Origin of the sequence: Pedobacter sp. AK013 (genome assembly GCF_014205835.1) — a bacterium.
Lineage (GTDB): Bacteria > Bacteroidota > Bacteroidia > Sphingobacteriales > Sphingobacteriaceae > Pedobacter.
Window position 1 is genome coordinate 1 of record NZ_JACHCQ010000033.1, and the last position, 57671, is coordinate 57671.

A 57671-nucleotide genomic window follows, 5' to 3' on the forward strand; every position below is an offset into this window, starting at 1 on the left:
CAACCTCAAGAGGTGTAAGGGATATTAAATTCTTCTTATTCAGATTGTCGAAAATATATGCTTAAAACATCCCCCCAACTTTTCCGCTTGATCCAATGTTTACAGCGATTGCTTAAATCTTAATTTTTCTTAACTTCTTAATGGTCAGAATATGAAAGTTGCTTAATTATTTAAAGCAGTTAATTGATTCTAACGCCAAACTATTACCAGCCCTTCGACTACGTTACCATTGACAGACTCCAAATAGAATGGTCGTCATCTCGACTGTAGCGCAGCGAAATGGAGAGATCTATCTAGGCAGATTTCTCGACTACGTTGCACTCCGCTCGAAATGACGATAGCTTGAGGGAACTATATACTTAATTTTTTTATATTATAAATTACCCCTAAGGGTGACATATCATGGGAAAATCGATTAATAGACTGCCGACTCTGGACTAATGTGTTAAAGCCTGTTAAATAACAAAATTTAACAATTCATTGCAATACATTCGTAAATCATTATTTAATTATTTACGATGAATTTTAAAATACTTAGATTATCTGTTTTTTCTGTTATGTTTGGCAGCTTTTCGGTAAAAGCGCAGGATGTAGAAGAAAATATCCGCATGGTAAAGCCATTTAAGGCTGATGGTATATCGAACGAATGGAATGAGCCGCTTAACCAATATAACGATGCCACCAAGTTGGCTTTTGCACTGGCCAACGACGATAAAAACCTGTACATCATTATCGAATCATTAGATCCTCAAACTACATTTAGTGTATTAAGAGGTGGCATTACCTTAAATATCAATACGGAAGGGAAGAAGAAAGATGGTATGAAACTAACTTTTCCTTTGATGGATAGGCCGCCAATGCCGAAAGAAGGAGAAGAACAGCCTTTATCGCCAGACGGAGCAACACATGATCCTGTGGTAATGAATAAAAGTATCCGTGTTTCTGGTTTTAAAAATATAGCTGATGGTGAACTGCCAGCAATAAACCAGGACGGCATTGAAACCGGAATGAGTATTCACCCCAACAGAGACCTTATTTACGAATTAAGCATTCCGTTAGTGCAATTACAGGTAGGTTTAGATCTTAAAAAACCATTGGTTTACAATATCAAAATTAATGAGCCGAATAAATCTGGCTTTAAAAGAGAAGGTAGACCCGAAGGCGCAAGCAGCGGCAGAGGAAGGTCAGGCGGTAGCCGTGGAATGGGCGGTGGCGGCCGTGGCGGTATGGGTGGTGGAGGAAGAATGGGGGGAGGCGGTCAACGGCCATCAGAAAGTGGTGAATCAGCTTCTAAAAGCTCCAATTTTTGGATTAAATATAAACTGGTGAAAGCCTAATCAGAATAATGAAAAATGTTGTTCTAAGCTAACAGAACAACATTTTTTATTTACTAACTTTAATGTGAGAAGCAACATAGATTAAGGCCTCATGGTTTAACTTCATTTGTGGTAATGTACTGCTTTCAAATTCAATAAACATTTTATAGTTGTTTTGGTCATAAACATATGCAATACCATTAAACTTTATACCTTCTTTTGCAATGTTATAAGTTACCAGCTTAGTTGTTGGGCTTAACTTTATAAATTCTTTGAAATTTTTAATTCCGCTCCCTGCCTTTAACTTTTTAAAAGATTTGTCGACAGCTGTACTGCTTTCAAAATCATGCACGAATACATTTAAATTTTTTTTGGTTTTAAATGCGAATTTTAAGGAATCATCGTGTGTGTTCTGAAAAAAACATCCTTTTTCTATTTTAAGCTGGCTTTTTATATCCAGGGCAACAAGTGAGTCTTTTGCCACTTTAACAATATAAAAATCCCTTAAACGAGTTTGGTCCAGTGAGTCGAGATATTTGTATCTTTTATAAAGCAAACTGTTCCAGGCTTTAGGTGCGTGAGCAGGAGGCAATGGCCGCTGATCCGAAAACTGCTGCTCCGGCATCTTAAACTCAATAGGTTCTTTAGCCTTAGATTGTCGCGAATCCATTTTGTTGCAAGTGGCAACAAGACGCACTACTGCAAAAATAGCTATAACTATACTAAGCACCGTTCTCCAAACAGGTCTTTCTTTGTATTCATCTTCCATATTGATTATCTAAAATCGGCAGTTGTTAAACGGAGTTCGTTCAGCTGGTTTCCTTTTTGATCGTAATAGATATATTTGACCGCAGTAATGTTAAAGCGAACAAAAGAGTTTAGCATTTTTGATAATTTGCCACTTCTTAATATTTCACTTTTTACTAATGATATACCTGCTTCGGTTTTTAGCGGATTAACTAAGTCTTTTGGAGCCCTAACATGATAAACGAGGTCGCCAATTCTATTTTGATCGACCCTGAAAATGGTCATTCCAGATGATGGATCAGTATATGGCAAACTTTTATTCAGCGCGGCCAGCATTGCTCCAAGTTCGCTGGTGGGAGCGTGGGGCTTCGGATTAATGATACTGGGTTGGTTGTTGAGCACATCCGCTGTAGCACTGTTTAATTCATCCATCTTCTTTTTATCCACTATGATAGAAGAGATTTCGGATAAATTATCGGTGTAATAGATGATTTCGAATTTAACACCTTTATCAAGCATCTGCCGTGATAAGGGTTGATTTTTTAAAGTTTCCATCATCATATTCGGCATAATCTGCTTAATGAAATTATTTTCCGGATCGCTGATCGAAAATGTAGTTACTGTCTTTATTTTGATGATTTTGTTTTTGTAATCTGCTTCTGCAGAAGTACGGCTTACAGATTGAATATTGCGATAAGTGGCTCCATCGTTATAGTCTTTTACAAATTTAGCCATCTGATCTCTCGAATCTTTACAGCCAGTAATAGCTAATAAAATGGTCAAAAAGACCGAAAGAAAAGTTGATCTTAAAGCTATTCGGTAGGATAATGATCGTGTTTTTATGGATAAGGTGTGCATGAGAGGTTAATTATGTTTGTGATTTAATTATTTCGTTTCAATAGCTGTTCTGCGAGTTGATGAAGATCTTCTTTATTTGATGCTGTGGCTTCGATATCTTTTAGATTTTGGAAAGCCAGCGCTGCATATTTCATCATCTCTTTTTCGGCTTCTTCTCGGATCTGAAGTTCGTTATATATCGCTGTAACTGCTTTAACTTTTTCCTTAATATTTGGGATTTTATTATCAATCCAACTCTGAAGTGCTGATGAATTGGTTTTCGATAGTGCTTTCAATAGCAGGAAAGTCTTTTTATTGGCAATAATATCGCCGCCAACCTGTTTTCCGAATTTTTCAGGATCGGCATAGACGTCTAAAATATCATCCTGCAGTTGAAAGGCAATGCCTATATTTTCGCCAAACTGATAGATTAAGTCGGCATCTTTTTCTGAGGCACCAGCAATAATGGCTCCGAGCTTTAATGCGCCACCCAAAAGCACGGCAGTTTTTAATCTGATCATGTTGATGTATTCTTCAATACTCACATCATCACGGCCTTCAAATTCCATATCTAACTGCTGACCTTCACAAACACCCTGCGCTGTTGCGTTAAAGGTATTTAATACAGGGCCTAGAAAAGCTGGGTTTACTTTGGCGAGGTTTTTATTTGCTTCCACCATCATTACGTCGCCACTTAAAATGGCAATATTGGTACTCCATTTTTCGTGTACAGTGGCTTTCCCTCTGCGGATTGGTGCATTGTCCATAATATCATCATGAACGAGCGTGAAATTATGAAAAATTTCAATGGCCATAGCGGCATGGATAGATTCATTGGCATCTTCACCAAATAATTCGGTAGCCATTAAAACCAATAGGGGTCTTACCCGTTTTCCACCCAGATTAATGATATAAGTAATCGGATCGTAAAGCTGTTTAGGGTGATCCGGAAACTTTAAATTTTGTATTGCAGTATCTAAAATTTGTTGTAATTCTTCTGTAGTATGCATTCTAATTATTGCGTAAAACACTGTGTTTAAGGCACAATTTTAAATTTTTAATCTGGAATTAAGGTGAAATCGATCTGACGTTTAGAAAGATCTACTTTTTTCACCCTGATCATTACTTCATCACCAAGCTGATATTTTTTCTTTTTGCGTTGGCCTACAATGCAGTAGTTTTTCTCATCAAGTACATAAAAATCGTCAGATATATCTCTTAAACGAATCATGCCCTCACATTTGTTCTCTTCAATCTCTACATACATGCCCCATTCTGTAACACCAGAAATAATGCCTTTGTATGTGGTACCGATATTATTTTCTAAATATTCGGCCTGTTTGTATTTAATCGAAGCTCTTTCTGCATCAGCAGCCCTTTTTTCCATCGCCGAAGAATGAACTGAAGCAACTTCGTAAAACTCCATATCAGCCGATTTGCCATCATCTAAATAGATTTGCAGTAAACGGTGTGCCATTACATCGGGGTAACGACGGATGGGTGAGGTAAAATGGGTATAATACTCGAAGGCCAGCCCGTAGTGACTGGTTTTTTTAGTGGTATAAATGGCTTTGGCCATAGAACGGATGGCCAGCGAGGTTAAAATGTTCTGCTCTTTTTTGCCTTCTACATCGGCCATTAAATGGTTTAGCGATTTGGCAATTTCTTTATCCGATTTGGTATTGATTTTATAACCAAAACGGGAAGCAAAGTTGGCAAAAGTGTTCAGGGTTTCCATGTTTGGCGAATCGTGCACGCGGTAAACAAAAGTCAGTTTTTGTTTGCCCTTGCTTTTTTTTGCAATAAACTCAGCTACTTTACGGTTGGCCAAAAGCATGTAATCTTCAATGAGTTTATGGGCATCTTTACGTTCTTTTACATAAACGCCTATGGGTTTGCCAGCTTCATCGAGTTTAAATTTAACTTCGGTACTTTCAAAGCTGATGGCCCCGTTTTTAAACTTACGTTCGCGTAAAATGTAGGCCAGTTCATTCAGTTTTTGTATTTCGCTTGCATAATCGCCGGTTTTACTTTCAATCACTTCCTGTGCTTCTTCGTAGGTGAATCTTCGGTCGGAATGGATTACTGTACGGCCATACCACTCATTTTGGATATTTGCCTGCTCATCGAGTTCAAAAACTGCAGCAAAACACAATTTATCTTCATGCGGGCGGAGCGAGCATACCCCGTTACTTAAACGTTCGGGCAGCATCGGGATTACGCGATCAACGAGGTAAACCGAGGTAGCGCGGCTATACGCTTCTTTATCGAGTTCGCTTCCCTGAATTACATAGTGTGAAACATCAGCAATGTGAACCCCGATTTCGTGGTTGCCGTTAGGAAGTTTTTGATAAGAAATGGCATCATCGAAATCTTTCGCATCTGCCGGATCAATAGTAAAGGTTAATACGTTTCTAAAATCCTTTCTTTTGGCAATTTCAGCTGTAGAAATATCTTCGGGGATAACATTGGCTTCTCGCTCTACCTGTGGCGGAAACTCCAGAGGAAAACCATACTGTGCTAAAATTGCATTCATTTCGGTGTTGTTTTCACCTTGATTGCCGAGCACATGTTTAACAATACCGATCGGATTTTTGGCACTTTCCGGCCAGTCTGATAAGGTTACTAATACACGTTGTCCGTTTTTGGCCCCGTGGGTATCGGCCAGCGGTACAAAAATATCGTGCATCATTTTTTTATCGTCGGCAATTACAAATGCAAAACGATCTGATATTTTGATTACACCGGTGAAATCTGATTTTGCCCTTTTAATGATTTCGACAACTTCGCCGTCATTTTTACGACCGCTTTTTTTTGCAAAAACATAAGCCTTTACAGTGTCGCCATGTAGTGCATTTTTGAGTTTTCGCGGTGCTACAAAAATGTCCTTCTCAAACTCATCTTCGGGAATAATATACGCTGAACCATCGGCGGTCATATCAACCGTACCGATAATGAAATTCTGTAGCTCTTTAAGCTTAAATTTACCCTTTTCTGGTTCTAAGAAAATCCCTGCACTTTTCCCTTCTTTTAAGATTTCGAGAATGGTTTCTCTAGACTCTTGATCGTTCAAATTTAATTTGGCCGAAACCTGCTTGTAATTAAGCAGCTGATTATTGTTTTTTTCAAAAATATCACTAACCAACTGATTCAGAACCAATTTTATATTTGCCGATTTTTTCTTTGCCATACACTAAACTGAATTTACCGAAGATACAGAAAAGATGGCTACAATAGGTAAAAATAAGGGGTGAAAAGATAAAACTGCCCGAACAAGATACTTTGCCTAAACACAAAGAGCAGGCAACTTAGCGGTTATTTGCTTACCATCTGCAAACGTCTTGCCCCAATCGCAAAGCAACTTTAATATCGGAATTAATTCTAAACCTTTATTGGTAAGGGTATATTCAATACCCTGAGGAATTGATCCGGGAATCTCTTTCTTAATGATGATGGCATGAGTTTCCAGTTCTTTTAATTGCCTCCCCAGTACTTGCTCCGAAATATTGGTCAGTTCTTTTTTTAGGAGATGGAACCTATTATTCCCTTCGTAAATAGAATATACAATCTGGGATTTCCAACGGCCTCCAATCATGGCAATGGCCGAGTTGAGTTCGCATACCTGAAACAGGAACTGCTGATTTAATACATTGGTTGAATTTTCCTTACGCATAACCTAATTTGTAGAAACTAACAATTTTGTTCGTTATTGTAAATCTAAAAATGCATGATGATTTTTGAATCAAATTTACAACTATGAAAAATTTGATTATCACAGCAATTTCAATTTTTATGTTTTTTAACGCATTTGGCCATGAGGTATGGATTTTAAATTCAAAATATCTTAAATCTCCAGGTAAAGTAATGGTATTTAAACCTCAAAATTACCAGAAATCTAAACATTATCCGCTTGTTTATCTATTACACGGTTACAGTGAAAATTATACCCAGTGGTCAAAAACAACAGATTTGCAAAGATTGGCCAATCAATATCAATTTATTATTGTAACGCCTGAAGGTTTTACTTCTTATTATATGAATAGCCACCAGCCTGATGGAGACCAATATGAGGATTTTTTCTTCAAAGATTTGTTGCCGAGGGTGCGTCAATCATTAAGCATAGCTACTCAAAATATTTTTATAGGTGGTTTAAGCATGGGCGGTTATGGTGCACTTCGCTATTTTATCCTTAATCAGGACTACTTCAACACTGCTGCATCTACCAGCGGTGCACTGGAAATCGATTTTAATGATCTGGAAAAAGCGAGCAAACAGTTTTGGCAATCGAGCAGAATGACAAATGATTTAATAAAAGTTTTTGGACGTCCTGAACAAAACGATTGGCATCAGTATAGCATTTCAAATTTATTAACTGGAAATCAAAACTTTAACAAGCCTTTCTTGATGGATTGTGGAACATCGGATATACTATATCCTGCAACTCTTTCTGTCAAAGTATCAGCAGAAAAATTAGGTATTCCCATCAGCTTTATAAGCCAGCCCGGCGATCATAATACCGAATACTGGAAAAAAGCTATTGAGTATCATTTCATTTACTTTAAACAGCATTTAAGATAACGTGCAATAATCGTATCTTATTTAAGTTTAATGCAAAAGTATTTGATTTTTTTCCTTAGAGAGGTATAGGATAAATGGATCAAACCATCATCACTTTGGATTATAGCCGGATAACTGTATTCGCCCTGATTGTGATCTTCTAAAGTATAAATGTCTTTCCAGTTTTTGCCATCGGTTGATATAGCGAGTTTCAATACTGAACGGCCTTCCCACCAATTTTTGCCTGCTGTTAGTGGATTGTAAATAAGCAACTGCCGGCCATCTTTTAAGGTTACGGCATCACTACCCGAATTCGGATTGGGCAATTGAGTAGCCTTAAGTTTTAACCAGGTTTTGCCATTATCTTCAGACCAGCTTTCTACAATTACATTTTGCCTGCTTCTGCATAATACCTGTAATTTCCCATTTGGGTAACTCAGAATAGAAGGTTGGATTACGCCAAAAGTATCGCAATTAATATTAATCTTTTCCCAGTTTTTACCATCAGCATCTGATTTTTCAATATGGATGGCCCATGTTTTTTCATCCAAACTTTCTGTACTGGAGGGATAAAGAATTGTTCCACTTGGTAATTGAATCGGTTTGTTTTTAATAGGCCCTAAGAAATCTTTAGGCAGTTTGCGTGCTTCCGACCATGTTTTGCCGTTGTTAACAGATGTTTTATACTCAGCCCACCAGGTACGGGGATTTAGCCCAACTTTGTAATGTAAAAATAAGATCCCGTTTTTTGTTTTAAAAAGAACAGGATTCCAACAAGCAAACCTGCTGGTATCATTTATTATCCCATTGGCGATTTCGATCGGTTGACTCCATTGCGTTCCGGTTTTTATTGACGACCAGATTACTACATCTTTACTGCCTTCGTGTTTACCGCCAAACCAGGCGGCCATTATTTTTCCTTTGCCTAAATCAACCAAAGTTGAAGCGTGGCAGGCCTCAAATGGAGCCTTTTCGAAAATATTAGTCGACTGAATGATTTCTACTTTTTGTGCACAAACATTTAAAGAAAGAAAAATCAGTGTAAAAGCAATTGAAAGATATTTAAGCATTTTCTATTATTGGTGTCCTGGTATAGCCTCTATCAGTTTTTGGGTATAAGCTGCTTTTGGTGCATAAAATATTTGCTCCGGAAAACCTTCTTCTTCGATTTTTCCTTTATTCATCACTAAAATACGGTCTGAAATATGTTTTACAACGGCCAGGTCATGCGAAATGAAGATATAAGTGAGTCCGAATTCGCGTTGGAGATCCTTGATTAAGTTTAAAACCTGCGCCTGCACGGAAACATCTAAAGCAGATACAGATTCGTCGCAGATGATAAATTTAGGTTGCAAAGCCAAAGCCCTGGCAATTACTACACGTTGCCTTTGCCCGCCGCTAAACTCATGCGGGTACCGGTTAAAATGTTCTTCTTTTAAACCAACTTTATCAAGCAATTCTAATACCTTCTTTTTGCGTTCGGCATCGTTGTGGTGTAGCTTATGCACCTGTAAAGGTTCTAAAATAGATTGTCCGATGCTTAACCGTGGATTTAACGAAGCGTAAGGGTCTTGAAAAATAATCTGGATATCTTTCCTTAATTTACGTAGATCGGTTTTGCTAATGTGTGTAATGTTTTCACCATTAAAAATAATCTCTCCAGAAGTGGGTTGGATCAATCTTAAAATAGTCCGTCCTAAAGTGGTTTTGCCACAGCCCGATTCGCCAACCAGACCTAAAGTTTCCCCTGGATAAACCTCAAAATTCAATTGGTCAACAGCTTTAACATAATCGGTTGTTTTGCCGAAAAGGCCATTATGAATAGGATACCAGGTACATAGGTTTTTGATCTGAAGTAAAGGTTGCTTGGCATAAAGTTTCGCCCTCCGATCGACTATTTCTGCTGTTGTTAGCTGATTTGAAGCTTGTAAATGTGCTGAAGCATCATCAATTTTTCCAGATAGGAAATCGGCCACCACAGGTAATTTTTTTAATTGTAGGCCAGGTGAAGGTCTACAGGCAAGTAAGCCTTTAGTATAGGGGTGTTGAGGGTTTTCGAAAATAGATTTTGCCAGACCCTGCTCTACAATTTCGCCTTTGTACATTACAGCCAGATCATCGGCAATTTCATTTACCACACCTAAATCGTGCGAAATAAAGATCATGGCCATGTTGCGTTCTGTTTTCAGTTTTAAAAGCAATTGTAAAATTGTTTTTTGAACAGTTACATCCAGCGCCGTGGTAGGTTCATCGGCTATTAATAATTTCGGATCGCAGCTTAAAGCCATAGCAATCATTACCCTTTGCTTTTGTCCACCTGATATTTGATGTGGGTAACTATCAAATATTTTTTCCGGTCGGGGTAATTGTACTTCGTTAAATAGAGCAATAGTATGTTTTTTAGCTTCCGCTTTATCTACCTTTCGATGCAACATAATGGCTTCGGCCACTTGGTAGCCACAGGTAAAAACGGGGTTGAGGGAAGTCATGGGCTCCTGAAAAATCATCGAGATCTGGTTTCCCCTGATCTGGCGGATTTCGTTCGAGCTGAGGTTGAGCAGACTAATATCTTCAAAATCTATTTTTCCGGTAATTTTTGCCCCACGTTCATCATGCAAGCGCATAATGGAGAAGGATGTAACCGATTTTCCAGAACCGGATTCACCAACAATACCTAAAACAGTTCCCTTTTTTACATTAAAACTGATCTGTTTTACCGCTTTAAACCAGGTTTTTTCTTCCTGGTTATAAAAATCAATATTTAGGTTTTCAACGTTTAGCATTACGTTACAATGGTAATGTTTTCTGCCGAAATTATATCCATTCCTTTAAATTTTAATAATACCTGTGCGGTAGTAATTACATCTTTCTGGCAATAGGTTACAATTCTATTGAGATTTTTTTCTTCGTAATAAACTTGTCTCACCTGCGCGCCATTAATGTCATCTTTAGGAGTAGGGATATCTAAAATAGCAGCTAGCAGGTTTAAGGAAGTGAAATGTTTGTAATCGCCGAATTTCCAGAGTTCCATTGTATCAATATGGTTTACTTCCCAGGGCTTTTTGCCCGAAAGCTGCAATTGAACCGGAATTTCTATGCCATTAATCAACAACCTTCGGCATAAATAGGGGAAATCGAATTCTTTTCCATTGTGCGCACAAAACATTAAGGCGGGGGCTTGTTTGCTCAACAAAGCAGAAAATTGTAGTAGCATTTCTTTTTCATCGTCGCCAAAAATAGATTTGATGCGCAGCGCGGATGATTTGCCCTGGACACTAAAAATCCCCATGCTAATGCATATAATCTTACCAAATTCGGCCATAATGCCTGCCTTTTCATAAAATTCTCCAGCAGTTTGGTCTGAATTTCTCTGATAATGTGTTTTTTGTTCCCAAAGTTCCTGGAAATGGGGAGGCACATCCTGAAATGATGGATATTGAGGTACAGTTTCGATATCGATAACCATTACCTGATTGAGATCTAGCGTTTTTAACATACATAGATAGTTTTCAATTAACAATTTACAATTTTCAATCCAAAATCTTCTATACAAACTATTAAACATTACAACTATATTTTATAAGTTTGATTTATGGCAAAAAGTAAATTCGAGCAATCTTTAACAGATGGTGCTCATCACCTGCTTCAAAGTTTAAATGGTAACTGGAAAGGTATAACCAAAACCTGGTTCGAAAAAGATATCCTTGCAGATGAATCACCTGCAGAGGCTCAGATTATTTCTATTTTAGGTAGCCGTTTTATTTCTATCGATTACCAGGGAAGTTTGGAAGGAAAAGCTTTTGAAGGTAAAATGATTGTCGGTTTCGATATTCCTTACCAAAGATTTACGACAAGTTGGGTCGATAGTTTCCATATGGGCACACAGATTATGCTTTCGAGCGGTGAAGCTACGCACAGTGGTTTTTCTGTTTTTGGAGAATATGGGAGTCCTGAATATGGCGAGCAGCTTTGGGGCTGGAGAACATCACTTGAGATTATTGGTGAAAATGAAATTATATTAACTGCTTACAATGTCTCGCCAGAAGGGGAAGAAGCAAAAGCTACGGAAACGGTTTATAAGAGAAATTAAATATGTTAGTCGGGATTTGTAATCCCGACTTGCGAATTCTTGAAGTGGATTATAAATCCACAACTCATTCAGACGAGATTGCAAATCTCGACCAGCAGTAGGTTGGGAATCTTAATCCTTCATTTCAAATGCATTAAGATTCCCGCATACCCGAGAATGACGTACCAAAAAAACTAAAATAAGCTTGGCGAAGCCTGATTGGCCATTACCGGGATTTTTAAATCAGTTCCTGTAGCTTTATTCAGTTTCGCTGTAAAATAAGCTGAAAATAACGGAGAAGATAGTTCAACATTCTGGTGTACAAAGAAATATAAGTTTTGCAAGCCCTGTTCTTTCCAGCTTACAATTCTTTCAATCCAGTCGTCTAAGCGTTTTTTATCTATGTCATCATCGTTTGCACCTACAAAACGCACAAAAGCTGTGGGCGAAGTTAAACGCATGTGCAGCATATCTCTTCTGCCTGCTGTATCAACAATGATATTGGCCACGCCATTTTCCTGAAACAATTGAGCAAATTCATTGGCAATAGTTGAATTTGAAAACCATTCGCCATTTCTCACTTCAACGGCTAAAGGAATCACTTTTGGAAACTCGCTGATCACGATTTTTAATCTTTCAAAATCTTTAGGTTTAAAATTATCGTGCAATTGAAGAAAAGCCATTCCTAATTTATCTTCAAAATTACTGATGGCATCGCAATACTGTTCTACAGGTTCTTTAACGTTGATTAACCTTTTAAAGTGACTGATGGTATTGGTCAGTTTAGGGAAGAATTTAAAATCTGCAGGTGTTTTTTGCGTCCACGTAATTACCTGCTCGCGGGTAGGCATGCCGTAAAAAGTTGCATTCAATTCGATCGAATTAAACTGGGTAGCATAATAGGTTAATTCGTCTTTTGTACCTTTAGGGTAAAAACCTTTTAAATCGGTTTTATTCCATTTAGCGCAACCCACATAAGCCCGAAAGGATTGTTTAGGTTTATTTGCTGCTAAAACTGCTGCTGTTTCAGGAGCGTCAGCAGGAAGGGTATAATCTATAATCGAAGGGTCGTCTACTTTACCGAATTGCATTTTTAAAATATGTTATGTGATACTAATTACATTAACTTCCTCTTTTTTATTTAAAAGAACTTCTAATGCTGAGTTAATCTTTGGTTCTAACTTTTGCCAAAATAGTTTATTTGAACAATTCCCGAATTTAATAAGAATAAGTTTTGGAGGAGTACCAAACCAATCGATTAATTCTTTGAAATCGGAATCCTTAGAAACAATTATGACATTCTTTTTAATTTGAGCCATTCTAAAAATGGTCAAGTCATCTACTGAATGTAAATTTAGGCTGAAAGAAGATCTTGTTTTAAAATTTGTGTATTCTGAAAGCCATTTGGCAATTATAGGGGATATATTGGTGTCGGTCCAAATTTCCCAATTATTCATACATTAAGTCCTCATTTATTTTTTGCGCACTATATAAGAGAACAGCCCTAATATCTTCCTTTTCTAGGATAGGATGTTCCTCTAGAATTTGTTCCTCACTCATGCCGCTTGCTAATAATTCAAGTACATCAGAAACTGGAAATCTCAACCCACGTATCGTAGGTCTTCCTCCCATCAAACCATCTGTAGCAATGATCCGATCGAATAACTTAATTTGTTCATGTGCCATACTCAAATATAAAAAAAATACCTCAGTAAAAAAACTGAGGTATATGTTTATTTTAATGAAATTTTGTTTTTGCACTCACCAAATTCCCAACGGTAAACTGAATTAGTAACCCAGAATCTTCAATACCTGCTTACTGTTTTGTTCTTCTCCAAAAACCTCAAAGTTGAAACTTTCATCGCGGTTTCTGCGGATCAGCACATGCTTCGGACTAGGCAACAAACAATGGTGAATACCACCATAACCGCTCAATACCTCCTGGTATGCCCCGGTATGGAAGAAACCTAAATACTGTACTTTACGTGTTTTAGGCATAAATACACTGTTCATGTGTGCTTCCTGATTGTAATAGTCCTGTCCATCGCAGGTAATACCACCCAAGTTAACGCGTTCGTACTCCGCATCCCAGTTGTTAATTGGCAGTAAGATATATTTTTGATTTAATGCCCAAACATCTGGTAAATTGGTAATGAAAGAACCATCTAACATTAACCAACGCTCGCGGTCGTTCTGTTGTTTACGGCCCAATACTTTATAAAGAATACCCGATGCTTCAGCTACGGTATATTTACCAAATTCGGTAATAATATCTGGTTCCATTACATCATGGATCGCGCAGATTTCTTTAATCCTTTTCACAATTTCGTTTACCATATATTCGTAATCGAAATCGAATACCAATGAATCTTTAAATGGCATACCGCCACCAATATCAAGGGTATCCAAATCAGGATTGATTTTTTTGAACTTGCAATAAAGTGTTACATATTTCTCTAACTCGTTCCAGTAATATGGCGAGTCGGTAATACCAGAATTAATGAAGAAATGCAACAATTTAACCCTGAAATTAGGATTGTGTACAATTTTATTGTTGTAAAAATCGATAATATCTTCCATACGCACACCCAAACGCGAAGTATAGAACTGCGAATCTGGTTGCTCTTCAGCGGCAATACGGATACCGAGGTTACAAGGGGTATCAATATCAACCTCATCATCAAAAAGGTTAAATTCCTCTTTATTGTCTAAAACCGGGATAATATTGGTATAACCATCGTGCAACATATCAATGATATATTGTTTGTACTGGTAGGTTTTAAAGCCGTTGCAGATGATGGTGGTATCTTTGGTTAACACCCCTTTTTTCTCCAAAGCATCAACCATTGGCATATCAAAAGCTGAAGAAGTTTCCAGGTGGATGTTGTTTTTTAAAGCTTCCTCTACAATATGCTTAAAATGCGAGCTTTTTGTACAGTAGCAATATTTATAATCGCCACGGTAATTGTTCTTTAAAATAGCGGTCTGGAAAAGAATCTTCGCTTGCTGAATCTTCTTACTTACCATTGGTAAATACGTGAAACGTAGGGGAGTACCGTAAGTTTCGATCATTTCCATCAGGTTTAAATCCTGAAAATATAATTCATCATCTATTACATCGAAACCCTCCTGAGGGAAACCAACACTTAGATCAAGAAATTCTGAGTAACTCTGCATTTACTTTTAAATAATTTTTGCAAAAATGTAATTTTAAATCGAGAATTAAACGGTATTGAAAATATTTTTACTGTAAGGAAACGCTTAGCCTAACTACAAAAAATGCCAACAAATTGTTTTCGATAGAAAGTGAATAGCGCTGTTTTGTTAATAGTCTGAAAAACAGGTGTTAATAACGTAGTTTAAGTTTTAAGATTTGGAAAGCAGGTTCCTGTTATTATAGGTTTGGGTTGGCCCTGCTCTCCACTTTACCCGTTGCACGTGTGTTCGTTCCGATCAGGTTTATTTAACTAAGGCCGGTGCTGCTATTTGAGATTGAATAGCGAGGCGCATCGATCGGGTGGTTTTCCGTGCGCTCCGCGCTTCTGTGGCAAAAATAAAAATGGCTCGGAGGTATTGGGTAATGCGCGAGAAATAATGATTGTTGATCATTTGGAAAGCAGGTTCCTGTTGTTATAGGTTTGGGTTGGCCCTGCTCTCCACTTTACTCGCTGCACTCGTGTTCGTTCCGATCAGGTTTATTTAACTTAGTCCGGTGCTGCTATTTGAGGTTGAATAGCGAGGTGCATCGATCTGGCGGTTTTCCGTGCGCTCCGTGCTTCTGTGGCAAAAATAAAAATGGCTCGGAGATATTATAGGTAATGCATGAGAAATAATGATTGTTGATGATTTGGAAAGCAGGTTCCTGTTGTTATAGGTTTGGGTTGGCCTGCTCTCCATTTTACCCGTTGCACTTGTGTTCGTTCCGATCAGGTTTGTTGATTTTGGACAGTACATCTATTCGCATTTTAATAGCGAATGGCCTAATCAATCATCAAACGACATTTTATCCTTTGCGGAGGTATTTTGTTAAAATTACAATGGTTTGTCCCTCTACCTTACCCTCAATCTGTTCGGTATTATCGTGTACCAACCGGATGTTTTTTACCACAGTACCCAGTTTGGCACTGAGTGTTGAGCCTTTAACATCCAGCGTTTTAACTAAAACCACGGTGTCGCCCTCAAATAAACGGGTGCCATTACTATCCTGGTGAAATTCAACAGTACCTTCCTGTTCATGGTCGCCGGTTTTCTTAGCCCATTCCAACGTTTCATCATCTAGGTATAAAATATCTAGACTATCTGCAGCCCAACCTTCATTTCTCAGTCGGCTTAACATGCGCCAGGCCACTACCTGAACGGGCGCAAATTCCGACCACATGGTTTCTGTTAAAATTTTCCAATGTCCGGCATCAAGCTGTTCATTTTTTTCAATCTGGTCTAAACAGGTCTTACAAACTAAAATGCTGTTATCACTATTGGCATTGCTGGTTGGCGGCACTTCGTATACCGATAAATTGGTTTCAGCAGTGCATAATTCGCATTTATTGCCCGAGCGGGTCTGTAATTCTTGTACTAAAGACATCTTGATACTGGATTTTTGGCGAAAGTAATAAAACTAATCGGAATGAGCAGGCATTTTGAAGTGGACAATATTGGAGAATTTTTTGTTCTTGTAATTTAAAAGTTTTGGTTGATAGAAAAAGATATCAAATAATTGCTGATCATTTGGAAAGCAGGTTCCTGTTTTTATCGGTTTGGGTTAGTCCTGCTCTTCACTTTACTCGTTGCACTCGTGTTCGTTCCGATCAGGTTTATTAAATTCGGGTAGTGCTGCTATTGAAGGTTGAATAGCGAGGGTACATTTGTCAGATGGGTTTTCCGTGTGCTCCGGGTTTCCGTGGCAAAAAGTACCATGGCTCGTGGAGGCATTACTAATAAAGCTGTTAACCTTTTATAATTCCTTTGTTTTGCTCCACATCCTTTTTAAATTTTTCTGTCCATTCTTTTAAGCTCAAAGCTGTTTCCTCTTTATCGTCATCATATACGATCCAGGCATTTGCATCTGTAGAAAGCTTAATCAATGTGGAGATATCATCTTCGGTGATGTAGGACTGTCCATATTTCCTTTCACCATTTATTACCGCATTCCATAGGGCATATTCTAAATTCTGCATCCAACCTGCAGAATAACAATATTCTGAAATTTCACTCATAAATGTTGCTAAACGCAATTCTTTTTCTGTTAAATCTGATTCCATTAAAATAGATATGCAATCTGTTATTCCTTAACCGGCAAATGTATCTCAGCGAGCATACACCTTGCACTGCCGCCACCATTTTTTTCGATGGTGTAAAGTGGTGTATAAATGATTCTACTGTATTGTTCTAATGCAGCAATCTGCTCGGTATTTAAGGAAAGATAAGCCTGCTCTGACATCACCAATAAACTTTCATCATCTGCATTGGTAACCTGTAACATGTTACCCGCAAATTTGTTCATCTGTTCCAGGCTGATTTCGATGATTTCTTTTCCACTGCCTTTTAAACTGATGGTGACGTTCATTTTTTCTTCCGGATCGCGAATCGAATCCAGGCAGATTACCGCAAAACGATCGCCAATGCACATCATTACATTGGTATGGTAAATCGGGAAATTCGATCCATCTACCGCCTGAAAGGCCACTGGTTCATATCCGGTAAGCAGGCAGAAATTGTTCAGCACTTCTTCATCGGTACGCACGCTTAAGCAGGCGTAAGCAATTTTGTTGGTGCGATCTAATACCATGCTTCCGGTGCCCTCTAAAAACGCATGTTGATGTTCGTAAAAGCTTAAATCGCTGATGTGACTTACCTCGAATTTATCTTTCAGTTCATCCAAAATTTCCCTGCGGCGCTCTAACCTTCGGTTTTCAGAAAACATCGGATAAAGGTATACCGAGCCATCTTCATGAAAAGAAACCCAATTGTTCGGAAAAATAGAATCAGGCGTTTCCGGCTGTAAAGTATCGTCTACTACTGTTACATCAACCTTGTTTTTCCGCAGTAGATCCGCAAAGGCGTCAAACTCTTTTAAGGCAGCTGTTTGTACATTGGTTTCGGTAGTTGCAATTTGAAATTTGTTATTTCCCGCAGTTTGCTCGTTGAATTTAAAATCAACAGGGCGGATCATGAGGATATGGCTGGTAGATTGCATCTTTATTTATTTAGGCGTCATCCTGAATTTATTTCAGGATCTTAATCAGGGATGCTGAAATAAATTCAGCATGACGATGTGTGAATTTATAAACTGTCTCTCAATATCGGCAAACTCATACAATGGAAACCGCCACGTGCACGCGATAATTCTGCCGATGGCATTAAAATCAAAGTATCGGTTATAGTTTCTGCGCTCACTTTGCCGCTTTCCAAATCCTGGATCAAATCTTTTACATCCACCACATCAAAACCGGCAGTTTTAAAAGCTTCAACGGTTTTATCGTTTCTATCATAACCTAAAACCACGCCTTCTTTAATAGCCAAAAGGTTACAGGAATCTGTCCATTGCTCCCTCGAATCGTATGGGAACTGGTTATTTCCACTGTAGATAATTTTGGTCGGTTCGGTGCTTTTTAAATCGTTCTGGCTAATATCATTTAACAAAGCTTCTACATGTTCGAAATGTTTTGGCTCTTGTGGATTGGCTTTGGTAAACTGGATAGCTGTAGTGGCTTCCAATTTTTCGGGTTCCTTTAAAAAGTTGATCGGCTCGTAGGGATTATATTTTGGTGAGTGTGCAATCGAATTCAAAATTACCCAGGTATTACGTTTAACTTGTGTAAAAACAGTATCCAGGTGCATGTAATCGCGTTTGCTCGGTATTTTTACCACCGTAACCTTTTCTACCACATCCTGGTCGAACAATAATTTAATGGCTTCGTTTGCTCCATGTTCCGATGTACGTTCGCTACAGCCAATCAATACGTGGTTGGGGCTCACCATCATCACATCACCACCTTCTAAAGTCGTGCTGAATGCAGGCTCATCACCTGGCCTTAAAAAATGCATGGTTACATCTGGAATCTCGAGAATATTATCGCGGTAACCTTCAAACAAAGGGTGGTTGAAGAAAATATAACGCATTAAAAGCGTTTCGCGCACACGGGCTTTTTTTGCCGGTTTGTTTAATAAAATGTGGTTGTTAATGGTTGTGCCTACATCCCTGGTGAAAATTAAATTGGGAATCGGCGCAAAAATCATCGTATCATTGGCCAATGTACCGGAGATAAAAATCTCGGCCAGCTGTTTCGGATCGGTATTGCTTAATTCTAACTGCACTTTATAAGTACAGCCTTCAATTGCACAAACGGCAGCAACCAGTTTTTTACGGATAGATTCGTTCTCCAGCATTTCGCTTAACAGGTTCTGAATCTCGATTACCGATTTAGAATTATGAAAATCGGGGTGGTTGGGCTTGTAAAAATTACGGTTGGATGCTTCTGAATCTATTTCGCTCAATTTTCCTTTAATCTTTTCAGGATCAAGAAAGTACATCAAAAGTTTAATGTAATAATCGTATTCGCCTTTACGGATGGTATCTAAATGTACAATATCTTCGAAAAGCCAGTCCTGTGCCTTAGAGGGCACCACTTTGCCTAATCCACTATCAGGGCTATGTATTAATAATTTACGCAACCTGCCGATTTCGGTGTTTACGTTCACTTTAAAATTTGGGTTCTGCTCGCTCATAAAAAGTTAGTTATTGCAAATCTATTAGAAAAATTCAGATATGAGAATTGAGATGATAGATTTGAGATAGACTAATACGTAGATAGGTTTATTTATTGCACAGAACGGACAACAATAAACCTTATTGAAGCGGCAGCTCCCGATTCCTTCAATCGGGACTACAGCGGAAAGAAGGACTAAAGGAACCGACTGGCACTACAGCACCTTTCCAAACCCTTTAAAATTCAGATATACGCATTGAGATGATAGATTTGAGGCCGAATAATGTTTAGAAAATTGAAATTTAAGATAAAAAATCTTCGGTCTTCGGACTTTTTATTGCATAGTATTTCAAACCTTTACTAACATGAGAATTTAGCAGAGAATAGAGTAGCAAGTATTTAGGGCCGGAACTATATTCTATAGATCAAGCTTTTATGCGATATATTGTTCTTTCTGCTTTGGTCTTTCAGCTTTAGTCTTTAATCGCTATTTTTGGCACATGAATTTTATTATTGCCGAAACACAGAAAGCCATTTTTGAACTTTATAAAGAAGAAGTAGCCGAAAGTGTAATCAACATACAAGAAACACGTAAAGAATTTGAAGGACAGGCAACCATTGTTGTTTTTCCGATTACCAAAATTTCGAAGAAATCGCCAGAGCAAACGGCCACTGAAATTGGTGAGTATTTGGTTGCTAACGTGACTGATATTACCAAATTTAATGTGGTTAAAGGCTTTTTGAACTTAAGTATTGCCGAAAGTTATTTCTTAAAACAGTTTAATGAGGAAATTTTATCGCCTGATTTTGGCGTGTATGCACCGAACGGCAAAAAGGTAATGGTAGAATATTCTTCGCCAAATACCAATAAACCGCTTCACCTGGGGCACGTGCGTAATAACCTGTTGGGTTACTCCGTTTCTGAACTGCTTAAAGCTTACGGTTACGATGTGGTGAAGGTAAACCTGGTTAACGACCGTGGTATTCACATCTGTAAATCGATGTTGGCCTGGCAAAAGTGGGGTAATGGCGAAACACCTGAAAGTACAGGCTTAAAGGGCGATCACCTGGTTGGAAAATATTACGTCATTTTTGATAAAGAATACAAAAAAGAGATTGATGCGTTAAAAACGGAAGGACAAACTGAAGAGGAGGCCAAGAAAAATGCACCATTGATTAAAGAAGCGCAACAAATGCTGCTGAAATGGGAGCAAGGTGATGAGGAAGTAGTTTCGCTTTGGAAAACCATGAACGAGTGGGTTTACGCTGGTTTTAATGTGACGTATAAAAACCTTGGGGTTGATTTTGATAAATTTTACTACGAAAGCAATACTTACCTGTTAGGAAAAGGTACGGTTGATGAAGGTTTGGCCAAAGGCGTTTTCTTTAAAAAGGAAGATGGTTCGGTATGGATTGATTTAACTGCCGATGGTTTAGACCAGAAACTGGTTTTACGTGCTGATGGAACTTCGGTTTACATTACACAGGATTTGGGTACTGCCGAGATGAAACACGACGATTTTGATATGGATGAGTCGATTTATGTGGTAGGAAATGAGCAGGATTACCATTTTAAGGTTTTGTTTCTGATTTTAGAAAAACTGGGCAAAAGCTGGGCAAAAGGTTTATACCATTTATCATACGGCATGGTCGATCTGCCAAACGGTAAGATGAAAAGCCGAGAGGGAACCGTTGTAGATGCTGACGAGTTGATTGAAAGTATGGTAACCACCGCCCGTGAAAAAACAGAAGAATTGGGTAAAACCAACGATTTTAGTGAAGCAGATAAAGAAGAGCTGTATAAAAATATAGGTCTGGGTGCCTTAAAATATTTCCTTTTAAAGGTAGAACCTAAAAAACGTTTATTGTTTAATCCTGCGGAAAGTATCGATTTTCAAGGGAATACAGGCCCATTTATCCAATATACGCATGCAAGGATTAAATCATTGTTGAGCAAAACGGATTATCAGTTTGCGGTTGGCAGTGAACAATTTTCAGGAATATCGGATGTAGAATTGGAAATGATTCTGCAATTGGCAAAATACCCTGCCGAAATTGCGATTGCCGCCAAGGCCTACAGTCCCGCAAGTTTGGCCAACTATTTATACGAACTGGCTAAACTGTTCAACAAGTTTTATCATGAAGTACCGCCGATTGTAAAAACAGAAGAAGGTGAAGTAAAACAGTTCCGTTTAAACCTGAGTAAAAAAACTGCTGATGTCATTCAAGCCGGAATGTTGATTTTGGGGATTACCTCTCCGGAAAGAATGTAAGATAGGAAATAGATGATGCAGTTTTACGGGCAATATGGCAACTGAACTGATTTTACTTTGTTTGGTAGCTTTTGCGGCCGGATTTATAGATGCTATTGTAGGTGGCGGTGGTTTATTACAAACGCCTGCCATTCTGCTCATTCTGCCTCAATATCCCGTTGCCACCCTTTTAGGGACTACCAAAATTCCATCGATGGCCGGTACAACGCTGGCCGCTTTCAAATATTCAAAACAGGTTCGCTTTAATTATAAGGTGCTTGCTGCCTGTGTGTTTACGGCATTTTTGGCTGCACTTTTAGGCGCATTTTTGGTGAGCAGGATAGATAATTCGGTCATTAAGCCTGTAATTCTTGTTGTACTCATTTTAGTTGCGCTTTATACCTATTTTAACAAAAAATTTGGTATCCACCAGGAGAAAGACCATTCGATCAAAAAACAGGTTTTAATGGCAGCTTTATTTGGGATATTGATTGGTTTTTATGATGGTTTAATCGGTCCAGGAACAGGATCTTTTTTGATTTTGGTTTTTATTGCTGTACTGGGTTTCGATTTTATTGGTGCCAGCGCTCATGCCAAAATTGTAAATATGGCCACTAATCTGGCCGCCATTATCTATTTCAGTTCTACGGGGCATATCTTATTTCAATACGCTATCCCAATGGCGCTGTTTAACCTAACCGGTGCTTTCTTCGGTACAAAACTGGCTCTGCTTAAAGGAAATAAATTTGTACGTGTATTTTTTCTGATCGTTGTTTTCGGAACAATTCTTCGCTTTGCTTACGATATTTTGAAGGCGCATATTGTATAAAAAGAAAAAAAATAAAGCTTATACCTATATTTTTTTTGCCTTAAATTTTAGCGTAATTTTCCAGTGGGGGGTAACGGAAAGTATTACCTAAAGATCAAGGGTAGCGCTATTGCATCGTTCAAAAATAGCAGTTGCAGAGTTAGTGATTTTTTGCCCTTAACTTCAAAATTTAAAGTTGGTGAGGTGAGACAATGACATAGATTTTTAGAATCATCAAAGCAAGATGCCGATAAATAATAGCATTTTAATATATCGACAGGTTTGGTGCTATGTTCATCGTTTTGGATTCATTTTTTTTTATAATTTTACTGGCTATGAGCAACCAGCATAATCACACTGATGAGGAACTGATCGTAATGTTGAGGGAGGACGGGGCGGTTGCTTTCAAGAAAATTTATACTAAGTATTGGTATGAGTTGTATCTTATTACCAATAAAAGATTAAGATCTAAAGAAGCTGCGGAAGAGATTATCCAGAATTTCTTCACCACATTTTGGATCAATCGGGAAAAAATAAATATTAAAGGGTCTTTAAAGGCCTATTTCCATACCGCTATCCGTTATTCTATTATAGATTATATGGCTAAAGAGGCTACCAGGAATAATTACGTGGAACTGCTTTCATTTAGTTATCAAGAGGCAACGAATACCACCGAAGAAACCATATTTATAAAAGAATTAGAAAATGGAATTAACGGCGTGATTTCGAAGTTACCAGCCAAATGCAGAAAGGTGTTCGAGCTTAGCAGGAAAGAGCACAAATCTAATAAAGAAATTGCCGAATTACTGGGCCTGTCTGAAAAGACCGTAGAAAACCATATTACCAATGCGTTAAAGTACTTTAGGGTACATTATAAGGTAATTTTGATCGCTTCTGGTTTTGCCTGGTTACTTCGTTAAATCACGGGCTTCAATAGGATTGTTACCATTGATGTTATTTAGCAAATAATATTAATCGGTATTTTATCTGCTCTTAGGTTTCCGCCCAGCTAGGCCAAAGCACAACCTTCCGTTCTACTCAAATCCGGCCTAATAAATTTTTCGGGCTTAACTGAAAAGGCCATTTCACTGACTTTAAAAGAAAAGTTTTCAGCCGGCGGTTTTTGGTTCTTTTTGACGACAAAAAGAAGGAGCCTATAGGCGGCGGTGAGCCGAGGCAAGCCCAGTGCCGTATGGCGCAAGAAATCAATTATGTTAATCATATTATCTTTGGCCAGCGTTCAATAAAAAGCATCGTCTCTCGACTGAAACGCAGTGGAATGGAGAGATCTATCCTGCATGAAAGACCCTGAAACAAGTTCAGGGTGGACGATATTATGGAGAGATTTGCTGAGCTGATTTAGCTTCGCTGAGCTTTCGGGTTCTCAATTTATACTTATCATACAGCCCTGTTTAAATTTTTTTTATTTTTTTTTGGGGGCAAGGGGCAGGCTATCCGACTATACTATTAACGAACCAAATATAACCACGCATCAACATGGGCAGATCAATAGCCGTTTCCTTACTTAAAAAATATCTTTCTGGTGATTGTACTATTAGTGAAATTGAACAGGTAAATCAATGGTTCGACAGTATGGATACAGTACCTGAAGATCTCGTAGGCCTCTCTGCTGACCAGCGCAAGCTCGTTGAGGATAAAATTTTCGAACGTATTCTACTCAATATCGGAACTAAAGGGCAACAAAAGATAATTCCAATTCGTAAAAAATCAGTACGTATAAGTACAGTATTATGGGCGGCAGCATCATTCATTCTGGTTTTGGGTGCGGTGCTAATCTGGAGATATCATTCGCAGCAGCGCCAACAAGATCAAACTGCAAAATTACATCAGGCGGTTCACATCAAACCTGGTGGCAATAGGGCCGTGCTGACATTAGATGACGGATCGTCTGTTGTATTAACCGAAGCCAAAATAGGTGCACTGGCCAACCAGCAAAATACGAGTGTGGTAAAAACAGCCGAAGGCGAACTCAGTTATGAAATGCATAACGGATCGGCATCTGCTAAGATAAGCTATAACAAGATTACCACACCACTTGGCGGGAAATACAGCGTTGTTTTGCCTGATGGAACTAAAGCCTGGTTAAATGCCAAATCGAGTTTACAGTTTCCAACTGCTTTTACCGGCGCTGAAAGAGTTGTACAGATGACTGGTGAGGTATATTTCGAAGTGGCCAAGAATCCTGATCAACCTTTTAAGGTACAATCTGGTGGAACGGAAATTAAGGTACTGGGTACGCATTTTAATGTAATGGCTTATGGCGATGAGGCAGCGCAGAAAACAACGTTAATTGAGGGCAGTATCCATTTATCATCTGGTAAATTTTCTCAGCTATTGAAACCCGGGCAACAGGCGCTGGTAGATCCGTATGGCATAAGGCTGAATAACAATTGCGACATGGAAGCTGTAATGGCCTGGAGAAACGACCTTTTTATCTTCAAAGATATGGAGATTAAAGAAATTGCCAGGCAGTTGGCCCGATGGTACGATGTTCAGGTCGTATTTAGAGGTACACCTTCTAAAATATCCTATACCGGAACCATATCTAAAGACGTAGAACTTTCAGAGTTGTTAAGCATGCTTCAATTTACAGGATTAAAATATGAATTGAACGGACATCAGCTCACCATAATCGATTAAAGAGATTAATCGATAAAAATAAATTTAACCAAATAAATATTTCAACATGAGAAACTATTACAACACTGCATAATGTAAAGAGGTAACCATGCTTTTTTAAGAAAAAAACCGGATCGTGTTCGCAGCACATCCGGTTACAGTAAAGGTTACTTACAATCCGATTTAGACAACATTATAATTTAACCAAAACTCCATAAAGATATGAATTTATTTTTTAGGATCAGGCAGGTATTGCGCCATGATTCTTACCAAATCTTATTAACAATGAGACTCGTAGTGCTTTTTTTAACGCTTTCCCTGATGCAGGTTAGCGCTAGCAGCTTCAGTCAGAATCTAACACTTAAACAGAACAATTCTGACATCATATCCATCTTAAAGCAAATAGAAAAACAGAGTGGTTACCACTTACTTTTCAGACGTGCCGATATAGACGATAAATATAAAATAAACCTTAATGTAACCGACATGCCCATTGAGCAGGTAATGGGCACGGTTTTGAAAAATACCAACCTCGATTTCAAAATCATTAAAAAAACCATTATCCTTAAAAAGACTGCCTATTCGCCATTTACAACCATCTCCTTTAGGGATATGGAGATTTCTGGTACAGTGAGCGATGAAAAAGGAATAACGCTTCCAGGGGTAGTTGTTAATGTAAAGGGTACCAAACAATCAACGGTAACAGATATCAATGGTAAATTTAAGATTTCGCTGCCTGCGGGATCAACCACCCTTGTATTTTCTTTTGTTGGAATGGAGCCCCAGGAAATTAATCCTGACAGCAAAAGTATACTGAATGTAATACTTAAGGCACAAACCACGGCGCTTTCTGATGTGGTGGTAATTGGTTACGGCACGCAAAAACGTACAGATCTCAATGGATCTATTTCATCTGTAAAAGCAGCCGATATTGCCAATGTGCCTCAAACCAGTATCGACCAGATGCTGCAGGGCAGGGCTTCGGGACTTACGATTTCGCAAAACTCTGGTGCACCCGGTAGCAATACTTCTGTGCGTGTACGTGGCGTAACTTCTTTAAGCGGAAGTAATGAACCTTTATATGTGATAGATGGGGTGCCAATTTCAGGCGATGCGGGTAATCAGAGTACCAGTGGAAGATCTCCTTTACAGGCCTCATCTTCCAATGCCAATTCGCAAACTACCGTAAGCCCTTTATCATTGATCAATCCGAATGACATTGAGTCTATCGATGTACTAAAAGATGCATCTGCAACAGCAATATACGGAAACCGGGCTTCAAACGGGGTAATTATCATCACCACCAAAAGAGGAAAGAGCGGTAATTCTGCTATAAATTATGATGGTTATTACGGTTTCCAGCGTGTGGCAAAGTATATGGAGGTAATGAACCTTCGCCAGTACGCCATGCTCCAAAACTCACTGGGCGATATTTATGGCACCGGAAGAAGAGTCGAATTTGCAGATCCTTCTGTGTTGGGAGAGGGAACCAACTGGCAAAAAGAAATATTTAGAACTGCGCCACAACAGAGCCATCAGGTAGCTGTTTCGGGAGGCAAAGAAGGACTAACCTATTACATTTCTGGTGGATATCTTGGTCAGGATGGTACCGTTATCGGTTCAGATTTTCGCCGCTACAGCCTTCGGGTAAATGCTGATGCCCAAGTGAAAGAATGGTTTAAACTGGGTATTACTTTAACCGGGAGCCGATCGGCAGAAAATGTAGTCACCAGCGATAATAACGGGATTATTTACAATGCTTTACTGCAGGCTCCAGATTTGGCGGTAACCAACCTGGATGGTTCGTATACAGGTCCTCCTGTTTCAGATCCGCTTGCTGCCGCTGCTGCATTAAACCCGGTAGCACAGGCCCAGCAGATCAAAAATAAATTGAACAGGAGTAATATTAACACCAATATTTATAACGAAATTAAGTTCATCAAATCATTATCGCTAAGATCAGAACTTGGGGGCGATTTTAATTTCTCTGATAATAATGTGTTTACCCCCAGCTATTCTTGGGGCCGTTTTACTAATCCTACTGCTTCATTAAAAGAAAGATTTCAGCAAAGTACATTTTTGATCTGGAAAGAATACCTGAATTATAACCAGACATTTGGCCAAAAGCATAACCTCAGTGCCATCTTGGGTTACGAGGTTCAACAATCGAACTGGCGGGGGATTGAAGGAACACGTCAGGGCTTTTATAGTAATGATGTGCAATCGCTAAATTTAGGCCAGGCCGTTACTGCTACCAATGATGAATACATCGGCACACAACGCCAGGAATCAATCTATGCACGTGCCATTTATACCTATAACTCCAGGTATAGCCTTACTTCTACCATCAGGAGAGACAAGACTTCTAAATTCGCCGAAGGGTCTCAAACAGGTTATTTCCCATCATTTGCGGCTTCATGGAAATTGTCTGAAGAACCATTTATGAAGGGGATTAATAAAGTCGTAAACGGGCTTAAGATCCGTTTAGGTTATGGGGAAGTGGGCAACCAGGATGTTCCTAACTATTTATACAGTTCTTTGTTAAGATCTTCACAAACAGGCTTAGGTACTGGTTTTCTGGCCGGACGGATAGACAATAAATCATTGAAATGGCAAACCTCTATCCAATACAATGGTGGGGTAGATATGAGCTTTCTAAACGGTAAGATTAATGCGAGTATAGATGTTTACAAGAAAACATCAAAAGATTTCTTATTTCAGCTTACCCTTCCTGCCTATTTAGTAGGTGGTCCTGATTATTTAGGCGGTATTAACCCTCCTTATGTAAATCTAGGAAAGATCGACAACGTAGGCTTTGATTTGAACATTAACTCGCACAATATTGATAAGGGCGATTTTAAATGGAATACCAGTGTGGTACTATCGCATTACAATAATGAAGTTAAAGCGCTTGGTAATGGCCTTACAGAACTCTTCGGAACCATCACAAACGCTTACCTGCAAACCCCGGTTACCCGCACAGTGGTAGGCGGATCTGTAGGCGAATTTTATGGTTATAAAGTAAAGGGCATATTTAAAACACAAGAGCAGCTTCAGTCTGCTCCGGTTCAATTTGGCCGGGGTATTGCAAACAACAGCAACAGTACCTGGCTGGGCGATGTGCAATATGAAGATGTAAATGGCGATGGCGTAATCAATGAGAAAGACCGTACGGCGATCGGAAATCCAAATCCTAAATTCACCTATGGCATTACCAATACCTTTAGTTATAAAGCTTTCGATTTTACCTTGTTCCTGAACGGATCTTACGGTGCCAAAATCATGAACCTATTAAACAACACCATGGGTAACCTGGCAGCTGTATACCAAAATCAATATGCGGCATATAGCAATTTCTGGTCACCGCAGCATCCTGATTCCAATATCCCTGCACCTAAAATCGGTATTGATAATCCCAATCTGTTCGTGTCTGACCGTTATGTAGAAAGTGGCTCTTTTTTGCGCATACAGAATGTTAGTCTGGGCTACAAGGTACCTGCTTCGTTGATCAGGAAATTTAAATTCTCTAATTTGAAAGTATACTCAAGCGTACAAAACCTTTACACCTTTACAAAATATAAGGGCTACGATCCGGAAATCGGGGCGATGAACCAGAGTGCCATTTTAAATAATATCGACCTAGGTAGATACCCGATTGCCAGGACCATCACTTTTGGAATAAATGCACAATTTTAGTGACCTACAATTATTGAACAAAATGAAATCATATTTAATATACAGCTTTATTTTTATAGCCATTGTTAGCGCGGGCTGTAAAAAAGATTTTTTTAATATTCCTCCACAGGATTCGCTCAGTGCTGATAATTTTTACCAGAACACCGAACAGGTTCGGGCCAGTACCATTGCCCTGTACAACTCTCCATGGTTCGATTGGAATACCAAAGCTTCCTGGTGTATTTCAGAATTGCTAAGCGGCAACGCACACACCTATTCTCCGGATGTGATCAATTTTGGAAATTTTTCTGTAACAGGAGATAATACCCAACTGGCATCAGCCTGGAATGCATTATACAGTGTAATTGCTCAGTCTAATGCGTTAATTAATAACCTGAAAACAAAAGTACCCGCCAGCGTGCCGGCCCCGGTAGTTAATAATGCGATTGGCGAAGCCAGATTTATGCGGGCCATGGCCTATTTTTATTTGGTAAGAACATGGGGAAACGTGCCGATTATCGAAAATAGCCTGGATTATGTGGGCAATTATCAGATTAATACCAATCCCGTAACCGATGTTTATAAGTTCATTATCAATGATCTCCAGTTTGCTGAACAAAATTGTGATAAAATGATCAGAACGGGATCCGTTTCTCAGGGTAAAGTATCCAGCGGATCAGCCTCTGCCTTATTGTCTAAGGTTTATTTGTATATGCGCGATTATTCTAACGCCCGGTTAAAAGCAGAACAGGTAATCAACAGTGGCGAGTTTAAATTGTACGGAATAGATATTGCGGGCAAAACTTACGCTGATTTATTTAAAACGGCTAATAATAATAACGAAGAGAGTATTGCTGCTATTCAATGGCTGGGTGGATCTTCCTATGGCCATGGTAATGCACTACAATCTTTTCTTGCATTCAACTCCGAAATTACGGGTACTGGTGACGGTTATGGAAGCGTTACGCCTTCGATTGATTTGCTTACCGCTTTCGAGCCCGGCGATTTAAGGAGAAAGCCAACGGTGATGATGCAGGGCGATGTTTATCCCGAAATTAACCAGGCCAAAGGTGGTTACACTTTACCTGCCGGAGCGGTAGCCCAAGGGATGCCAGCTTTTATTAAAAAATATGTTGTGGGCACACCTGCAGATAATGGCGGTAAAGGTGCAGCATTTTCGACAGGTAATAATACTTATTTAATGCGTTATGCCGATGTATTGTTAATAGAAGCAGAGGCAGTTCTTGCCGGTGCAGACCGTACTTCTGATGACGCCGCGCTTATCCCTTTTAACAAAATCAGAAGAAGGGCAGGGCTTATTCCTAAAACTTCCATCACCATCCAGGATATTTATCAGGAACGCCGTATGGAATTTGTTTTTGAGGCTGATTATTGGTTTGATCTGGGCCGCTTAGATGGTTTTAATGTGACCTCGCATCCTAAAGCTATTGCCATTATTTCCAATCAGGAAAGAGGGATTTACAGCAATACTACACCTGTTGTAATCTGGGGGCAAAAATATACCCCAACCGATGCCAATTTTCGTTTACCTTATCCTACAACAGAAACCATTCTAAATCCTAAATTACTATTGCCTCCGGTGCCTTACAATTTTAAATAAGCTAATATGAAAACGTTATATAAAAATACTATAGCCCTTTATCTGATTGGCGTGTTTTGCATGCTGATCTTTGCTACCTCCTGCAAAAAAGACAAAGAAGGGCAGGGTGCGCCAAGCATTACCAGGGTACGTACCTTGGTGAGGCCAGGAGATACTCAACTTACTCCGCTCGATTCAACGGTTACTTCGGGCGATGTTGGTGTTACTTATGTGATAGAAGGAGTAAATCTGAAATCGACCAACAGAGTAGAATTCAACGGGGCATCAGCCTACCTTAATACTGCGCTTTTTAGTGATAATAGCATTGTGGTAATGATCCCAACCACTGCTACATGGATCAATCAAACAGGAAAATTAACGCTGACCAATGCATACGGTAGCACCAGCTTTAATTTTAGTATTAAACAACCTGCACCGGTAATTAGTGATCTGAGTCAGTTTGCTGGTAACCCTGGTGATGTAATTACCATTACCGGCTTACGTTTTGATCAGGTATCAAGCGTTAAGTTTGGTACCACAGCAGCGCAAGTCATCTCTTCAACCAGCACCGAACTGAAGGTAGCTGTTCCAACAGGTGCGCTGGGCGCAGTAAGTGTTACTACTCCGGGCGGTACGGGTACTGGTCCATATGTATCTTATGATGGTGTTGTGGTTCCGATATTGCTGCCATTTGGATTCAGGCATTTATTTTATGATGATCAAATAACAGCTGGTTACGATTTCAACTTCGGCGGTGCTAACGCCGACGTGAATAGCACCGAGATGGTAAAACGCGGTACTCATGCAATCAAACTTACCTATACCGGAAACTATGCTGGATATGCCGTAGGCAGTAATACCCCTGTTGATTTAACCGACAAAACCTACGTTAAGTTTTCTATTTATGGCACAGCGGGTACTGAAGGTAAAGTTGTAAAGGTTGCATTAGGTGATTTTGACAACCGTAACGTGAGTGTGGTACTGCATGCCGGCAAGTGGACAAATTATGTAGTTCCATTAGATCGTTTCCAGAATGCCAGTCAGCCGGGTAAACCTACAAGTCTAAACTGGATTGGGTTTCAGGAGCTGAGTGGCAACGCACCGGAAACAATTTATTTGGATGATATTGGGGTGTATTAATTGAAGGAAATATTTTAGTTTAATGGGGTTGTATCATAAATAAGTTGCTCTAAATTTTCAAAGTCAAGAAAACCTTAACTTAGATATAATACTTAATAAATATCGTCATTGCGAGGTACGAAGCAATCTTTTTTGCCAGTAACCGTTGCTATAAAGATTGCTTCGTCGGCTGAAAAGCCTTCTCGCAATGACGATTTTATTAAGGAAAACCCATACCGCAAATATGTTCCAACCTCTTCCATATTTATAATTTTAAAACAATCAATTAATGAAAGTAATAAAATATATGATTGTCGGCGTCATAATGCTGGCTGCCAGTACCCATGCTTTGGCACAAAAGAACCTGGTGGTTAATGGCGGCTTCGAAAATGAGTTAGACGGATGGGTCGATTATTCGGCCAAGGCAACGCCTTACATGTATAACTCTGGGAAAATGAGCGGTGCTATGTTTTCTTCTGATTCTTCTAAATGGACTGGTATGCACCAGATTGTATCTTTACCTAAAAATACCCAGTATATACTCATGAGCGCAAAGATTAAAGCGGATGCAGTGAGCTCCGGGAAAAACTCGTGGAACGGTGCATTATTTCTTTTTGAGACCCTTAACAAACAGGAAACTAAAATGGGAGAGGGAATCAACATTGCTTCGGTTACAGGAAATGCCGATTGGAAGCTTTATGAAAAGGCATATATTATTCCGCCAGGTATTACGAAAATAAAATTGTTATTTGCACTGGGGTATGTCACCGGCACTATGTTCGTAGATGATGTAAGTCTGAAAGTAATTACTCAATCTGAATTCGAAAAATATTTGTAGTATGATAAATGGCATAGTTAGGTTGTCTTTAATAGGGTTATTGTCGGTTGCCACTGCGGTTAATGCACAGCAAATGGCGGCTCCTGAAATTGTTGTAGACCAATCTGGTTATTATCCAAAGCTGGAAAAAAGTGCAGTCGTGCTCCGGGCAGTTTCAGGTAATAGTTTCGAGTTGTTATCCTTGCCAGATCGAAAATCTGTGTATACAGGTGTATTATCTGAAATAAAAACTACCGGCTATTCGAAAATTGAAACAAGAATTGCAGATTTTACTGCCTTCGACCGCCCTGGCCAATATATCATCCGTATTGCCGGGGTTTCTGAGTCTCCTGTTTTTAAAATTGCTGATGGTGTGCACCACGATCTTGCAGTGGCCGCATTAAAAGCATTTTATTACCAGCGCGCCTCCTCTGCACTGGATGTGAACTACGCGGGGAAATGGTATCGTGCTGCCGGGCATCCGGATACTTCAGTTTATATTCACCCGTCGGCTGCCTCTAAAAACCGGAAGGCTGATAGTAAGATCAATGTTTCTGGTGGATGGTACGATGCCGGAGATTACAATAAGTATGTGGTAAATAGTGGTATTTCTACTTCGACCTTACTTTCAGCTTATGAAGATTTTTCCGACTATTTTCTAGGTCTGGAGGCACATATCCCCCAAGCGAAAAATAAGGTTCCCGATGTGTTAACAGAGGCCATTTACAATTTGCGATGGATGCTTAAAATGCAGGACCCTACTGACGGGGGAGTTTATAATAAATGTACCAACCTGAATTTCGACGGCATGATCATGCCCGATAAAGCAACATCAAAACGTTATGTGGTGGCAAAAGGTACGGCAGCAACACTTAATTTAGCCGCTGTTGCTGCACAAGCTTATCGTATTTTTAAACACTTTCCAGAACAATATCCTGGGTTGGCAGATAGCTGCCTGTTGGTCTCCAAAAAGGCCTGGAGCTGGTCGGTAAATAACCCCAATGTCGCTTACGATCAGGATGCGCTCAACAAAATGTCAGACCTAAAAGTAACCACCGGAGGTTATGGTGATAGGAACTTCGAAGATGAATGGACCTGGGCCTCGGCCGAGCTATTGGCTTCAACCGGGCAACAAGAATATTATGATGCTTTTTTTGCGCGTTTAAATGCTCCGGTAAGCTTACCTAGCTGGAACAATGTAGCCATGTTGGGCTATTATACCTTGATTAGATGCGAAGGGCAGCTTCCTGAACAATACAAAAGTGTAACCAGTATTTTGAAGAAGAAAATACTCAACCATGCCGATCGCTACTTAACTGCTTTTGAAACAGGTGCCTATCATACCGTAATCGGCGCTTCGCTTAACGATTTTGCGTGGGGGAGTAATTCTTCGGCTATGAATCAAAGCATATTGCTCATTAATGCTTATTTATTTTCCAAAAAGGATGCTTATCTCGATGCCGCGCTTAGTAACCTGGATTACGTTTTGGGTAAAAATGCAACCGGTTATTCTTTTGTAACGGGTATAGGTTACAAATCACCTATGCATCCACATCATCGCCCGTCGTTCGCAGACGGTGTTGCTGAACCTATTCCTGGTCTGCTGGTTGGAGGGCCTAACCGGGGGAAACAAGATGGATTACAATATAATGCCGAGCCTGAATTATCGTACCTCGATGATGTTAGCTCTTATGCAAGTAACGAGATTGCCATTAATTGGAATGCGCCATTGGTATATGTAGCAAATGCGGTGGAATGCCTGCAAAAGGCAAGAAAAGATGGAACAAAATAGTGGATTATTGTGCTATTCTTGATCCGTTTTTTTGATTCTCCTGCCACCTGGGTTTGACGGGTGTTCTTCAGTAGGATATACTTCATCCTTTGGCAATACGCTTGTAGACATGCGCAATGCCGCCTGGTATTGCGCATCACCATAACTGCTGTATTCCTTTTAATCGTCTGCCCGTAGCTGTCTGTATGTTAATTTCTTATTATCAATAAGTTAATCTTCTTGTTGTTGTTCTGAAAATCAGAATTACTACAGATTTCATAAGCTCTCTTTGTAAAAAAATAAAAAAAGGCTTATGAAATACCTTTATCATCTCTGCAGTTTATCGCTGTTATTTTTATTGATGCTGTTTAGTACAAATGGCTATGCCCAAACCATAAGGGGTAAGGTTACAGATATCGCTACCAAAGAAGCTGTAATTGGTGCCTCGGTTTTTTTAAAAGACAATGGTAAGGCTGTTTTTGTGCAATTAGATGGTAACTTTCTTTTAAAGAATTTAAAACCGGGCGATTATGTTCTGGAAGTGCGTTATGTTTCTTACAAAACCAAAAAACTAAATCTTAGTCTTAAAAAGAATCAAAACCTTAATGTAAGTATTGAGCTTGAATCGGATGTTGAGGACCTGAATACAATTAATATTTCAGGCGAAGAAAATTCTGGTGATAAAAGATCTCGGACACTCGAAAAAAATGCCAATCAGCTGGTCAATATTATTTCGGCCAAAAACATAGAACTTTCGCCCGATATCACGGTAGCCAATGTAATGCAAAGGGTTTCTGGCGTAACCATAGAACGAAGTTCATCTGGTGAGGGCCGGTATCCGATTATTAGGGGGATGGAAAAACGTTACATCAATACCCTGGTTAACGGGGTCAAAATTCCGAGCCCGGATAATAAGAACCGGTTTATCCCACTGGATTTATTCCCTGCAGAATTATTAGAAAGGGTTGAAGTAAGTAAAACCTTAATTCCTGCTATGGAAGGCGATGCCATTGGCGGAACCATTAATCTGGTGATGAAAGATGCACCCAATAAAACACTGTTTAATGTGAATTTTAACCAGGGTTATAATACCGTTTTTCACAATCGTCCATTCGTGGGTTTCGATGCCACTACCATTGCAAAACAAGCACCTAGCGAAATAAATGGCGTAAATTACAGAGCCACCCCTACCGATTTTCCCTTAAATAATTTAAAGTTCGACAGGAAAAGAGATAACCCGATCAATACGAATATAGGCTTGGCCATCGGTACCCGTTTTGGAAAAGATAACAAGTTTGGTGTTATTGTTTCGGGTAGCTATCAAAATAGCTTTACAGGTAATAATTCGACATTTTTTCTGCCCAATGCGCAACCTGCCGTTAACAATGTACCCCAATTTATCGAATTGCAAGATCGTTCCTACTCTCAGCAAATTAAACGTTTGGGTGTAACCGGTAAGTTAGATTATAAAATAAACGATAGAAATAAACTTTCTTTGGTTAACGTATTTGTTCGGTTAGATGATTATCAAACACGCTTAATCAGCGATACTATTGCATTAAATTCGTTAGTAGATGCTATTAGCAGAAGCAGGTGGCAATACCAGTCTATCTATAATTCTACCCTTCAGGGTAACCATCAATTGGCTAAAAGCAGCAGGTTAGATTGGTCTTTGGCTTATGCCGATGCCAATAACCATATTCCTGATCAGACAGAGTTTACTTACGAATATCCCATTTCTTCCTCAGCCACAAAGAGTGATTATAAATTACAGCCGATGAAAAGAACCTGGGCACATAACGATGACCGCGATTATTCTGCCTATGTAAACTTTACCAATAATTTTGAGCTTTTAAACCGGAAATTTGAATTGAAAATTGGTGGCGTAGAAAGGAATAAAGCCCGTGGAAATTATTATAATTCCTATAGTTTATCGCCATTGGTTGGCGAGGTATACACCGGGATTGACAATGCTGTTTTCAATTTTAAAACACCTGATGATGCACTGTTTTCTGCCGAAAGCGGAAATAATTATAACATTAAAGAAAATATTATTGCAGGTTATATCCAAGGTAAATGGCAGCTTAGTCCGCGCTTAGAAGCCTTGGGAGGTTTAAGGATAGAACATACCAATCAAAACTATGATACACAGTTGCCTACTTCTTTACCTTTTAAAAGCGGTAAAATTTGGTATACCGATTTTCTGCCAAGTGCAATTTTTAAGTATAGTTTAAACGAAGATCAGAATTTTAGGCTATCCTATTACAGAGCTTTAGCCAGACCGGCATTTGCAGAGCTGATTCCCGACGGGCAGCAAGGAGAAGTATTTAAAGAATCAGGTAATCCGGCCGGTTTAAACCATTCAACTGCTGATAATTTTGATTTAAAATATGAACTGTTTTCTCCAAAAAATGCCAATCAGGTATTGCTAGGTGCATTTTATAAACAAATTCAAGATCCAATTGAATTTGCCGCAACAGGAAGAAATACTATGGTGGCCACTAAAATAGGTATCACTGAACTGATGCTTTTGCCGCAAAATTTTGGTGCAGCAACCAATTATGGTCTGGAAGCCGTATTTACAAAATATTTTGGTCCTTTCGGTGTAATGGCCAACTATACTTTCACTAAATCTAAAATAACATCTGATAAATTGCAGATTTATAGAAATGATGCCGGACAGATTGTAAGCGAAATCTTATCAGAAACAAGGCCATTGCAAGGGCAATCAGCGCATGTTGGTAATTTATCGTTATTATATAAAAATCCTGAAATCGGACTCGATGTGCAGGCCGCCTTTGTTTATACCGGTAGGCGGATCTCTTTGGTTAGCCCTTATTATGGCCTCGATTACTGGCAGGCCCCAACGCAGCAGTTGGATTTTTCGATTGAGAAAAAACTCAGCAAAGCCTTTTCTGTTTATGGTAAGGCCAATAATTTAACCAATGCCCCTTTTATTTTAGAAATCCACCAATCTTATAATAGTTATTTACAAGCGCCAGGCTCAAGGCCTTTAAACCTGCAAAGCGATCCCGACAATAAAATCATTGTTCAAAAAGACTTTTTTAAACCAAGTTTCTTATTAGGCTTACGTTACAAATTATAAATTTATGAAAACGAAAATACATTTAATGCTCGCTTTTGTATTGCTTGGCGCTATTTTTTATGCCTGCAAAAAAAGTGCCGACCATAAAAACCTGTCAGAAGCCGAAGTGATAGTAGCCTCGCCAATTAGCGATGTAGGCTGTTTAAGTCCCGAACCGGGAAAAACAGATCTTGCTGTAAAAGGCACTATGCTGGCTGGTAAAACCTATAATGTTTGCGGTAATTTAATTGTTGGTAAAAACGATACTTTAACCATTCAGGAAGGGGTTACCGTTAATTTTAACGGAAATTATGGTATTGGTGTTCAAGGTACCTTAATTTGCCTGGGTACTAAAGAAAAACCAAATTACTTTACGGTGCCGGGTGTTACTAAAACCGATGCCATTGGCTCCGATCCAAGTAAAGATCCGGCTTATACAGGCAAGTGGACGGGTATAATGGCTGGTCCAACATGTCAAAAAATGATTATTAAGTGGACGCATATCGAATTTGGAGGAGCTACACCAACGGGAGCCGTTGCTACCATTTCGAAAAGCCCATATCCGGTTTTGTTTCAAAATCCTGCCGGCGTATTTGTATTCGAAGATTCATGGATTTATGGCAGCGTTGATGATCCAATCCGCACTTTGGGGGGTAAAATTGCTATTATGAGAAATACATTCGAAAAATGTGGTGCAACCGGTGGCGAAGCTTTAAATGCCAAGGCAGGTACTATTGGCGATTTTGCTTATAACCTGTGCATTGGTATAGCAACCAACGGGCCTAAGCTTTCTAACTCCGGAGCTGCCGTAGGGGTACCAAGTTCTAATGTTAGAATGTACAACAATACAATAGTAAATTGCGGCTACAGAAGGCAGGCTGCCGGTAGGGGTGGCTCTATAAATTTCGAACAGGATGCAGGCGGTATGGCATATAACAATTTAATCGTTAACTGTAAGTTTGGTTTGCGTGTGGTGCAAAATCCCATTGCCGATCTGGCCAATTTAAAATATGGTTATAATTTTACTTATGCCGATTTGGCTTCGGTTGCCAATCAAATTTATCCTTCATTGGCAATCAGTACCGCAATTACAGAAGCGCAACCAACTGACATACCTGCCCCAGCCAGTTTCTTACCTGCCGGATGGAAAGCCGGAGATACCTATGTGGCTAATTCCAGTATTTTAGGTGCCAATAATCCACAGTTTATTAATGGCCCCGTTCCCTTGCCCGCTGGTATAAATGTGGCCGATATAAATGTAGTGGGTAATTATAATTTTGCTTTAAAATTAACCTCCCCATGTGTAGGTAAGGGCTTTACGGGTTTTAAGGCCAGGGCAGACGTGCCTGTTGACCCTAAATTTGGCGCAACAGAAATTACTCCCCCAGGAAAAGATATTGGTGCTTATCAAATCGATGGTTCAGGTAATCATCATTAAAACAGAATTTTGTTTTACATATAAGTAATTTTTAATGGCAAGTAAATATTACAGGTATGCTTAAATTGGTAAACAATTATTTTAAACCGTTTCAAACCCTAAAAAATGAAAATTTTTCTTTGCAAACAGCATAGAATAACATTACTGGTTTTTGTAGTTAGCCTCTTAATTGGTCAGGCTGAGGCATTTTCTCAAATTAATAAAGATCCGGAAATTGTAAACATCATCTATACCTCTGATGCACATTATGGCATAAACAGGGGAAATTTCAGGGGCCATAAAAATGTTTCCGGTCATATGGTTAACGAAGCGCTCATCAATGAGATTAATAAAATAATAGGTTTAACATTACCGACAGATGGCGGTGTAGGCGAAGGCAGTTTGGTAAAGGGTATAGATTATTTAATACAGGGTGGAGATATTGCCAACAGGATGGAAGGTCGTATTCAAAAAGCCAGTGTGTCCTGGCGAGAATTTGAAGATGATTATATCAAGGGTTTAAGGTTAAAAAACAGCCAGGGTGCAAAAACCGGGTTATTCGTTGTGCCTGGTAATCACGATATATCCAACGCTATTGGCCATAACAAAATACCTAATCAAAAAACAGATCCAACGGCCTTTGTGGGTATCTATAATTTAATGATGAAGCCCGCTTTGCCTTTAACGAACGAAAGCTTTAACCATAACAGCGATAAAGTTAACTATGTTAAAAATATAGGCGGAATTCATTTTGTGTTTATCAATTTATGGCCTGATTCTGCCGAAAGGATTTGGCTCAAACAAGATTTAGATCCTTTGCCCGCCAAAACGCCTGTTATTATTTTTACCCACGATCAACCAACTGGCGAGGCAAAACATTTTAAAGGGGCAGGAGAAGAATTTGAAAATCTTTTAGAAGAAAATTATAAAGATTTGAAAAATGCTGCAGAGGAGCATTTAACTACCGATAGGGAGCAAGCAGGCTGGGAAGATTTTTTGGTAAAATATCCTAACATAAAAGCTTATTTTCATGGCAACAGCAATTGGAATGAATTTTATATTTACCAAGGGCCAAATAAAAAGGCTAATTTAAATGTGTTCCGGGTCGATTCGCCCATGAAGGGTAAATATTCTTCCAAAGATGAAAAACTCCTGTCTTTTCAGCTAATCAGTTTAGATCCAAAAAATAAACGGTTAACTGTTCGGGAATGTTTGTGGAATTTTACGCCCAAAAAACCTAATGGGATTGTTTTTGGAGAAAGTAAAACGATATTTTTAGATGTGAATTAGATTCTCACAATGCGTTTGGACACATATCGATTGCAATCATGTTTGCGAATTTATGGGAAAACGCAGAGACTGGTTTATTTTATTTCTTTGGACTGTCTTTGAAATTTGGATAGATTTGTGCTCTATCTGAACCATTAAACTCCATTGATGAGTATCGCTTTAAGACAACATATAGAAAAGATCACTCCACTGACCAATGCAGAGTTTGATTATGTAGCTGGTATGTTTACAACAAAAAAACTTACCAAACACCAGTTTCTGATCCAGGAAGATCATGAAGTTTTTAATGATTATTGGGTGGTAAAGGGTTTACTTAAAGCCTATCATACTGATGGGGATGGACGCATGCATATCCTGCAGTTTGCTATGGAGGACTGGTGGATATCAGATTACCAGGCCCTTAATAACCAGACAAGGGCTACTATTGCCATAGATTGTATCGAAGATTGTGAGTTGCTGGTTTTATCACGTGAGAACAAAGAAAAACTATGTGATGAACTGCATAGCATAGCCAACTTCTTTCGTAAGAAATCCAGCGCAGGTTATGTTGCCTTGCAGCAGCGCATCCTGTTTTTACTAAATAAAAATCCGCAGGACCGGTATAATCGCCTGTATCAATTGAGCCCCAAGTTGCTTCAGCGCCTACCTAAAACTTTATTGGCATCCTATCTGGGGGTATCAAGAGAAACGTTAAGCCGCTTAAGTCATCCCTAACCATTTTTTAATTAGGAAAATATTTTATTCTGAGAAATTAATGATTCTCAAATGGCTTTTATTTTATAGAATATTACAACCCAACTTACCTTTCTTTTTTAATCTTCTCCCGGTGCTGTATTCCCCAGTTTGATAACGCTCCAACCACATCTTGTAAGGTTTCACTATAGGGCAATAGCTGGTATTCAATAGTAACCGGATAGCCATTGGTAACCTTTTTTACAATAAAGCCATTCATCTCCAGCTCTTTCAGCTCGCTCGATAAAACCCGCGCAGAAATCCCCGTCACCATGCGTTGAATTTCTGTAAATCTATTGTTGCCCCTCGCCATGGAAATTATTATCATCAACTTCCATTTTCCTCCAATCACATATAGTGCATCGCTCACAGAGGATAGCAGCTTATGGCAATCCTGGGAAAATTCTTTCGTGCCCGGTACCCCTTCATTTGTCTCATTCATAACTACTTCTGCAAAATTATCTGCTAACCTTTTAGTAACCACTAATAAATTGTAAGCTAATGTACGGTAGTTTTGTGACATCATAAAATAGATGCACAAGCATCCTAAAAAAGAAATTGAACATTAAAATTAATTAAGACTATGTTATTAGAGAATCTAAAAAACAAACAGGAATTACGTGACTTGATAGACGCCTATGCGTATTTAGGTGACAATAAAAAAATTAATGAACAAATGACGCTTTTTACGCCCGATATTACTTATAAAGTCTGCATGAACGGTGCTGAGGTAGCTAATACTGTAGGCCGGGACGAAATTGAAAAAGAATTTAGTGGACATGCCGCAGAAGTAAAAACTTATTTTACGCTAAACGGACAACATACGGTACAGGTTAGCGGTAATACGGCAACAGGTGTGTCCTATTCTCAACTTAAAATGCTTAGGGAAAAAGATGGAAAAGACATCATCACCGATTATAGCGTAAAATATGAGGATAAGTACGTACGGGAAAATGATAAATGGCTGATCAAAGAACGTGTGGGCCATTTTCTCCTCATTGAAACAAGAGCCTTAAACTAAGATCTTTTGTTGGGCCGATGATTAACAGTTGGATTTCTGCCCGATATTATAAGGAGAAGAAATACCAAAAGGAAAGAAAATAAATCAATAAAAACTGATTTAAAAGGCAGAGGAACAGGTTCGTATCCGCTGCCTTTTTGTTTTGTTAAAGCTTTTTGAGCTCGGTTAAAACAGCTTCACCTACAGCTTTTGCCGATTGTGGATTTTGACCTGTAACAAGACGGGTGTCAGTAACTACATGGACTTGCCATAATCCCGACTTTTCAAAAATAGCTCCACGCTCTTTCAGTTTATCTTCCAGTAGAAATGGAACAACTTTGTCTAGTTTAACCGCTACTTCTTCCTCATTAGTAAAACCATTCACTTTTTTGCCCTCTACTAAATATTTACCATTACTTAGTTTGATATTTACCAATCCGGCAGGGCCATGACAAACGGCACTGATAATACCTCCGTTTTCATAGATTTTGCTGGCAATTGCTGCAATCGCACGGTTATCCGCAAAGTCCCACATGGCACCGTGTCCACCGGCAAAGTGTATAGCCTGATAGTCTGCAGGGTTGATTTGTGATGGCTTCTTGGTGTGCTCTATTTTATTATGATAAACCTTATCGTTCCAAAACTCAGCATTGACCTTGTCATTCAGATCAAAACCATCAACCGGTGCTTTACCTCCCTTTGGGCTTACAAAATCGATTTCGTAACCCGCATTCTTTAATACTTCCCATGGATGAGAAACTTCACCCAAATAGTAGCCTGTAGGCTCGCCGGTGCTTCCTTTTTTATTGTGGCAGGTTACCACAAAAAGAATTTTCTTCTTTGGACGAATTACCTTTTTGTTTTGTGCTGGAGAAATGCTGGCAGAGAATAAAATTGCACAGCTTATAAAGGCCATTATGCCTACTTTAATTACTTTCATATTTGCAGTATTTTAAATGAGTTATACCGCAAATTTGTAGCTAAAATGACGAATATTGAAGGAAACAAATCACAAAATACATGTGATTAGAATCACATATGTGGTAATCTGTCTGGTTCGTATTAATGTATTATCGATTTGAAAATTTTCCTAAAAGGAGGGCGTCGACCAGTTAAACTATATCCTTTATCAGGATCGAATTTGTTTGAGCCTTTAGATTTAATGGCAAGATCAATTGGTAAGGATTTTTTTTCTAATAAAAGCCGATTAATGGCATCAGCTGGATTTGTTGATTTAATTCCAGCTGATGCCTGTTTTGAATATAAACTTAGGCTTTGATAAAAGCTAAAAGGTCTTTATTAATCGTTTCTGCTTCTGTAGTTGGCATTCCGTGGGGAAAACCTGGATAAGAAATCAATTTACCGTTTTTTAAAAGTGCTGCTGCTTTTGGTGCCTGGTGAAATGGAACAATTTGATCATCTTCGCCATGTAGAACTAAAACCGGAACAGTTACACTTTTAAGGTCTTCACTTAAATCTGTTTCAGAAAAGGCTTTTATACCTTCGTAATGTGCTTTTACCGAACCCATCATGCCCTGGCGCCACCAATTGTGTTTTACGCCTTCCTGTACTGTTTTACCTTCCCGGTTCCATCCATAGAAAGGAATTGGAAAATCGTAAAAATATTGTGTTCTTGTAAATCCTGTGTTTTCACGTATCTCATCAAAAACGGATATTGGAACGCCATCAGGGTTGTTGTCGTTTTTTACCATGATTGGTGTAACCGCACTGATTAAAACTGCTTTTGCAACACGTTCCTGGTGTTTTGCAACATAACGGATTACTTCGCCGCCACCTGTAGAATGCCCAATGTGTATGGCATTTTTTAAATCAAGTGCTTCAGTTAATTCTGCAACGTCGGCTGCATAAGTATCCATATCATGCCCTTGCGATGCTTGCCCTGATCTGCCGTGTCCACGACGGTCATGGGCAATTACCCGGTATCCCTGATTTACAAAAAACATCATTTGCGTGTCCCAATCGTCGCTTGATAAAGGCCATCCGTGGTGAAAAACGATTGGTTGTCCGGTACCCCAGTCTTTGTAATAAATTTCGGTTCCGTCTTTTACTTTAATAGTTGCCATAGCTTAATTTTAATTGAATAATATTGTTTTAATTCTTATTTACTTAAACGACTGATATAGCGTTTTACATTGAAAATCAATTTGTATGTCTTTTGTTTAATTTATTGGTAATCAATTTTTTGTGTGTTTTTTTTGGCTTGATTTTTTTCTCGTTATTTCGTTGATTTACCAATAGACTTCCGTAATTAGCAGATTGTTATACTTAAAATATTAGCAGTTATTAATCCTTTAATATGTGCCTGACGGTAAACAAGTTGGCTTTTTTAACCGTCAACAATATGCTGAAATTACTGCATAAAAGTTTTGTTTTAACATAAAAATTACGGCATATCGTCATTTTTATTTGTCGGTGGGGTAACCAGAAAACAGGAAATGCAAATTGATTTATCAGCCACTAAAATTCTTTACAAGCGAGAAACAAAGAAAAAATATTGTATAGTATGAGCTTAAAATTTAAATACTTTAAGGAAATAAGAAGCTGTATCTTAAATATAAATTGTCATCCTGAAGGATAATTTCCTGGAGTTACCGTCATTTTCCCATTCCGCTATACTCCAGTCGACGAGCGGTTTTTGGATCTGTCAATGGTAGCTTATCGAAAAACCTGTTAAATGTGCTTTTTGGTGTTTCGACAAGCCCAACCTGACAGCATTTAAGTTGAAATCGCCTTAATGATACAACTGCTTGTTTTTTTAATCAAGATCCAGTTCGAAAGAGGATCTTGAGCTTTTATCAGCCTGGTCCAATAAATCTGCATCATGTTCAGCTGCAGATTGGTCGCTGATTATTTGATTTTGGTTTAGCGCATCTTCTTCGCTAATCAAAGCATCTTCCTTATCCTCGGAAAGTTCTTCTTGATTCGGATCTATATTCATAACTTTTTTATTTAAAGATAGGCATTAAATTCAAGGGGAAACAAAGAATTACCATATCTTTTGATTAGATTCCTTTCATTTGTTTATGGGGGGTAAAAGCAGACAAGGCCGATGTTAACCGGCCTTGTCTGTATAAAAATTATTAATAACCGGGATTCTGAATCAGGTTCGGATTTCCAAGTTGGTTATCAGGAATGGGAAACAGCAGGTATTTTGCTTCGCTGGCGGGTTTTTCCTGCCAGGCGGCCAGAAATTTTCCAAAACGGATTAAATCCTGTCTCCTAAAGCTCTCCCAGTAAAGCTCCCTTCCACGTTCATCAAGCAGGTTATCTAAAGTGAGGCTGGTAAATGCCGAGGCCCCCCTGGTGGTTCTGATCTGGTTGACGATGGTAAGTGCCTGAGCGGTTTGCGAAGTGCGGAGCATAGCTTCCGCCTTCATTAACAATACATCGGCATAACGGTAATAAACCCAGTCATTATCAGGTTTCTTAGAGCCTGTATTGGCATAATCGATGGGATATTTGATTACCCTTATCCCCGCAACTTCCAGGTGGTTCGGATCACGCTCAATGATACTTACCTCAGGAGTGAAAGCTAAAGGATTGCCTTTCCTGTCTTTCAGCGCTACCCCGTTCTGATCAAATTGCTGGCCGACTAAAAAACCTACCCTGATGCCTGATACATTGGTTTGCCCGGCATAAGTGCCGCCTCTTCTGGTATCGCTTGCTTCGAATTTATTGTAGAAGTTGGATAGAGCAGAAAAACCGTTATAGCCGTTCGGGTTTTGGTTGTAATGGAGGGTACATTTCCACATACCGTCTAAATCACTTCCCGAAGAACCTGCAATGTTTTGTGCTGTAAATATATTTTCAGTCGACAAAACATCGTTGGTTGGTGCAAAATTGTTAAAGTAATTTGGCGTTAAGGTATAACCTCCTGTTGCAATCTCATTCGCCAGCGAAATCACTTTTGCCATATCTGTGGCATCAAAAGTTGGTGCAGCGCGATTTAAAAAAGCACCTTTGTTCAGGTATACTTTCATCAACAGTGTTTTAGCTGCATTTTTATTGGCCATACTAGCAGGGCCATCTGGCAGATCAGGAATAATTGCTGTTAACTCGCTGATCAGATAGCTCACCTCATCGGCGGCATTTCTAACCCTTGATGGTTTGGTCACATCCTCGCCCGCATCGCGGTAAGGTACCTGTCCCCAGCCATCCAGGATCGAAAATTGGGAGAAAGCACGTAAGAACCGCGCCTGGGCCGATTGGCTCGGGGTTGGGCCGCTGCCCAAAACACTGGTGGCCACATAACTTATACTGTTTAAATCCCTGAATACGTCCGATATTCTGGAATGGTCTGGGGCCCATTTGTGCAAATGCAATGAACGCCATGCACCATTATCGTCCCAATCTCCCGCTCTCGTTGGTACAATTACTTCATCAGAAGTTACTTCCTGCAGGGCAGACCAATTCCAAGGCGCCTGGTAAGGTCCAATCATGGCAGCGTAACTCGCAGCCAACACACCTGCAACATTTCCTGATGTTACCCCTGAATTGCCAACCTGGCCATTTAGGTCTTCGTTTAGTTTCGTACAGCCTGATATACTTAAGGCAACCGCTACAAAACCGATAATACATTTATTTTTCATGTGCTTACAATTAAAAAATTAAAGAGAAAAATTAACACCAAAATTGAATGTCCTGGCAGTAGGGTAGGCTGTATAATCGATACCTGCAGAAGGTACTCCGCTTACACTTTTGTTTACGTTTACCTCAGGATCGAAACCGGTGTAATTGGTAATTACAAAAAGATTCTGGCCGTTAACGTATAGGTTTAACGATTTGATCGCCCTGCCTACATTACCAATATTATAACTGATAGTGGCATTGGCCAGTTTTACATAATCCCCTTTTTCGATATATCTTGATGAAGCTGCAATAGGGTTGGCAAGCGATTCTGTAATGGATTGGTTAACCAGTGCAGCAGAAATATTGCGCGTGCCTAAATTTGAAATGGCCAGCACTGAGTTTGCCGTGTTGTTGTAAATGCTCTGACCAAATGCACCGTTGAAGTTGGCCGAAAATGAGAATTTCTTGTACCTTACATTTGTACTTAAACCCATAATTACCTTCGGGTTAGGGTTGCCAACATAATAATTGGTAAAACCATCATCGGTATATTTAGAAAAGCCGTTTGCATCCAGGCCATTGTATTCTCTGGTAACCATGGCAAACAATGGTAATCCGTTTTGGATCACCTCAGTGGTTACACCGCTCAATCCCTGACCGTTTAGCGCACCTGTTTTGATAATTCCCGTTATATTTTGGACTTTATTTTTAATGAAAGTTGCATTACCAGCTAAACTCCAGGTAACATTGTCATTGTCTACAATGGTTCCATTAAGGCTTAGCTCAAGGCCTTTATTGATAATCTGTCCTGGTAAATTTATCCATGTAGGCACATTACCACCAACTGCTGGTACGAATGAAATCTGTGGAAACAACAAATCGTTGGTGGTCTTGTTAAAATAATCAATAGACCCTGTAAGTTTATTGTCTAAAAATCCGAAATCCAACCCTACGTTGGTTTGTTTATCCGATTGCCATTTCAGGTTTGGGTTTGCATTATTAATGGCAATTAAAGTAGGTTGTCCGTTGGTATTGCCAAAATTATAGCGCTGCTGTGCAGAACCAGAAGGGAAATCCTGATTACCTGTTTTACCATAACCAACCCTTAGTTTTAATTGATTTATCCAGGCAGCATCGCTCAGAAATGCTTCTTTTTTCATGTCCCATGCAGCTGCAAATGATGGGAAATAACCATAACGGTTTGATTTTCCAAATTTGGTTGAACCATCTGCCCTGAAAGTGGCCGTTAAAATATACTTACTATCGTAATTTAAAATAGCCCTGGCAAAGTAAGACTGCAGCTGCGTTGTTGGATTGTTAAAGGCTGTAAATGTACGGTTTGCAGGTGCAGTAGTCTGGAATGCATCGGTATAATCTGCATCGATACTTCCAAAACCAGTTGCGGTGTTAATGGTGCCTTTATTAATGAAATTAGAATATTCGTAACCTAAAATAGCATTTAAATTAAGTTTGCTCACAATTTCTTTATTGAAATTTAAAGTATTGGTAAATTGTTGCGTAATCAGCTCAGCAGTCGAATAACTTGCAAAACCGCCTAAGAAATTACCATCAGGTTGTATGCCTTGTAAGTTGAGTGTACTTCTTGTAGAAGCCCTTCTGATACCGGCACTGTAATTAACGCTGGCCAGCATTCTGTACTCCAGCCATGGCGTAATTTTGTAGTATGGCGATATACTTCCCAAAATGGTAGAAACTTTTGCTTTATCGCTGTTTGCAGCCAGGGCAGCTAACGGATTGATGGTAGTAGAACCGTAATCGATAAATAAACTGCCATCGGGATTATAAAATGAATGTGTTGGATTCCAGGATAGGGCCTGACTGATTAAACTGCCTGTAAAACCGGCATCAGTGGTAATAGGAGCAATGTTTTCTAAATATTGGTTACTGATCATGTTCACATCCAAACCTAGTTTTTTACTGTTCAGAAATTTAAAATTGCCATTAAAACCTGCACTGTATTTTTTAAAGTCGGTTGTTTTGATGATTCCCTGTTGATCCTGATAGCCCAATGAAACACGGAAAGTATTTCCGTTTGTACCTCCGCTAATGCCCAGGGAGTAATTCTGGTTGTAAGCTGTACGGGTGATGGCATCCAATGCATCTACATTATCGCCAAAATCGCCGGTGGTAAGGTTGTATTTTTTCAGGGCCGCACGATATTCATCTCCACTTAATACTTTTACTTTTTTGGCAATACTACCTACACCTGCTGATGCACTGATATCTATTTTAGTATCACCCGATTTTCCTCTTTTTGTGGTAATTAAAACTACACCGTAAGCGGCACGCGAACCATAAATGGCAGTTGCCGATGCATCTTTGAGGATCTCCATTGATTCGATATCGGCCGGGTTGATAAAGTTTAAAGGGTTGCCATCGGGTGTGGTACCGGTACCCGCACTGGTAGTTAAACCGCCAACACCGGCATTGGTTGACGGCCTGGCCGATCTTCCATCCAAAGCAACACCATCTACAACGTATAAGGGCTGTCCCGAGCCGGTAATGGCCGAGTTTCCTCTGATGCGGACTGTCGATGCACCACCTGGCTGGCCACTATTGTTGATCATCTGCACGCCGGCAACTTTACCCTGAATTAACTGATCGGGCGCATTTAAAGGGCCTTTGTTAAAATCTTTGGCAGAAACTGTTGTCGCTGCACCAGTCAGGTCGCTTCTTTTTACTGAAGCATAACCCACTACCACTACTGCATCGAGGTTGTTTAAAGATGCCATGGTGATATTAATTGTACTTTGGTTATTAATGCTTACCGTTTGGGTTTCCATGCCAACAAAGCTGAAAACAAGCTGCGTAGCACCTGCCGGAATACTGATGGCATATTTTCCTTCGGCGTCTGTTTGCGCTTTGGTGGTTCCGGGTCTGGCCTGGATGGTTACACCAGCCATGGGTAGTTTGTCGCTATCGAGTACAATGCCTTTCACTACATTTTGTGCAAAGGCCGATGTGTTGAGCAGCAGCATCAAAAAGCTTAGTATAATAAGCTTATCCCAGGAATACAATTCCTGCTTTTTTGACGAGCTGGCCCGATTGTCTTTTTGTTGAGTAATATTCATCATTGAGTTGGTATTTTGGTTAGAAAAATTAATTGTTTTGGAGATGATGATACCCAAAAGCTAAGGTGGCTTGTTTAGTTTATTCTGATTCATAAGATTTAGTTTAGTTAATAATAATTATGGTAAGGTGATGTGTCGGCTACTGTAAAGGGCACCTTCTTTTTCTATTTTTTTTCGGGCAATAGCAAGTGCATTGTCGATACAGCTTTCTATCGGTTTATTTGCGATAAAATGGGATAAAAAACCTGCCCAGAATGCATCGCCAGCTCCGGTAACACTCACTACCTGCTGCGTGGGATGTGCTGCTTTATAAGCCCATTTACCTTTTCCCTGCCTGTACCAAACACCATCTTTTCCGCAGGTGAGGCATATGAACTGCGCATTAACCTGGCTGAGCGCATCAATCGATTTCGCTATGCTGAGCTGCTGACCTGTAAACCGTTCCATATCATCCAGGCTTATTTTTAGCAGCGGGTTAAAGGCGCATATTTGCTCAAATACCTCTTGTCCGTTATTTTCATTCCATATCGCAGGGGCGTAATTCCAGTCTATCGAAATAAACTTGCCTGCGCGGTATGCTTTTGCAAAGGCTTCCAGTATATGGCTTTTTGCGGGTTCTTTGCTCAATGCAAAGGCCGTAGTATGTAAAAGTCCAGATGATTCGATCAATTCATCGTCTATCTTTCCGATTTGCATGTCGGCATGGCGATAAGCGATAAAATCAGGCGTTCCGGTGCTTTTTCCAACCAGTACAATGCTGGTCTGGTGTTTGGGTATGCGTTGTAAATATTTAGCAGACAGCCCTGCCATTTGCATTTCGTTGATGAGGTAATCACCCAATCCATCTTCACCTACGCAGCCAACCAGGTTGGTTTGGTTTCCAAGCCATTTCAGGTTGGCACTTAAATTGGCGGGGCTTCCACCTTGGTTAATGATAAAATTGGAAGAGAAAGCCAGCGATTCGATGTTATTTTCGGAAATAAGGTCTGCAAGTAACTCTCCAATCACCAGGATCGTTTTTGTGTGCGCATTGTTCATAGGTGCATCTTTCATGTTAGTCGGCAAATAAAGTTTTAAATAATCCACTTATGGCTGCCTTTTCGGCAATAATTGCCCCTGCAGCACTCCAGGTGCAACAGGGCACGCCGCAAGGGGCTTGGCTGGTACCATGCAGGCATTCGTTAAATAAGTTATCTTTTGCATTCGAAACATGGATATTCGAAGCAATTTCATTGGCAAACCCAGTTTCGCCGTGTTTTGCCAATGCTGCTGCCAACCAGCCATTCCAAACGGGCCATAAACCCCCGTTATGAAAATAATCAGGGTAATTTCTAAAGCTGTAGGCATAGTTGTTTTTAAGCTCGTTCATATCTGCATCCGTATCCTGAATAGCAGGATAAAATGATGGTAAAAGCAGGTTTTTTTGATGATAAAGTGCTTTAAGGTAATGGATTACAGATTCGTTTTGCTTGGTGTTTCCCAAATTCAGCAGCAGGGCAAAAACGTTCGCCTGTAAATCGAAATAGGTATAAATCCTGGATGGGTTAAAACCCATTAACCAAAAATGGTCTGGAGCATCTTTCATCTGGTGACTTAAATTTGCCATGTAACTGGTCTGTTGATGGTTATGTTTCCAATAATTCTGTCTGATGGTTTTAATAACCTGTTCGCTTTTATCTGCCCATTTTTTGTTTCCGCTAATGGTGTAAGCCAGTTTAAGTGCCCATACCCTTAAAAGCTGCTCAAAAAGCACATAACCGTGCTGTATATATTCGTCGGCCCAGTCGCCGCTTTGTGGTACATACATTAAATGTTTTCCGTTAAATTCCCAAGCCTCCATGAGCTGAAAACATTTCTCAATTTCATTTTGATACTGCCTGTAAAGTGATTTTTCGCCTGTGAAAATGGTATAGGCACAAAGCCCGATTACCGCCCATGCCGGATTGTCTGCGCGACCAGTAGTGCCGCCATAACTCACCGCACCATCGGTTGGCGAAACATTAGAGGGTATAAAACCATTGCGGTGCTGATGATTAAACAGGGTTTGAATGGTTAATCTGGCGGTTTCAATCAATTTTTCGTCGCTTGTAAGCATGGCCGCAATCGCTGTAATTACGCCATCTCTCGTCCATACCCGCTTGTAGTTGTCATGTTCCTGTACAGCAGCTACAAAACCAAAAGGTGTTGAAGCCTGGCGTAAAAGGTCTATTGCCTGATGATATGCCAATTGATTAACCATTTTCTAAAGTTTACGAGTTGTTTTTTTGATTGATAAAACCATTATACCGCCAATGGTAATGAGCGCCCCTGCGAATAAAATGGCATTTTCGGGCTTATGTTGTAAAAGATACCTGTAGATATATTTGAAACTAACGGTTTCTAAAAGCATCGGTAAAACAATAAACATGTTCAGGATGCCCATAAAAATGCCTGTTTTTTCTTTTGGGATACTTCCGGCCAGCATGGCATAAGGGGTGCCCATCATACTTGCCCAGGCAATGCCCAAACCGATCATCGGAATAAATAAAAACGCTGCATGATGGATTATAGGCAAAGCCATTAAAGAGATACCCCCCAATAAGAGACTTAAAAAGTGGACCTTGCGGGAGGTAATTTTCCTGGCAAAAAAAGCCAATGGAAAGGCCACCAGAAATGTAACGATATTATAGCCTCCGTTTACCGTACCGGTGAGCAATTGGGCAGAGGCAAAACCATCAGATGCAGGATTTGTAGTGTTATAGATTGTTTTGGCCAGGCATAGTGTAATAAACTGCCAGTAAATAAACATGCCATACCAGTTAAAGAGGTAAACCACACCGAGTTTGCGCATGGTAGTGGGCATTACTTTAAATGCAGCAAAAATATCTTTAAAAATACTGCCCAAGCCGGTTGGATGCTGCCTGATCCGCTGAATCTCGGCAGGAGAGAGCGGTGCTTCTTTAGTGGTTAAACAGCTAAACATGATGGAACCTATGGAAACCACACCACCAATAAAAAAAGCAGCATAAGTGGTATAGGGGATATGGTTAGCGCTTCTGGCATTAATGCCCAGAATGCCCAGGGCAATTAAAATACCAGGGGTGAGGTTGGCCAGGGTAATGCCCAGGCCGGTAAAAAAACTTTGGGTTAAAAAACCGAGTGCATGCTGTTCCGCAGGCAGTTTATCGCTTACAAATGCCCGGTAAGGCTCCATGGTAATGTTGTTGCCTGCATCTAAAATCCATAAAACACTGGCGGCCATCCATACCGAGTTGCTATAAGGCATAATAAACAGGCAAATGCTGCACATTATGGCACCAATCAAGAAATAGGGTCTTCTGCGGCCAAACCTGCTGGTGGTTTTATCGCTCATGGCACCAATTATCGGCTGTACGAGTAAACCTGTCATTGGCCCCGCCAGGTTTAAAAGCGGAATCTGGTCTGCATTGGCTCCGAGATAAGAATAAATCGGCGTCATATTGGTCTGTTGCAGGCCAAAACTATACTGGATTCCAAAAAATCCGAAATTCATGGCGATAATCGAACCGAAATTGAGTTTAATTCCGGATGAAATGCTCTTTTCTTTTTTTTCTGTAGCTACAATCATAATTTTTCTTAAAGCTTAGTTGATTTGATACACTACAGATTGCCAGGGTAAAAGTGCAATCTTGTGGTCCCTTATTTTGGCCGTTTTATAATTGCTGAGCAACAGTTTGGATAAGTGGGTATTAATGCCCCGATCAATCGCGTAACTGACGTTTTGATTAGAGAAATTTAAAATAACCAGCATTTTTTCCTTTCCCTCACTGCGGAGGTAACAGTATACCTGTGGGTGTTCCACATCGTAAACCTTATACGATCCATAAATAAGGGCAGGAGAAGATTTGCGGAGCGCCACTACCTTTTTAAAATACGACAGTACACTGTTCGGGTCTGTTTCTTCCCTTTGCGCATTTACTTCTTTATAATTAGGGTTCACTTTTATCCAGGGTTCACCTGTGGTAAAACCTGCGTTTTTGCTGGCATCCCATTGAAAAGGCGTACGGGTATTGTCTCTCGAAATAAATTTCTGCTTATCCATAAATGCTTTCAGGTCTTCTCCTTTTGCAAGTACGTGCTGATAGGCGTTTAAGGTGGCAATATCCCTGTAGTCTTCGATTCGATCGAATTTGATATTGGACATGCCCAGCTCATCCCCATTGAAATAAAAAGGAGTGCCACGCATGGTCATAATCAGTGTGGTTAAAAGTTTAGAAGAGGCTGCCCTGAAAGCAGGGCTGTCATCCCCGTATTTACTCACCATTCTGGGCACATCATGGTTAGCCAGAAAAATCGCCAGCCAGCCTTTATTGGCAAAAGAACCGTCCCATTTTGTAAAAACTTTCTTCAGGTCTGGCAGGCTATAACCTTTGGGATCGTTCCCGATATCCATCACTTCAAAATGATAGGCCATGTTTAACTCCTTTCTGTCCTCATCAACCAGCGCGTGGGCATCGGCCAAAGTACTGCCTGCGCCTTCTGCCACAGTCATTACCAGGTATTTATCGATAACCGAATGGTTCATTTCGCGCAGGTAAGTGTGCAGGTTTGGGCCCATACCATAATATTTAATGATGTTTTTTTCGTAACCCTCAGGGTATTTTTGCCAGGTGGTATCTTTCGATACATATTGGAAGGCATCCATGCGCAGGCCGTCAATTCCTTTATCCAGCCAGAATTTCATCATGTCGTAGATCTCATTTCTAAGTTTGGGATTCTCCCAGTTTAAATCTGGCTGTTTCTGCGAAAAATAGTGAAGGTAATAGGCATTTGTAGTTTGGTCATATTTCCAGGCATCGCTGTTTACATCAAAAAAACTATACCTAGGGTTGGGTTTGCCTTTTTCTGCCGGCCACCAATGGTAGTAATCGCGGTAAGGGTTGGTTCTGGATGATCTGGACTGTTTAAACCATTCATGCTCATCGCTGCTGTGGTTAAGCACCATATCCAGCACCAGTTTAATATTCCGCTGATGCAGTCCTTTTAAAAGCTTGTCGAAGTCGGCCATGGTACCAAAATCTTTCATAATGTCCCTGTAATTGCTGATATCGTAGCCATTGTCATCATTTGGAGAAGAGAAAATCGGGTTTAACCATATTACATTTACGCCCAGGCTTTTAATGTAATCCAACTTGGAGATAATCCCATTTAAATCGCCAATGCCATCGCCATTACTATCTTTAAAACTCCTTGGATAAATCTGGTATACAATGGCTTCTTTCCACCAGGCACGGTTTTTAATGGTTGTAAATGGCGATGCCATCCCCCGGTTTGGTATAACCTTGGTTTTTTGGGCAAAAAGTGTACAGGAAACGGTTAGAATAGTAAAAAATAAAAGGACTTTAATGTATCTCATAACTCATAATCTGGAATACAGTACTGTTAAATTACTAAAAATGTAATACATATCAGTGTATGTTGTATTTATTAATCTAAAAGAACTATAGGTGTGGTTTGGTTAATTTAAAAAGCTTTATTAAGGTTTGTTGTTATTTGGTTAGCGCTCCCGAAAAATATGCTGTTATAATAGGTTACCGATTCAGTGCTTCTTCCGGGCTTTAACGAAGGTAATATTAATTGATAGTGCTGTAATTGAATTTTAGCCTGAATTGACTGCAAACGTTTGCGGAAACATTTGCGGAAATGTTTGTTGTGGAAAACTTATATTTGGGTAACCAAATCCATCATCATGAGTCAGAACCCTACACTCAAAAAAATTGCCGAAAGGTTGAATATTAGTATATCAACGGTTTCGAGGGCACTTAAAGATCATCCTGATGTTTCGCCCGAAACAAAAAGAAAGGTGAATGAACTGGCCACATTAATCGAATACGATCCAAATCCTTATGCAGTTAACCTCCGTACACATAGCAGTAAGGAGTTTGCCATTATTGTGCCCAGCCTTTCCAATTATTTTTATCACTCCTTTATCAGTTCAATTGAGGAAGATGCCCGGATTTATGGTTACACGGTTATTATTTACCGTTCTTCCAACGATCCGCAGATAGAACTCGAAATATTAAAAAGCTGCCGGCATAAAAGGGTATCGGGCATATTTATTGCCATCACCGCACAAACAAAAGATATGAATCCCTTTCTTAAACTCGATATCCAGGGAATTCCGGTGGTGTTTTTTGATAAGGTACCCAGTTACGAATCGTGCAATAAAATCTGTGTTGGCGATGCGCATGCCGCTGCGCTGGCTGCTGGCGAAATCTTAAAAAAAGGGAAAAAAAATATCCTGGCTATATTTGGCGACCCCAATATGTCGATTACAAAAGCCCGTTTAAACCGATTTACCGATTGCCTGCAGGAGAGCGACCCTACGATTTTCTTAGATGTGATCTACGCTGCCAGTTCAGAAGAAACGGAGAAAAAGGTGCTTAAAACACTTTCTAAAGGTCTAAAAAAAGATTTTGCCGTGTTTTGTATGAGCGATGAAATATTGGCAGGCGCCATGAAAGCAATTCAAAGAATGGGGTTAAAAGCTCCTGAAGATTTAGGCGTAATTGCCATTAGCGACGGTATGATCCCCCAGCTTTTTTATCCTGAAATCACCTATGCCGAAACCAGTGGCTTTAAACTGGGCAAACTGGCTTTTAGCAGGATGATGAAATGCATTTCCGGAAGTTCATTTGTACAGACGATAATAGATGAGTCTGTTTTGGTAAGCGGGGGATCACTTTAATTAAAATCCATACGCCATGAAAAGCTGCTTTATTCTCCGGCGGAATGCTCAATTTCTGGTTTCGGAGCTTTAAAAAAAGGGATAACCAAATTATGATTACCCCCAATCTAAATTAACGCTCTCAGGCTTTCGCCAGATGCAGGACTCTCACCCCCTGCATTATAAGTATACGTAAAAATTTATTGAGCAGTTTCTTTCTGTGCAGATAAAAATATTCATCTGTAACTGCCATTTTAAAAGATCGATTGAAGTGCTCAACTATGGATGTGAGTAATTTAGATGACTATCGCGATCTTGTGCGGAAAATCAATCTTGTTGGGAAAAGGGAAGTATTTGATAATTAGGGGATCAGATTTACATTAATGTATTTAGTGGTGTAGGTCATAATTTTTGAAAATGGGTTCCCATGTATCAGTAATTTCTTTATATTTAAGAAAAAATCTACTATGAAATTAATGCTTAAAAATTTATTCTCCTGCACATTATTAAGCCTTTTGTGCTTATCACTAACTTTTAACGCTAACGCACAAATTGGTAAAACCAAAACCCCACCCGGAGGCGGTGGAGGTGGGGGCGGGAGTGCACCTGTTTATGGACTCATCATCGTAAATGGAAATGCCGGAAATACAGATTCTGGTTTCAAAATCATATTGTATGAGGGAAATTATGCAACGCAAGATATAATTGCGAATGGTTCAATTTCAGGAGCTGACGGAGATATTATGAGAGGGAGATTTCGATATAGTTCTGCAGACATATTCTTTGCGCCTTTTTTTGGTAGAGATGTAGATGTTACGCTAAGTGACAAGGCACCTGCTAACGATGAAACCCGTTCTATGAAAATAAGCGGAATGCTTGCCGGAAGGACAATTGTTCTTTATGATAGTCCATCGGCTGAAACTGATGATGATTGGACTGAAATTACGATCAAGAAAAATATACCCAAGAGCGATTTTTATCAGATTCACAGTTATGAGCACAGCTACTCTGATGAATATGTTCAAGTGATTTATCATCAGCATAATGGTTTGGATGGCAAGGTTTCCTACTTGAGAACTTCGCCACAATAATTTATCATATCCCTGTACATTTATACAACTGGCAAATCCGATTGCTTTTGTATCGCTAAATTTCAAAAGTAATCCTTTTAAACTTTGACTGTTTTATCTGATTGATTGTCTGGAGATATTTTGAACATAAAGCTTGTGTGTCGGCAAGCTTTATGTTCAGGTGATAAAGCTTAAGTTTATTGCGATAGTTAATCTTTAACTGCTTCACAGGCCAGGTTTATTTCAATTGGTCTTGATCCTGCCCAAACCGAATATTCAATATAATTCGATGTCCTCGAATTTTGATATACCCTGTCTTTCGCAACATCAAATCTGTTCCATTCAAATGCACCTTGGTTATTTCTAACGCAATTTACCCTTGGTATGGCGTCTTTCACGAAATGCCATCCTTTAGGGGCTGAGACACTAAGCGTATATTTTTCACAGACTGCGCCAGCAAAAACGCGCAATTTATCATCATTTGTTGAGCCTTGAAGACCGGTAACATTATGCCAGTCATTCGTTTTAACAGCCTGGCCATAAAAAGTCTGGGTTTCAGGTTCATGTTTTTCATTAGTACTGGCTGAGTGTACTCCTTTGCCGCTTTTAGAAACTAAGTTGTCAGTGGTGTTGTTAATACCTATTGAACATACGAAAGCCGCAAAAAAAAAACTGTTTTAATTACAAAAAATTTCATCACATTTTAGTTTAAGGTAATTTTGAAATATTCCTCTAATATTGTTAAAACGTTGGTGAACAGAAATACCCGATACTGGGTATTAATACGATAACTGTT

The 57671-nt window shown here is 39.5% G+C and carries 48 protein-coding genes; 19 read left to right on the forward strand and 29 right to left on the reverse strand.

Annotated features, from left to right (window positions below):
• Positions 1–518 precede the first annotated feature (518 nt).
• A complete protein-coding gene (locus HDC90_RS19725) occupies positions 519–1337 on the forward strand; it encodes a hypothetical protein (RefSeq protein WP_184469448.1) in 819 nt (272 codons plus the stop codon).
• Between the two features lie 46 nt (positions 1338–1383).
• On the opposite strand, the gene HDC90_RS19730 is transcribed toward HDC90_RS19725, so the two are convergent.
• From HDC90_RS19730 to HDC90_RS19750, 5 genes are all read right to left on the reverse strand, one after another.
• On the reverse strand, positions 1384–2085 hold the full coding sequence (locus HDC90_RS19730) for a hypothetical protein (RefSeq protein WP_184469450.1): 702 nt from the start codon (positions 2083–2085) through the stop codon (positions 1384–1386).
• Positions 2086–2090: 5 nt separating this feature from the next.
• A complete protein-coding gene (locus HDC90_RS19735) occupies positions 2091–2846 on the reverse strand; it encodes a hypothetical protein (RefSeq protein ID WP_184469452.1) in 756 nt (251 codons plus the stop codon).
• Positions 2847–2944: 98 nt separating this feature from the next.
• On the reverse strand, positions 2945–3910 hold the full coding sequence (locus tag HDC90_RS19740) for a polyprenyl synthetase family protein (protein ID WP_184469454.1): 966 nt from the start codon (positions 3908–3910) through the stop codon (positions 2945–2947).
• A 47-nt stretch (positions 3911–3957) separates the two neighbouring features.
• The gene (gene rnr, locus HDC90_RS19745; RefSeq protein WP_184469456.1) at positions 3958–6090 is read right to left on the reverse strand and encodes a ribonuclease R; all 2133 of its coding nucleotides are present in this window, start codon (positions 6088–6090) and stop codon (positions 3958–3960) included.
• A 96-nt stretch (positions 6091–6186) separates the two neighbouring features.
• Complete coding sequence (locus HDC90_RS19750; protein ID WP_184469457.1) at positions 6187–6573, reverse strand: helix-turn-helix domain-containing protein; 387 nt, start codon at positions 6571–6573, stop codon at positions 6187–6189.
• Positions 6574–6656: 83 nt separating this feature from the next.
• Between HDC90_RS19750 and HDC90_RS19755 the strand changes: the two genes are divergently transcribed.
• A complete protein-coding gene (locus tag HDC90_RS19755) occupies positions 6657–7478 on the forward strand; it encodes an alpha/beta hydrolase family protein (protein WP_184469459.1) in 822 nt (273 codons plus the stop codon).
• A gap of 17 nt (positions 7479–7495) precedes the next feature.
• On the opposite strand, the gene HDC90_RS19760 is transcribed toward HDC90_RS19755, so the two are convergent.
• The 3 genes from HDC90_RS19760 to HDC90_RS19770 are packed head-to-tail and all read right to left on the reverse strand — an operon-like array spanning position 7496 to position 10953.
• Entirely contained in the window at positions 7496–8527 is a 1032-nt protein-coding gene (locus tag HDC90_RS19760; RefSeq protein ID WP_184469461.1) for an exo-alpha-sialidase, read from the reverse strand.
• 6 nt (positions 8528–8533) lie between these two features.
• Positions 8534–10240: an ABC transporter ATP-binding protein gene (locus tag HDC90_RS19765; protein WP_184469463.1), complete on the reverse strand. Its 1707-nt coding sequence runs from the start codon at positions 10238–10240 to the stop codon at positions 8534–8536.
• Complete coding sequence (locus tag HDC90_RS19770; RefSeq protein WP_184469465.1) at positions 10240–10953, reverse strand: 3'-5' exonuclease; 714 nt, start codon at positions 10951–10953, stop codon at positions 10240–10242. The genes HDC90_RS19765 and HDC90_RS19770 overlap by 1 nt, the downstream gene beginning before the upstream one ends.
• 96 nt (positions 10954–11049) lie before the next feature.
• Here HDC90_RS19770 and HDC90_RS19775 point away from each other — a divergent pair, with 96 nt between their 5' ends.
• Positions 11050–11547 (forward strand): DUF1579 domain-containing protein, encoded by a 498-nt coding sequence (locus HDC90_RS19775; RefSeq protein ID WP_184469467.1) that lies wholly within the window; start codon positions 11050–11052, stop codon positions 11545–11547.
• Between the two features lie 173 nt (positions 11548–11720).
• Here the strand turns inward: HDC90_RS19775 and HDC90_RS19780 are convergent, their stop codons facing one another.
• From HDC90_RS19780 to HDC90_RS19820, 9 genes are all read right to left on the reverse strand, one after another.
• Positions 11721–12617: a DUF72 domain-containing protein gene (locus HDC90_RS19780; RefSeq protein WP_184469469.1), complete on the reverse strand. Its 897-nt coding sequence runs from the start codon at positions 12615–12617 to the stop codon at positions 11721–11723.
• A 12-nt stretch (positions 12618–12629) separates the two neighbouring features.
• Positions 12630–12983 (reverse strand): DUF5615 family PIN-like protein, encoded by a 354-nt coding sequence (locus HDC90_RS19785; RefSeq protein ID WP_184469471.1) that lies wholly within the window; start codon positions 12981–12983, stop codon positions 12630–12632.
• Positions 12976–13212: a DUF433 domain-containing protein gene (locus HDC90_RS19790; RefSeq protein ID WP_083488731.1), complete on the reverse strand. Its 237-nt coding sequence runs from the start codon at positions 13210–13212 to the stop codon at positions 12976–12978. Before HDC90_RS19790 ends, HDC90_RS19785 begins: the two co-directional genes overlap by 8 nt.
• 102 nt (positions 13213–13314) lie before the next feature.
• On the reverse strand, positions 13315–14703 hold the full coding sequence (locus HDC90_RS19795; protein WP_029277861.1) for an arginine decarboxylase: 1389 nt from the start codon (positions 14701–14703) through the stop codon (positions 13315–13317).
• Positions 14704–15225: 522 nt separating this feature from the next.
• Complete coding sequence (locus HDC90_RS19800; RefSeq protein WP_184469473.1) at positions 15226–15480, reverse strand: hypothetical protein; 255 nt, start codon at positions 15478–15480, stop codon at positions 15226–15228.
• A 49-nt stretch (positions 15481–15529) separates the two neighbouring features.
• Positions 15530–16108, reverse strand: coding sequence for a PhnA domain-containing protein (locus HDC90_RS19805; RefSeq protein ID WP_184469475.1), 579 nt, complete (start codon positions 16106–16108; stop codon positions 15530–15532).
• Between the two features lie 361 nt (positions 16109–16469).
• Positions 16470–16784, reverse strand: coding sequence for a hypothetical protein (locus tag HDC90_RS19810; protein ID WP_184469477.1), 315 nt, complete (start codon positions 16782–16784; stop codon positions 16470–16472).
• 20 nt (positions 16785–16804) lie between these two features.
• Positions 16805–17719, reverse strand: a complete 915-nt coding sequence (gene ctlX / locus HDC90_RS19815) for a citrulline utilization hydrolase CtlX (protein ID WP_184469479.1) — start codon at positions 17717–17719, stop codon at positions 16805–16807.
• A gap of 86 nt (positions 17720–17805) precedes the next feature.
• Entirely contained in the window at positions 17806–19251 is a 1446-nt protein-coding gene (locus HDC90_RS19820) for an arginine deiminase family protein (protein ID WP_184469481.1), read from the reverse strand.
• A gap of 481 nt (positions 19252–19732) precedes the next feature.
• Between HDC90_RS19820 and argS the strand changes: the two genes are divergently transcribed.
• The 3 genes from argS to HDC90_RS19835 all read left to right on the forward strand — a co-directional run bounded on the left by argS (position 19733) and on the right by HDC90_RS19835 (position 23212).
• Positions 19733–21505: an arginine--tRNA ligase gene (gene argS, locus HDC90_RS19825; protein ID WP_184469483.1), complete on the forward strand. Its 1773-nt coding sequence runs from the start codon at positions 19733–19735 to the stop codon at positions 21503–21505.
• Positions 21506–21539: 34 nt separating this feature from the next.
• Positions 21540–22313 (forward strand): TSUP family transporter, encoded by a 774-nt coding sequence (locus HDC90_RS19830; protein ID WP_184469485.1) that lies wholly within the window; start codon positions 21540–21542, stop codon positions 22311–22313.
• A gap of 314 nt (positions 22314–22627) precedes the next feature.
• On the forward strand, positions 22628–23212 hold the full coding sequence (locus tag HDC90_RS19835; protein ID WP_184469487.1) for an RNA polymerase sigma-70 factor: 585 nt from the start codon (positions 22628–22630) through the stop codon (positions 23210–23212).
• Between the two features lie 89 nt (positions 23213–23301).
• On the opposite strand, the gene HDC90_RS19840 is transcribed toward HDC90_RS19835, so the two are convergent.
• Positions 23302–23514: a hypothetical protein gene (locus HDC90_RS19840; RefSeq protein ID WP_184469489.1), complete on the reverse strand. Its 213-nt coding sequence runs from the start codon at positions 23512–23514 to the stop codon at positions 23302–23304.
• Positions 23515–23789: 275 nt separating this feature from the next.
• Between HDC90_RS19840 and HDC90_RS19845 the strand changes: the two genes are divergently transcribed.
• The 10 genes from HDC90_RS19845 (at position 23790) to HDC90_RS19890 (ending at position 40420) form a co-directional block, all read left to right on the forward strand.
• Positions 23790–24953: a FecR family protein gene (locus HDC90_RS19845; protein WP_184469491.1), complete on the forward strand. Its 1164-nt coding sequence runs from the start codon at positions 23790–23792 to the stop codon at positions 24951–24953.
• A gap of 201 nt (positions 24954–25154) precedes the next feature.
• Positions 25155–28628 carry a TonB-dependent receptor gene (locus tag HDC90_RS19850; RefSeq protein ID WP_221451899.1) on the forward strand — a complete coding sequence of 1158 codons (3474 nt, stop codon included), beginning with the start codon at positions 25155–25157 and terminating at the stop codon, positions 28626–28628.
• Positions 28629–28650: 22 nt separating this feature from the next.
• A complete protein-coding gene (locus tag HDC90_RS19855) occupies positions 28651–30228 on the forward strand; it encodes a RagB/SusD family nutrient uptake outer membrane protein (protein ID WP_184469493.1) in 1578 nt (525 codons plus the stop codon).
• A gap of 6 nt (positions 30229–30234) precedes the next feature.
• A complete protein-coding gene (locus HDC90_RS19860) occupies positions 30235–31347 on the forward strand; it encodes an IPT/TIG domain-containing protein (RefSeq protein ID WP_184469495.1) in 1113 nt (370 codons plus the stop codon).
• Positions 31348–31615: 268 nt separating this feature from the next.
• Positions 31616–32164 (forward strand): carbohydrate binding domain-containing protein, encoded by a 549-nt coding sequence (locus HDC90_RS19865; protein WP_184469496.1) that lies wholly within the window; start codon positions 31616–31618, stop codon positions 32162–32164.
• A 1-nt stretch (position 32165) separates the two neighbouring features.
• Positions 32166–33935 (forward strand): glycoside hydrolase family 9 protein, encoded by a 1770-nt coding sequence (locus HDC90_RS19870; protein ID WP_184469498.1) that lies wholly within the window; start codon positions 32166–32168, stop codon positions 33933–33935.
• A 292-nt stretch (positions 33936–34227) separates the two neighbouring features.
• Positions 34228–37020, forward strand: a complete 2793-nt coding sequence (locus HDC90_RS19875; protein WP_184469500.1) for a TonB-dependent receptor — start codon at positions 34228–34230, stop codon at positions 37018–37020.
• Between the two features lie 4 nt (positions 37021–37024).
• A complete protein-coding gene (locus tag HDC90_RS19880; RefSeq protein ID WP_184469502.1) occupies positions 37025–38437 on the forward strand; it encodes a hypothetical protein in 1413 nt (470 codons plus the stop codon).
• A gap of 105 nt (positions 38438–38542) precedes the next feature.
• The gene (locus HDC90_RS19885) at positions 38543–39706 is read left to right on the forward strand and encodes a metallophosphoesterase (protein ID WP_184469504.1); all 1164 of its coding nucleotides are present in this window, start codon (positions 38543–38545) and stop codon (positions 39704–39706) included.
• Positions 39707–39853: 147 nt separating this feature from the next.
• Positions 39854–40420: a Crp/Fnr family transcriptional regulator gene (locus HDC90_RS19890; RefSeq protein ID WP_184469506.1), complete on the forward strand. Its 567-nt coding sequence runs from the start codon at positions 39854–39856 to the stop codon at positions 40418–40420.
• A gap of 85 nt (positions 40421–40505) precedes the next feature.
• Here the strand turns inward: HDC90_RS19890 and HDC90_RS19895 are convergent, their stop codons facing one another.
• Positions 40506–40964 carry a helix-turn-helix domain-containing protein gene (locus HDC90_RS19895; protein ID WP_255497767.1) on the reverse strand — a complete coding sequence of 153 codons (459 nt, stop codon included), beginning with the start codon at positions 40962–40964 and terminating at the stop codon, positions 40506–40508.
• Between the two features lie 57 nt (positions 40965–41021).
• Here HDC90_RS19895 and HDC90_RS19900 point away from each other — a divergent pair, with 57 nt between their 5' ends.
• Positions 41022–41459: a nuclear transport factor 2 family protein gene (locus tag HDC90_RS19900; RefSeq protein WP_184469508.1), complete on the forward strand. Its 438-nt coding sequence runs from the start codon at positions 41022–41024 to the stop codon at positions 41457–41459.
• Positions 41460–41604: 145 nt separating this feature from the next.
• On the opposite strand, the gene HDC90_RS19905 is transcribed toward HDC90_RS19900, so the two are convergent.
• From HDC90_RS19905 to HDC90_RS19945, 9 genes are all read right to left on the reverse strand, one after another.
• Positions 41605–42378, reverse strand: coding sequence for a type 1 glutamine amidotransferase domain-containing protein (locus tag HDC90_RS19905; protein WP_255497768.1), 774 nt, complete (start codon positions 42376–42378; stop codon positions 41605–41607).
• A 328-nt stretch (positions 42379–42706) separates the two neighbouring features.
• Complete coding sequence (locus HDC90_RS19910) at positions 42707–43522, reverse strand: alpha/beta fold hydrolase (RefSeq protein WP_184469510.1); 816 nt, start codon at positions 43520–43522, stop codon at positions 42707–42709.
• A gap of 692 nt (positions 43523–44214) precedes the next feature.
• Complete coding sequence (locus HDC90_RS19915; protein WP_184469512.1) at positions 44215–44397, reverse strand: hypothetical protein; 183 nt, start codon at positions 44395–44397, stop codon at positions 44215–44217.
• A 142-nt stretch (positions 44398–44539) separates the two neighbouring features.
• Positions 44540–46048 (reverse strand): RagB/SusD family nutrient uptake outer membrane protein, encoded by a 1509-nt coding sequence (locus tag HDC90_RS19920; protein WP_184469514.1) that lies wholly within the window; start codon positions 46046–46048, stop codon positions 44540–44542.
• A gap of 18 nt (positions 46049–46066) precedes the next feature.
• The gene (locus HDC90_RS19925; protein ID WP_255497769.1) at positions 46067–49123 is read right to left on the reverse strand and encodes a SusC/RagA family TonB-linked outer membrane protein; all 3057 of its coding nucleotides are present in this window, start codon (positions 49121–49123) and stop codon (positions 46067–46069) included.
• Positions 49124–49237: 114 nt separating this feature from the next.
• A complete protein-coding gene (locus HDC90_RS19930) occupies positions 49238–50173 on the reverse strand; it encodes a carbohydrate kinase family protein (protein WP_184469516.1) in 936 nt (311 codons plus the stop codon).
• Position 50174: 1 nt separating this feature from the next.
• Entirely contained in the window at positions 50175–51359 is a 1185-nt protein-coding gene (locus HDC90_RS19935) for a glycoside hydrolase 100 family protein (RefSeq protein ID WP_184469518.1), read from the reverse strand.
• Between the two features lie 3 nt (positions 51360–51362).
• Positions 51363–52706, reverse strand: coding sequence for an MFS transporter (locus HDC90_RS19940; protein ID WP_184469520.1), 1344 nt, complete (start codon positions 52704–52706; stop codon positions 51363–51365).
• Between the two features lie 15 nt (positions 52707–52721).
• Positions 52722–54494, reverse strand: a complete 1773-nt coding sequence (locus tag HDC90_RS19945; RefSeq protein WP_221451900.1) for an alpha-glucosidase — start codon at positions 54492–54494, stop codon at positions 52722–52724.
• Between the two features lie 333 nt (positions 54495–54827).
• On the opposite strand from HDC90_RS19945, the gene HDC90_RS19950 reads away from it, so the two are divergent.
• Together HDC90_RS19950 and HDC90_RS19955 are read left to right on the forward strand one after the other, a co-directional pair.
• Positions 54828–55826 (forward strand): LacI family DNA-binding transcriptional regulator, encoded by a 999-nt coding sequence (locus HDC90_RS19950; protein ID WP_184469522.1) that lies wholly within the window; start codon positions 54828–54830, stop codon positions 55824–55826.
• A 455-nt stretch (positions 55827–56281) separates the two neighbouring features.
• Positions 56282–56896 carry a hypothetical protein gene (locus tag HDC90_RS19955; RefSeq protein ID WP_184469524.1) on the forward strand — a complete coding sequence of 205 codons (615 nt, stop codon included), beginning with the start codon at positions 56282–56284 and terminating at the stop codon, positions 56894–56896.
• Between the two features lie 188 nt (positions 56897–57084).
• On the opposite strand, the gene HDC90_RS19960 is transcribed toward HDC90_RS19955, so the two are convergent.
• Positions 57085–57273: a hypothetical protein gene (locus tag HDC90_RS19960; protein WP_184469526.1), complete on the reverse strand. Its 189-nt coding sequence runs from the start codon at positions 57271–57273 to the stop codon at positions 57085–57087.
• Between the last annotated feature and the right edge of the window lie 398 nt (positions 57274–57671).

Coding starts and splice junctions, on each gene's coding strand:
- HDC90_RS19910 (WP_184469510.1), bottom strand. CDS start 43,522: ATGGCAACTATTAAAGTAAAAGACGGAACCGAAATTTATTACAAAGAC.
- HDC90_RS19935 (WP_184469518.1), bottom strand. CDS start 51,359: ATGGTTAATCAATTGGCATATCATCAGGCAATAGACCTTTTACGCCAG.
- HDC90_RS19775 (WP_184469467.1), top strand. CDS start 11,050: ATGGCAAAAAGTAAATTCGAGCAATCTTTAACAGATGGTGCTCATCAC.
- HDC90_RS19820 (WP_184469481.1), bottom strand. CDS start 19,251: ATGAGCGAGCAGAACCCAAATTTTAAAGTGAACGTAAACACCGAAATC.
- HDC90_RS19785 (WP_184469471.1), bottom strand. CDS start 12,983: ATGAATAATTGGGAAATTTGGACCGACACCAATATATCCCCTATAATT.
- HDC90_RS19795 (WP_029277861.1), bottom strand. CDS start 14,703: ATGCAGAGTTACTCAGAATTTCTTGATCTAAGTGTTGGTTTCCCTCAG.
- HDC90_RS19945 (WP_221451900.1), bottom strand. CDS start 54,494: ATGAGATACATTAAAGTCCTTTTATTTTTTACTATTCTAACCGTTTCC.
- HDC90_RS19850 (WP_221451899.1), top strand. CDS start 25,155: ATGAATTTATTTTTTAGGATCAGGCAGGTATTGCGCCATGATTCTTAC.
- HDC90_RS19725 (WP_184469448.1), top strand. CDS start 519: ATGAATTTTAAAATACTTAGATTATCTGTTTTTTCTGTTATGTTTGGC.
- rnr (WP_184469456.1), bottom strand. CDS start 6,090: ATGGCAAAGAAAAAATCGGCAAATATAAAATTGGTTCTGAATCAGTTG.
- HDC90_RS19885 (WP_184469504.1), top strand. CDS start 38,543: ATGAAAATTTTTCTTTGCAAACAGCATAGAATAACATTACTGGTTTTT.
- HDC90_RS19765 (WP_184469463.1), bottom strand. CDS start 10,240: ATGCTAAACGTTGAAAACCTAAATATTGATTTTTATAACCAGGAAGAA.
- HDC90_RS19755 (WP_184469459.1), top strand. CDS start 6,657: ATGAAAAATTTGATTATCACAGCAATTTCAATTTTTATGTTTTTTAAC.
- HDC90_RS19835 (WP_184469487.1), top strand. CDS start 22,628: ATGAGCAACCAGCATAATCACACTGATGAGGAACTGATCGTAATGTTG.
- HDC90_RS19930 (WP_184469516.1), bottom strand. CDS start 50,173: ATGAAAGATGCACCTATGAACAATGCGCACACAAAAACGATCCTGGTG.
- HDC90_RS19895 (WP_255497767.1), bottom strand. CDS start 40,964: ATGATGTCACAAAACTACCGTACATTAGCTTACAATTTATTAGTGGTT.
- HDC90_RS19730 (WP_184469450.1), bottom strand. CDS start 2,085: ATGGAAGATGAATACAAAGAAAGACCTGTTTGGAGAACGGTGCTTAGT.
- HDC90_RS19780 (WP_184469469.1), bottom strand. CDS start 12,617: ATGCAATTCGGTAAAGTAGACGACCCTTCGATTATAGATTATACCCTT.
- HDC90_RS19875 (WP_184469500.1), top strand. CDS start 34,228: ATGAAATACCTTTATCATCTCTGCAGTTTATCGCTGTTATTTTTATTG.
- HDC90_RS19925 (WP_255497769.1), bottom strand. CDS start 49,123: ATGATGAATATTACTCAACAAAAAGACAATCGGGCCAGCTCGTCAAAA.
- HDC90_RS19915 (WP_184469512.1), bottom strand. CDS start 44,397: ATGAATATAGATCCGAATCAAGAAGAACTTTCCGAGGATAAGGAAGAT.
- HDC90_RS19870 (WP_184469498.1), top strand. CDS start 32,166: ATGATAAATGGCATAGTTAGGTTGTCTTTAATAGGGTTATTGTCGGTT.
- HDC90_RS19900 (WP_184469508.1), top strand. CDS start 41,022: ATGTTATTAGAGAATCTAAAAAACAAACAGGAATTACGTGACTTGATA.
- HDC90_RS19920 (WP_184469514.1), bottom strand. CDS start 46,048: ATGAAAAATAAATGTATTATCGGTTTTGTAGCGGTTGCCTTAAGTATA.
- argS (WP_184469483.1), top strand. CDS start 19,733: ATGAATTTTATTATTGCCGAAACACAGAAAGCCATTTTTGAACTTTAT.
- HDC90_RS19955 (WP_184469524.1), top strand. CDS start 56,282: ATGCTTAAAAATTTATTCTCCTGCACATTATTAAGCCTTTTGTGCTTA.
- HDC90_RS19880 (WP_184469502.1), top strand. CDS start 37,025: ATGAAAACGAAAATACATTTAATGCTCGCTTTTGTATTGCTTGGCGCT.
- HDC90_RS19810 (WP_184469477.1), bottom strand. CDS start 16,784: ATGGAATCAGATTTAACAGAAAAAGAATTGCGTTTAGCAACATTTATG.
- HDC90_RS19790 (WP_083488731.1), bottom strand. CDS start 13,212: ATGGCACATGAACAAATTAAGTTATTCGATCGGATCATTGCTACAGAT.
- HDC90_RS19740 (WP_184469454.1), bottom strand. CDS start 3,910: ATGCATACTACAGAAGAATTACAACAAATTTTAGATACTGCAATACAA.
- HDC90_RS19800 (WP_184469473.1), bottom strand. CDS start 15,480: ATGTACTGTCCAAAATCAACAAACCTGATCGGAACGAACACAAGTGCA.
- HDC90_RS19860 (WP_184469495.1), top strand. CDS start 30,235: ATGAAAACGTTATATAAAAATACTATAGCCCTTTATCTGATTGGCGTG.
- HDC90_RS19770 (WP_184469465.1), bottom strand. CDS start 10,953: ATGTTAAAAACGCTAGATCTCAATCAGGTAATGGTTATCGATATCGAA.
- HDC90_RS19845 (WP_184469491.1), top strand. CDS start 23,790: ATGGGCAGATCAATAGCCGTTTCCTTACTTAAAAAATATCTTTCTGGT.
- HDC90_RS19890 (WP_184469506.1), top strand. CDS start 39,854: ATGAGTATCGCTTTAAGACAACATATAGAAAAGATCACTCCACTGACC.
- HDC90_RS19840 (WP_184469489.1), bottom strand. CDS start 23,514: ATGATTAACATAATTGATTTCTTGCGCCATACGGCACTGGGCTTGCCT.
- HDC90_RS19940 (WP_184469520.1), bottom strand. CDS start 52,706: ATGATTGTAGCTACAGAAAAAAAAGAAAAGAGCATTTCATCCGGAATT.
- HDC90_RS19830 (WP_184469485.1), top strand. CDS start 21,540: ATGGCAACTGAACTGATTTTACTTTGTTTGGTAGCTTTTGCGGCCGGA.
- HDC90_RS19905 (WP_255497768.1), bottom strand. CDS start 42,378: ATGAAAGTAATTAAAGTAGGCATAATGGCCTTTATAAGCTGTGCAATT.
- HDC90_RS19950 (WP_184469522.1), top strand. CDS start 54,828: ATGAGTCAGAACCCTACACTCAAAAAAATTGCCGAAAGGTTGAATATT.
- HDC90_RS19865 (WP_184469496.1), top strand. CDS start 31,616: ATGAAAGTAATAAAATATATGATTGTCGGCGTCATAATGCTGGCTGCC.
- HDC90_RS19760 (WP_184469461.1), bottom strand. CDS start 8,527: ATGCTTAAATATCTTTCAATTGCTTTTACACTGATTTTTCTTTCTTTA.
- HDC90_RS19855 (WP_184469493.1), top strand. CDS start 28,651: ATGAAATCATATTTAATATACAGCTTTATTTTTATAGCCATTGTTAGC.
- HDC90_RS19750 (WP_184469457.1), bottom strand. CDS start 6,573: ATGCGTAAGGAAAATTCAACCAATGTATTAAATCAGCAGTTCCTGTTT.
- HDC90_RS19805 (WP_184469475.1), bottom strand. CDS start 16,108: ATGTCTTTAGTACAAGAATTACAGACCCGCTCGGGCAATAAATGCGAA.
- ctlX (WP_184469479.1), bottom strand. CDS start 17,719: ATGCAATCTACCAGCCATATCCTCATGATCCGCCCTGTTGATTTTAAA.